Raw genomic sequence first — 54,333 nt, 5'->3', positions numbered from 1 at the left:
AGTAATGTTTGAATTGACTGTGCTGAATCTTTCGATTCAATGGTCACTTCGTTTCATTGAAACCTAATTTGATACCGAGGTATCTAATTGGATTATCATCAACGAGTGCCCACACAGATTGATAGGTTTATATTTTTAAAGAGCTTTTCTAACTTATCCAGCAACTTAGTTGCTCGTCGTTAGGGGTGCGCATCTTACTCCGCACCGTGAGAGAGTCAAGCATTTTTTCAAATTTCTTTTTCTCTCATTTCCGATTAGCTGTGTGACTTTCGTCTCACTCCGTGTCGGTGGATGCGCAGTATAGGGAGTTGAGAAATTAGTACAAGCGTTTTTTGCAAAAAAACTTTCAACAGGTCATTAGTTAGCCAAAAGCGTGATATTTGCATATTTCTTCGTCACATTTGAGACATATCACAGCAATTGGTTGGAAAAACACCAACCATATACGTAAGATTCATGTGTCTATTCTGTTAATGGACAATCGATCTCTTTATCACTATGTGTAGTAATTAAAATGACGTCTAAAAAAAATCTGATTTTATGTGCTGGGCTGGCCGTCGTTGGGGGAATCGTCTTCTCTCAAGTCACCATCCCACCAGCCTTGAGTTTTCTCATTGGTGTTATCGCTACTGCTTTTTTATTTTCATTTTCTAGCCAGACACCTTCTATTCAATCAACAGACTCGGATCCATCAACTAAAACTCTGTATGTCGGCAACCTTCCTTATAAGGCCAATGAGAGTCACGTTCGCGATTTGTTTGCTGAATATGGACAGGTCTATGCAGTACGCTTAATGAAAGATAAGCGCACTGGAAAAAGAAGAGGGTTTGGTTTTGTCGTGATGGCTGCGGCAGATGCCAAGCCAGCTATCGCTAAACTGAATGAAAAGGAATATATGGAGAGAACGCTAAAAGTGAGAATTGCGAACGATCCTAAACACCCGGATGGTGGTAAACCAGAACGGGATTAAAACCTAGCTTCTTTAAACAAATGTTCAGTGCATCTTCCTGCCAAGGAGTTGCACTGGCATAAATCGACTTACTTCCCTCTTCCGTATCCTCAATTTCATCACTTAATAGTAATGCTTTTACTCGACGTGCAATGGCTGCACCCGAATCAATTAAAGTAACGTCCCCACCCAAAGCTTGATGAATTTCCTCTTTGATTAAAGGGAAGTGAGTACAACCGAGCACCGCAACGTCTACTTTATCGCGAAGCGGAAGCAGGATTTTTGTCAGTTCGTCTAGAGAAACGCTGTTGCCTCGCAACTTCTCTTCGGCCATATCCACCAAGCGAGTTGATCCCAACAGCTCAACTGGTTTGCCTTGCGCAAAGTCTCGTATTAACTCGTGAGTATATTGGCGTGTTACTGTCGCCGGAGTGGCGATCAGCCCTACCCCTTTTGATGCCAAAAGCGATGCGGGTTTAATCGCAGGGACAACACCAACAACGGGAATCGATAGATTTTCACGTAAGGAAGGAAGCACTATGGTGCTTGCCGTATTACAAGCAATGACAACAATGTCGACTTGGTGTTCTTCGACTAATGAAGAGACCAGTTGGTTAACTCGTGAAATGAGTACCGCCTGATCGAGTTCACCATAAGGGTAAGCCTGATTATCGAATAAGTATAAGTAGTCAAGATGCGGCAATAGGCGATGTATCTCTTGGAATACAGAAAGACCACCAACACCGGAGTCAAAAACTAGGACTTTTTTCTTACTTGCTACTCGCACGAGCCTTACCTAAAGAACAGAAACGTTGCGATCATACTGCTTAGATTTGTTTTGGCAATGCTTTAGCATGGTATCTTTGATGGCTGAATCTATCTCCAGATTCTACATCTCGCTTCGTTAGCTCGATATGCCCTTGAAAAGACGGCGAAGACGTGACCAGTGTGTGAAATTCACCATTTTCCCCACAGGGATCAATTTGACTTGGTAATGACTCTATTAGGACTTTGTCATACCAGCGACCACACCACTCTGGAGGGAGAACACTTCCGTCGATGGTGATCAACATCGTTTGAATACCACGCTCTATGATTTCCATCGCTAGTTTGTCGCTGCTCTCCCCTAATAGCGGAAAGACGCACTCCCAGCCAGCAGGTTCAATATAGCTGCGTCGGTACTCGGCAATGCCATTGCAAAACATATCGCCAAATGCGACAGCTTCTATATTCAGACCACTACTTTGTAATGCATTAACGATGGTCGATTGATAAATGTCGTTACTCGGAAAGACTTCAGGCAGTTCGATAGTAATGAGCGGAAGCGCAAGTAAGTCTGCTTGCATTTGTACAACCTCAAGCGGAGTTGCTTGGAAAGGGACTTCTTTCCCTACGTAAGTCGTGTACAAACCGACAACTTGATAATTTGGATTCTCGTTAAGGCGCTCAAGCGTTAATGTCGAATCTTTACCGCTGGACCAACTGATCACCACTTGCTTAGGTTTCGTCATTCGATTTTCCATCACAAAAATATTAAAAACCGCCCGAAGGCGGTTTGTGTTCATTCACGATTAGAATTCGTAGCCGACGTTTAGATAGTACGCTCGCTCCGCGGCAGGGTAACCTTTTGCCATCTCATACTCTTTATCAAATAGATTATCGATACGAGCGCTAATAGAGGTCGACTCATTCGGATAGTAAGTCACAGCCGTATCAACCAACGAGTAAGAAGAAAGCGTGATATCTTGTGAAGGCCAAGTGCTGTAATCCACATCTGGACGCTTACCTACATACTGATAGCTAACCGACCAGTCCACTTTATCGAAGCTCACTAAAGCGTTCCACTTATACATTTCTTTAGCGCGGCGCTGCAATTGATGCCCTTTATCGTCTTCAGCATCTTTGTAATCCGCACTCAACTGGTGCTGCACAATCCCTGTATCAAACTCAGCAACAAGCTCCACACCTTGGATATGTGTTTCACCATCGACATTCAAATATTTGTATGTGGTTGGATGGTAATCGATAAGATTCGTGATTTTATAGTCATAACCCGTTACGGACCAAAAAACGCCTTGGACATCACCGCTGAATGCTAGCTCCCAAGCATCTGACTCTTCCGGCTTAAGATCTTTCTCACCGTACGTTGGGTCATACTGTTGATATAGGTTTGGAGCCTTAAACGCAGTACCAAAAGAAGCTTTAACCCCAAACTCTGGCACAAACTGGTAACCAGCCGCTAAGCTGTAAGTGAACTCACTACCGTATTCTTCGTTATCATCCAAGCGAGCACTGCCCTCAAGCATTGCTTTATCAATACTAGTGGTTGCCATACCAAACAGAGCGCCATTGGTACGATCAAACGTTTTATTCGCACTCTTGTCTTTGTAAGATTCGTTGCGCCAATCAATACCACCAGCAAACGTCGTATTGTTGTTTAACAAGTAACTGTTGGTCCACTGGACATTTTGCTGTTCAAGTTCATCTTCAGTACCTGAGTGTTTGCCTTTTGCTTGCTCATAGTTCCAAGACTTCTGTTTCTGTGCCGTTACTTGTAGTTCTGACATCACGTTACCAGACTGATACTTACCGCCCAGAGTGGCAGAAAGGTCGTCTTTTTCTGCTTCGTAATAACCGCGACTGCCGTAGCTGCTGTCATATTGATAAACATTTTCGTAAGCACGTAGGTTACCAAATACAGACCACTGGTCATTGAAGTTATGCACGTAACCTAGCAGACCATTCTTTGTATCAAAGCCATGGCGATCGCCGTCATTAACTCCCGGTACAGGACGAACGTTATAGCCATCATCACTTTCACTACCAAGCGCGATATTCAGTTGGCCGCTCTCTGTGACTTTAATGCCAGATGCCACACTCAATTCTTGGTAATCTAAGCTACCTAAACCAGCGCTTAACTTCGTTCCTTCTTCGTCAGCACGCGCAATGGTGATGATATTGATCACGCCACCAATCGCTTCTGAACCATAAAGTGACGCACGCGCACCACGCACGTACTCAATCCGTTGAACGTAAGTAAGTGGGATTTGGTTAAAGTCCACAGCGCCCTTCGCTGCACGCGCAAAACGTACGCCATCAACCAGTACTAGAACTTGGTCGGAACTGGTACCACGAACAAATAAAGACGCTAACTGACCACGACCACCATTTTGTGAAACTTGAATCCCCGTAAGACGGCGCAACACATCTGGTAGGGTTTTCGCTTGAATGCGATCAATGTCTTGTCGAGTAACCACTTCGACATCTGCCAACGTACGGCTTTCGGCTTGCTCAAAACGGTTTGCAGTCACAACGATGGTTTCGTCAGTGGAGGTTTCTTGGGCCTGTAGATAAGAGACAGGTGAAAGCAGCGATGCCAAAGTGATCGCCAGTGCGGATTTTCTCATTGTATTGTCCTAAATCGCGTAATTCCTTCCGAGCCCTGTCATCATGACAGTCCAGTGCTGTGGCTCAGTTGTTGGCAGGTATTCGGACTCAAGAGCACGGGTGTACCGCCTACTTGCTCGACTTCCCACATAAACTAATGCAGTGTCTGATGAGCGTTCGTTCTCTTTTACCGCTGCGCGTCAGTTCTGGATTCACACCAGATTCCCATTTCAGCCATCTAGATTGCTAGATAACACCAACTTGAGGCAAATATTATTCAGCTATTGATTATTTGTCCAGCCAATATTGCCCTTATAAGTTGTAACGTTTTGATTGATTTTGCTTTCTACTCTGTCTGTACGCACTATCTTTAAATCAATTCCAGTACAAAACTGGACATCCTATTGAGATTGAATAAAATCTGCGCTCTTAAATTGAATGCACCATAAAAGGTAAGATCATGGCTACTCTTGATGTAAATCCACAACGCTACCAAGAACAACTGGCTGAAAAAGTCGAACGTCTCACGGATATGTTCGCGCCATACAACGTGCCAGAACTGGAAGTGTTTGAATCACCAGAGCAGCACTACCGCATGCGTGCTGAGTTCCGTGTTTGGCATGAAGGCGAAGATCTTTACTACATCATGTTCAACCAAGAAACTCGTGAGAAGTACCGTGTTGACCAACTCCCTGCAGCAAGCCGTCTGATCAACGACCTGATGCCGCTATTGGTTGAAGCGATGAAAGACAACGACTCACTACGTCGTAAACTGTTCCAGGTGGATTTCCTATCGACACTAAGTGGTGAGATTCTGGTTTCACTCCTTTACCATCGCCAACTTGATGAAGAGTGGATTGAAAACGCGAAAGCCCTTAAACAGCGTTTAAATGATGAAGGCTTCAATCTAAACATCATTGGTCGTGCTCGTAAGATGAAGATTGTCCTAGACCGCGACTACGTTATCGAGAAGCTCGATGTAAATGGTCAAAGCTACATCTACCAACAAGTAGAGAACAGCTTCACTCAGCCGAACGGCAAAGTCGCAGAGAAGATGCTGGAATGGGCTGTCGACTGTACCCAAGAAAGCACTGGTGACCTACTAGAACTTTACTGTGGTAACGGTAACTTCTCGCTGGCCTTGGCACAGAATTTCGACCGCGTCCTGGCAACTGAGCTAGCTAAACCATCGGTTGTATCTGCACAGTACAACATCGCTGCCAATAAGATTGATAACGTACAAATCTTACGTCTATCAGCAGAGGAATTTACTCAAGCGATCGAAGGTAAGCGTGAATTCCGTCGTCTACAAGATGCAGGTGTGGATCTGAAGAGCTACAACTGCAACACGATTTTTGTCGATCCACCACGTGCTGGGATGGATGCCGATACTTGTAAAATGGTGCAAGGTTACGAGCGCATCATGTACATCTCTTGTAACCCTGAGACTCTAAAAGAGAACTTGGACATTCTATGCGAAACACACAACGTGACGCGTTTTGCTCTGTTTGACCAATTCCCTTATACCCACCATATGGAAGCGGGCGTGCTATTGGAACGCAAAGCGTAACCAACCGCGTCAAATACAAAAAAAAGCGAGCTCAATGGCTCGCTTTTTTAATTTGATTCGTTTTGCTTATTCCGCAGAAGTCTTCTTGCTGACAAAACCTAGCTTCTTACCAATCCATGCGAGTAAGATCATTGAAACCATGATCGCAAAGAAGTTTGAGCCTGCTTCTGGGTATTGCGCTTTAATAAACGCAGAGTGACCAAACGCACCTACGAAGAAACACGCCAAGCCAACTAATGGGATATCTTCTGATACCGGGTTATTTAGGTACTCTTGGTAAAGAGCTTGTACAGCCAGTACGAGTGCAATCAATGGGAAGATTGAAAACGATACTTCACTCATGGTCAACCATGACAATAAAGCATCACCACACATACCTGCAACCAGTGCCAAAATCAGCGTTTTCTTTTCAGATTTATTTCCATTCGACATTATTCTATCCCGCCTTTTAATCGGTTACGTTCACGTTCTTTGCGATACCAATAGGCCCCTTTGGCTATCATTCGCAATTGCATGATCAATCGCTCGGCGAGTTCATCGCGCTCACGTCGATCTAAATCTAAAGCTTCAGCCCCCGAACTGAAAACCAAAGTCACAGACGCTTCTGCTTGAGTATACGCCTCTTCTCTGGTCACGCCGGTGCTCATTAAATACTCGGTTAATTCTGCCGCAAAATGCTGGATTTCTCGAGCAACAGCGGTACGAAATTCAGCAGAAGTGCCGGAGCGCTCACGCAACAACAAACGAAAAACGTTCGGACTACTTTCAATGAATTCCATAAAGGTTTCGACCGAGGTACGAATTACGCTACCTTCTTTCACAATACGTTGACGCGCCTGACGCATCAGTTGACGTAGTAGCAAACCGCCTTCATCGACCATAGTTAAGCCTAGCTCATCCATATCTTTGAAGTGGCGGTAAAAAGAAGTCGGTGCAATCCCTGCCTCTCGGGCGACTTCTCGCAAGCTAAGGCTGGAAAAGCTGCGATCCGCACTTAATTGACTAAATGCCGCATCGATCAATGATCGACGTGTCTTCTCTTTTTGCTGTGCGCGGATTCCCATCGATTTCATTCTTAACTTGCTCTTTTTCTGTAGGGTACAAGAGCCTCAATATAACGCAATTTGCTCCTACGGAGAAAGATATGTTGCTTCGCTCGCTCTGAGCGCGGAGAACGTTACTATTGGCATGCATCTAATTGCAATGTTCTCGATGCAATTTATAGACATACAACATACCAAATCATCCTTTTGTTCGATTCTGCGTGATCACTTCCACTCTCTAACAGGCATGACGTGTACCAATAGAGTAAATGAGTTAAAATCGCGCTAAAGCAATGTTAAGCAAATATAACAAGGAAGGCATCATGGCGCATGTTAATCACTATGACGTGATCGTAATCGGTAGTGGCCCTGGCGGAGAAGGGGCTGCAATGGGATTAACCAAAGCGGGACTGAATGTTGCCATTGTCGAGAAAGAAAGCAGTGTCGGCGGCGGTTGTACTCACTGGGGTACCATTCCATCAAAAGCACTGCGTCATGCCGTTAGCCGCATCATCGAATTTAATAGCAACCCGCTATTTTGCCGAAACAACACCAGCGTTCATGCAACATTTTCTGACATTTTAGGTCATGCTAAATCGGTCATTGATAAGCAAACTCGACTTCGTCAGGGCTTTTATGACCGTAACTCATGCACACTTTTGTTCGGAACCGCGCGATTTATCGATAACTACTCAATTGCAGTAATGCAAAGCGACGGCACAGAAGAAATCTATTCAGCGGATAAGTTTGTCATCGCGACGGGTTCTCGTCCGTATCAGCCTAACGACGTTGATTTCTTGCATGAGCGCATCTACGACAGTGATTCCATTTTGAGCCTGAAACACGACCCTCGCCATATCATCATTTACGGTGCGGGCGTTATAGGTTGTGAATACGCTTCTATCTTCCGCGGACTTGGAGTGAAAACCGACCTTATCAATACCCGCGACCGCTTGTTGGAGTTTTTGGATAACGAAGTGTCAGATGCGCTGTCTTACCACTTCTGGAACAGCGGTGTGGTAATTCGTAATGATGAAACCTATGAAAAAATCGAAGGCACAGAAGATGGCGTGATTATTCACCTACAATCTGGCAAGAAGATGAAGGCGGACTGCTTGTTGTATGCGAATGGTCGAACAGGTAACACCGATAAGTTGAATTTGGGCGCAGTGGGTCTGGAAGCGGACTCTCGCGGACAACTAAAAGTAAACCGTAACTACCAAACCGATATTGAACACATTTATGCTGTAGGCGATGTCATCGGTTACCCTAGCCTTGCAAGCGCCGCTTATGACCAAGGGCGATTTGTCGCACAAGCCATTACGAAAGGTCAGGCAGAAAACTATCTGATTGATGATATTCCAACGGGTATCTACACCATCCCTGAGATTAGCTCTGTGGGTAAAACCGAGCAAGAGCTAACAGCTGCGAAAGTACCGTATGAAGTAGGACGCTCTTCGTTCAAGCATCTAGCTCGTGCACAGATCGCAGGGAAAGACATCGGCAGCTTGAAGATATTGTTCCATCGTGAAACCAAAGAAATTTTAGGGATTCACTGCTTTGGCGAACGTGCCGCGGAAATTATCCACATCGGTCAAGCTATTATGGAGCAAAAAGGCTCAGCGAATACCATCGAGTATTTCGTCAATACCACCTTCAACTATCCAACAATGGCCGAAGCGTATCGTGTCGCTGCATTGAATGGTTTGAACCGCTTGTTCTAATCTATGCTTCTTGATAGCAGACAGAAAAACAGCAGGCTTGGACCTGCTGTTTTTATATCAACATTGTGCGAGGAAGGTATCCTTGTGCCATTGGTAGAGAAAGATAACCCCTAAACCAATACCCCGCATCAACATAAAGCTCGTCATTGCAAACCACAGCGCGTGATTTTCCCACTCGGCGAATAAGTAAAAGACAACGAAGAAACTGCTGGTCGCGACAAACATACTATTGCGCATGTCTTTGCCTTTGGTTGCACCGACAAAAATGCCATCCAATAGAAAGCACCACATCGACGCAAGTGGCATCACCACCAGCCAAGGTAGATACACCGCTGCTTGCTGTTGTACCGCCTCAATTGAAGTGATCATGGCGATCAACTCCGATCCCGCCAAACCAAAGAGCGCGGTCAGTCCTAAGCAAATAACCAAACTCCAAAAGAAAGTGCCGACAAGCGATGCACTCAATTGTTGCCTATCTTTGGCACCAATCGCCTTCCCGACCATGGCCTCCATTGCATAAGCAAAGCCGTCCATGCCATACGAGATAATCATCAGGAAGCTCATCAGAACCGCATTTGCAGCGACAACCTCATCACCAAAGCTCGCGCCTTGGAACGTCATAAAGCTAAAAGCCGCTTGCAGACACAAAGAGCGTAAGAAAATATCGCGATTCAATTTCACGAAGCGCCCTAAACCGTGTTGAGTGCTGGCTAGCAACTTTTGAGGTGATGGTAATTGCCTCTCTCGCCAGGTTTTCCAGACACACATGAGACCAAAACCCATACCTGAGTAGTCAGCAATCACCGATGCCAGCGCAGCGCCTTCTACTTTCCACTCCAAACCCATCACAAACAACAAATCGAGGACAATATTAGTCACGTTAGTGATGATCACCATCCACATTGGTGCTTTGGAATTTTGCGTTCCGAGCAACCATCCCAACAACACAAAGTTCATTAGCGCAGCGGGGGCACTCCACACTCGGATAGAGAAATATTGCATGCCGTAGTGCTTCACTTCAGCACTGGCGTCACTCCAACCAAAGATCAAATCAGCAATCGGGTTATGGGCAATAAGGAAGACTAACGCAAACAGCAGTGCCATGAGTGAGCCTTGCATGAACACCAAGGCAAGTTGCTTTCGGTCTTCACCGCCATAGGACTGCGCCGCCAACCCAGTAGTCGACATACGCAAAAAACCAAGCAGCCAAAATGTCACGCTGATCATGGTACTGCCCAACGCAACACCGCCCAAATACCAAGCGTGGTCTAGATGACCAATCACCGCAGCATCGACCAAACCGAGCAATGGAACAGTAATATTCGACAGCACCATAGGTATCGCTAAAGCTAAGACTTGGCGATGAACTTTTGGGTTAGATAAAGGAGAGAAGATTGAATTTGTCACAGGCACCTCATCAGTAAGATCGACGAGTGTACCTGAGCGCTTAACGACTAGCCAATTACCACTTGATATGAACGAGTACTGGCGTGAGGCGATGCTTCAACATTGGAATCTTATTAAGCCAACGCTGCCAAGCTTTCCAACGAGAACAGAATCGATCGAATGGCGAAAAAGCTTTCACCCACTGTGCCCATGGTAACCATTGCAATATCTGTTCTGCGGGCGCTTCAAAGCCATGTGCATAGCGATCAGAGCCAAGCTTTTGTCCCCACTTGGTTTCCGTTAAATCTCCTGCCAGCACCATACACAGTTCAGCAGAGACAAAATGTCGACCCAAGGTTTGAATAAATTTCGCGACTTGACGCTCTGTGCAATCGAGCAGTGCCATTTCACATAAAATGAGTACCGGTGCTTGCTCTGGAATGGCTAACGTCTCTAGCCACGACATTTCATCCACACTGCCACAGCGATGTTCATAACGTTCATTTTTGTGGAACAAGCGCTGACGCCATACCAAATTTTCCGTCACATCCAGCTCTATCCAATGGCAGCGTCCATTATCCAAACGATAAAAGCGGGTATCCAGCCCAGCTCCGACATTGATAATCCAAGCATCGGGATACTGCTGTAAGAAGTGACTAACCTGCTGGTCACAAAGCTGGGTCAGCGTCACGTGCAGCAATTGCTTCTGCGCAATATCACCACTCAAACAATCCGGCGCCATCTTACAGCTCAAACACGCTTTAGCAGCAATCGGATCGTACACCAAGCCATTGTCGACCATGCTTTCACGGCTACGCAATAACAGTGGCTTTAATAAATGGTTAGGAACTTGATGTTTAGACTGAGACATGGGCATTTCCTGCGCCAGAGAGAAAACATAGACATTGAAATAGATGATAATGAATATCAATTACATTATCAAGCTTATAAATTGCTCAAAACAAACAAGGTCAAGATGATAAGCAAGCTTTTGGAGGAAGTAGAAAAAGAGAAAAGAAGAGAAAAGACAAAACAGCCCAGATGAACTGGGCTGCTTAAATACACTTACATCCAATCGGTATTACGAATAATACCAACGGCTAAGCCTTCAATCGTAAGATGCTGAGACGTCAAGTCCACTTGGATTGGGGCAAACTCTTCATTCTCAGCATGCAGTAATATGGTTGAGCCTTTGCGCTCTAAACGCTTTACTGTCACATCATCATCAACGCGCGCAACGACAACTTGACCGTCTCTCACGTCTTGGGTTTTATGCACAGCGAGCAAATCGCCATCCATAATCCCGATGTCTTTCATACTTTCGCCATTTACACGAAGTAAGAAATCCGCTTGCGGCTTGAACATCGCAGGGTCGACTTGGTAGTGCGCTTCTACGTGTTCCTGAGCCAATATGGGCTCACCCGCAGCAACTTGACCAATCAAAGGCAAGCCCTGTTCGTCATTAGCGGCAGAGTCATCAAGTAGGATACGAATCCCACGCGATGCACCTGGAATAATTTCAATTGCTTGCTTACGAGCAAGCGCTTTTAGGTGTTCCTCTGCGGCATTCGCAGAGCGGAAGCCAAGCTCACGCGCAATCTCTGCACGAGTTGGTGGCATTCCGGTGTCATCGATTTTACTTTTGATCAAATCGAAGACTTGTTGTTGGCGTGGCGTTAACGGCTTCATGTCTCACCTGTCTTTTTATACAGTTAACTGTGAGTATATCCAGTAAATGCTCAAATGAAAACCCAATTGGTTGTTTTTTAATTTATTTGTGGAGTGCACTTCGTTTGCTGACTAAGTTCATTATTCATGCGTTTAAAACACCGCCTTTTCAGTTAATCAAAGTAAAGCAACAACTTAGGAGTTCGACTAATTTACAGCCAATAAAATTAAAAGGTTTGACCAGTTTCTGGTATCCTTGCTGCGCTTAAATTTTATCGCCTAGGCTTATTTCTTTTGCCGTACTCATTTCTTTTTCTATAGAAGACATGCAAAGCGGACACTGAAATAAGGTTAGGCCTGTTTGAATACCTATTGAGGCTGTGAACTTTATGTCTTCTGGACAATCATTTTCACGTTCATTACTAAAACTACCTTTATCGGTACTGGTAAAGGGCACCACAATCCCGTCGAACCCGATTGAAGATCTGAATATCGACCTCGCTAAGCCGATTGTATATGCCCTACCGTTCCGCTCGAACGTGGATTTGCTGACACTGCAAAAACAAGCCATGAGCCTTGGTCTACCCGACCCGCTCAGTCCGCTGGAAATCAATGGCAAAACGCTGAACCGTTTCGTCTTTATCGCTGCGCGTCCAACTGTGATGAACAACGATAATGATGTCCCAACCGATTCTGTCTCTCTGTTCACTGACTTACTGGAACTACATAAACTGGACAGTGAGTTGGATGTTCAAATGATCCCTGCAACCGTGCTTTGGGGTCGTAAGCCAGGTAAAGAAGAGAACCAAAAGCCTTACCTTCAACCGATGAATGGTCCGCAAAAAGCCAAAGCGGTAATGGCGGCAGGACGCGACTGCTTAGTTCGCTTTAGTCCCGTGGTATCTCTGCGTTATATGGCAAACTCTCACGGTACCGACAGCGCAATTGCGCACAAATTGGCTCGCGTGGCGCGTATCCACTTCTCACGCCAGAAACTGGCTGCTTCAGGCCCAAACCTGCCACAACGCCAAGTGTTGTTTGCTCGTTTATTAAAATCCCCAGCTATTGAACTGGCGATCGCTGACGAAGCCAAGAGCAAAAACATCTCGATTGATAAGGCACGTAAAGAAGCCCACGACATCATGGATGAAATCGCCGCCGACTTCTCCTACGGTCTAGTGAAAAACGGCGACCGCATCCTGAGTTGGCTATGGACAAAGCTATACCAAGGGTTGCACATCAATAACGCCTCGACTGTGCGTCGTTTAGCGCAAGACGGCCACGAAATTGTGTACGTTCCGTGTCACCGTAGTCACATGGACTACCTACTGTTGTCTTACGTTTTATACCATGAAGGCATGGTGCCTCCGCATATTGCGGCAGGCATTAACCTGAACTTCTTCCCGGCCGGTCCTCTTTTCCGTCGCGGTGGGGCATTCTTTATTCGTCGTAGTTTTAAAGGCAACAAGCTGTACTCAACCATTTTCCGTGAGTATCTAGCCGAGCTGTTTGCCAAAGGCTATTCAGTCGAGTACTTCAGTGAGGGTGGCCGTTCACGTACAGGTCGCTTACTGCAAGCGAAAACGGGTATGCTGGCTATGACTATCCAAGCAATGCTGCGTGGTCTAAACCGCCCAGTAACGCTAGTGCCGGTCTACATCGGTTACGAGCACGTAATGGAAGTAGGCACTTACGCGAAAGAGCTGCGTGGCAAACGCAAAGAGAAAGAAAACGCAGGGCTTGTACTGCGTACTCTGCGTAAACTGCGTAACTTTGGTTTGGGCTATGTGAACTTCGGTGAGCCAATTCAGCTCAACCAATACTTGAACGAACATGCTCCTGAGTGGACGAAAGACATCGACAGCATGGGTGGTAACAAACCACAATGGATGAATCCTGTGGTCAATGACCTTGCTAATAAGATGATGACACACATCAACGATGCGGCGGCAGCAAACGCGTTGACCTTGTGTGCAACCGCACTGCTTGCTTCTCGTCAACGTGCACTTTCTCGTGACTCGCTGATCAACCAGATTGAGTGTTACTTAAAGCTACTCAAAAACAACCCGTACTCAAGCACCTCCACTATCCCTACCGAAAGTGCTGAGGAGTTGGTCGATCATGCGATTTCGCTTGATAAGTTCGTGATTGAAACCGATAGCATGGGTGACATCATTTCGCTGGATCGTAGCCAGTCAATCCTGATGACCTACTACCGCAACAACATCATCCACTTGTTTGCTCTGCCATCATTAATTGCTCAGATGATCATTCGTCAGCGCAACCTTTCGGTAGAAAAGATTCAAGCGAATGTCGCGCAAATCTACCCATTCTTGAAGAAAGAGTTGTTCTTAAGCTATCAAGAAGACGAGTTGGATGAATTGGTCGTTAAAACACTGCATGAGTTTGCCGAGCAGAAAATGATTAGCCTCGATGGTGATAAGCTGGAGATCAATCAGTCGAACAACCAGCCTTTGGTTCTGCTAGGTCGTACAATCACGGAAACACTGCAGCGCTACTCTATCGCGATGAACTTGCTTGTTGCTTACCCAGAGCTCGGTAAATCGGACCTAGAACAGAAGAGCCAAGATATTGCTCAACGTTTAGGACGCTTACACGGTATTAATGCGCCAGAATTCTTCGATAAAGGTGTGTTTACCGCTATGTTCAATACGCTCAAACAGCAAAAATACCTCGATAACGATGGTAACTGTGACACGAAGAAAACGCAGCAATTTGCACGATTACTATTCACTCTGCTTTATCCAGAAGTGAAACTGACGATCGAAGAGAGTATTCATCAACTTCAGTCGTAACCGTTTTACCTTCTTCCAAAATAAGAAAAAAGGCATCCAATCGGATGCCTTTTTGCTATTTCTTCGCTTACCAAAATGCGACCAATAACCCTATCGCTATCACCATGCCAACATAGTTGTTGTTGAGGAAAGCCTTAAAGCACAACTCCCGCTCACGGTGACGAATTAAGTGCTGCTGATAAACAAACAACGACGCTGCAATCAAAAGGGTCCAGTAGTAACTTTGCCCCAATTGGTAGAACTGCCCTAACCAAACCAACATCGCGAGCGTAATCAGTTGCAATACCCCAATGATGAGTTTGTCATGACGACCAAACAAAATTGCCGTCGATTTAATGCCAATCTTTAAATCATCATCGCGATCGACCATCGCATACTGAGTATCATAAGCAATGGTCCATAAAGCGTTAATCAGAAACACAAACCAAACTATCAGTGGTAGCTCCCCGGTTTGTGCAGCCCACGCCATTGGAATTGCCCAGCTAAACGCCAAGCCTAAAAAGAGCTGTGGAATATGAGTGTAACGCTTCATAAATGGATAAATGAACGCCAACACGATGCCAGCGAAGGATAGCTGAATCGTCAACGGGTTCATGGTCAGCACTAACAAGAATGAGCTGATACCCAAAACCAAAAATAATCCAATCGCTTCTTTTGCTGTTACTTTCCCTGATGGCAGTGGGCGTTGTTTGGTACGTTTTACATGGCCGTCGACTTTGCGGTCAGCAAAATCATTAATCACGCACCCCGCGCTACGCATTAGAAATACACCCAATACAAACACGATAAATACATCCCAACTCGGCATCCCTTGGGCTGAGATAATTAGCGCCCAAATCGTTGGCCACATCAGTAACAGTGAACCAATCGGGCGATCCATGCGCATCAGTTGCCAATATGCTTTGGCTTTTTCTGCGGACATTTACACTGTCTCCTTAGCGTAAACTGGTGAATTAGATAAGAATAACTCGGCGACCAGCATCGGTTTGTGATTCATCCACAACCTTGAGCGTCGCGCTAACAAACGTCCTTCTGGTACGGCTACCCATCCCATTTGCAAAGAGTCTCGCTCAACGTTGTCTGCGCTGAACACTGTTAGTCCTAATGGGATATCCCCTTGTTGAGCCAAATCATACTGCTGATCAACTAAGGTTGAGCGAGGAATCAATGTCCGTCCGATAACCCAGTTATCATTGTCACCACACAAAATTACCTCTCGCAGTAAGCAATCTTGTTCGGACAATAACTGGCTTTCGTCCTGTTTTAACGTCGCCGCAGTGACGATCTGATTTTGTAGCAATTCTACCGTTAATGCTTGGCAGTGTTGCTTTAAACGACGTGACAAAGACCCTTGCTCTTCAAGCCAGTGCTTGGCAAATTCATTTGGAAATTCGAATTCGTCGGGGTTTTGCCACTCTACTTCCAATAAAGAAGCAAGATAGAGTGATGTTGGCTGATTCATACTAGTATTCAATTGGAGGCTTTATGCGTACAATAAAGCAACAACTTACCGTCCATAGTAATGTATGTAACCGTAAGTTCCGTTATTTGTTATAGACGGCCCATTGTATCAAGACTGAAGCGATTCGAATATCGCGATCCAGAGAAAGAAAAGTTAGAAATATGTACAAACGTTATATAGCCCAAATTATTTTTGCGTTAACCATACTGTTCGCCGCACCAAGTTGGGCTGAAACGGAAGAAGCTGGACCTAAGTTGGCATACTTTACCCTTGAGCCTGATCTCACTACTAACTTTTACACCAAAGGCAAAAAGTTAGGTTATGTGCAAGTGCGCATCGACATCATGGTAATGAGCCAGCAAGATTTATCGATTGTTGAGCATCACCAACCTTTGATTCGCGATGCAGTAATTGAATTACTGGGTAAGCAAACAGAAGATACTATTAAGTCCCTTTCTGGCCGAGAAGATCTGCGCAAAACCTTAGTGACGACCCTCAACGAAACACTTTTGCCCGAAACAGGTAAAACCATCATTGCCGATTTGTTGTTTACAAAATACCTTTACCAATAAACCCAAATCGTTTTGAACATAAAAAAGACCGCTCTTGAGCGGTCTTTTCATTTCAGCTTTAGGCTTGCTGTTGGTATTTCATCTTGCCTGAATCAAACAGCGCAATCGCCATCCCCGACAGTAAACCCACTAAGTGAGCGGTGTTTGCAATCGCCATGAACGGCTGCACAAAACCAAGAACTAACCATACCAACATAAAAACGATGATTGGCTTGGGTAGCGTAAGGCCTAAATGTGGCAAGCGGTACCCCAATATCCACAAATAGCCAAGCAGTGCATAGACCACGCCAGACAAGCCACCGAAGTTTGCCCCTTCAACATAGAATTGGCCAGCCCCAGAAAGCGCTGCCGACACCACAAAGAGTTGCAATAGCTTACCGGAACCGAGACGACGTTCGATGTCGCCCCCCAACTGCCACCACCATAGTAAGTTGAACACGATGTGAGTCACTGAAAAGTGCAGTAACGCATGGCTTAGCCATCGCCACACTTGCCATTGTTGTCCCTCAAAGGCTGGGAAGTGCAACAACTTAAACACGCCATTGCCAAAGCCAAACATTTGTAACAAGTAGATGATGGTACACACCGTCATGATCAGCAAAGTCATTGGGCCGGCTTTTGCTTTGACCATGCTCATGATACTCGGGCTAGAATAATGAAAGGTGCTCTTGCGAGTATCGGCAACGTCCCACGAGGCGGCGCTGTATTTTGAATCAGACGGGTTAGCGAGGAACTGCTTAAGTTCGGCTTCCGCTTCTATTTCATGCTGGCTATCAGTCAGCCACAGCGCAAATTGCCCGTCTCCTTCTGGCATCATTTCGATGTCAATTTGGCGAGAGGCCATATAATCAATAAAGGCTTGCGCCATACGTGGATTATTTAACGTTACCAATCTCTTCATTAACTTCTCACTATCGGTAGTTCTGCTCGGTGCCAGGCTTCAAAGCCACCATCCACACTGTACACCTGTTCAAAGCCTTGGTTAACTAAATATTGTGCGGCACCTTGGCTACTAATGCCGTGGTAGCACATCACCAGAATAGGTTGTTCGAACTCCACTTCATCCATAAACGCAACGATCGTATCGTTAGTTAAATGATACGCGGACTCCGCATGCGCAACGGCAAACGATTGAGGGTCACGGATATCTACAAGCTTTGCATCACCCTGCTCGAGCAGCGCTTGCGCACCTTGTACATCGATATGCTTAAACTGATCCATTTACTTTCTCATTCTCTTATGAATATACCCAAGCAACCTCGAACCTAACGTGCTAATCAGCACCCGTGGTACAGCATAAAATCTATATTTGAAGCCGCTTGGGTATACTGCCGCTATTGTAACCTATCCAACGGCAAACTTAGACACATGGATAATCAGGGCTTTCAAAAGTGTACACATTCCAACCATTTGTGGATAAAGCTGTGAATTGCGTTGATAAAGTGTATTTGGATCTTTTGATCCACAATATGTAGTAATGATCCTGATCTAACTGTGTGTATATCTATAACTATCCCCAGATGGAAAAGTGCTTGAATCCCTTATTTTGTCCGGGTTTCGAACAGTTGATAAATAATTACTTCACAGAGTTATACACAGGTAGCACATAAAATCCGGATCGCAAACGCTATCGATTTTCGATCGACAATAAAAAAGCCGAGATCACATGATCTCGGCTTTCTATGAAAATCTTACTTTCAATTAGCAGTAGAACTTAAAATTCACCCACAGCCAATTTTAGTTTCTTCATTGCGTTTTTTTCTAGCTGACGAATACGCTCGGCAGAAACACCAAACTCATCAGCTAAGTCTTGCAATGTTGCTTTCTCATCATCTAACCAACGAGAACGCACGATGCGCTGACTACGCTCATCCAAACTCGCTAATGCATGACCCAGACGATTGTTGGTATGCATTTCCCAGTTTGCAGCTTCGATGTTGTCAGCCACATCAGACGATTTGTCTTCTAGGTATAGCATCGGCGCTGTGTAAGCATTTGAGCTGTCGTCTTCATCAGTTGGCATATCAAAGGTTGAATCCACCGCCGCTAAGCGTGATTCCATCTCGCGAACTTCAGAAGGCTCAACACCTAACTCGCGCGCAACGGTTTCGACTTCACCGTTGTTAAACCAACCCAAGCGCTTTTTCGACTTACGCAGGTTGAAGAACAATTTACGTTGCGCTTTAGTGGTCGCAATTTTCACGATACGCCAGTTACGTAGCACGTATTCGTGGATCTCTGCTTTGATCCAGTGGACAGCGAAAGACACCAAGCGAACCCCTACTTCTGGGTTAAAACGCTTAACGGCTTTCATTAGACCGATGTTACCCTCTTGCACAAGGTCCGCCATTGGCAAACCGTAGCCAGAGTAACCACGAGCAACGTGAACAACGAATCGTAGGTGCGAAAGAATTAGACCTTTTGCAGCCTCAATCTCACCTTTGTAGTGTAATCGTTCTGCCAGCTCACGCTCTTCGTCTGCAGTCAGCATTGGGTAGCTGTTTACTGAGCGAATATAGCTATCAAGGCTATCTTGCGTGACTAGAGCCATCGGATACGCTTCTTTTGTCATTCAATTCCTCATCAATCTCTGATCTGGAGCATTACATTGCAAATTTAGCTTCGATATCTTGAACTCAAAATGAACAAGTTTCAAGAAGGGGAAGCAATTATCCATAAACATTCGGTCTAAACAAGGGATCCAGATTAGCTAGTGCTAATAAAATCCAAGTAGTAAGACTTTCATCACTTAAACTGGTTCAATTTCTTTTAAATGTCGTTGCGCAGAAAAGCGCGCCGCAATGCATCCCAAAAGACTACCAATGATGATTAATAGCAAAGATTCATCCCAGCTTAGACCAATCAGGCGAAACTGGCTGTCGTACAATGCAGCAAGATCTTCCACCGCACTATTCATAACAATGGTCACTAAAGCCGTTACCAACCACGCGATGGTGGCACCTAATACGCCAAACCACATCCCCGTGTACAAATAAGGACGCAGAATAAAACTGTCCGTCGCACCGATCAGTTTCATGGTTTGAATCTCTTCTTTATTCGCCAGCACATTAAATCGCAACGTGTTGCCAACGATTAAAAATACCGCACCGAGCATCAACACTGTCAGAGTAATGACAATAATACTCGCGAGAGTTTTGATCGCATCAAGACGCGCCAGCCAATCTTCATCAAGTCTCACGTCGGTCACATCTTGTTGCTCTCGAACGTCTTTGGCTAATGACTGAATATCACTCTTTAGCTCCGAGGCTGGCGTAATCACCAACACACCGGGTAGCGCATAGCCACTTAAAAGGCTGATAGCCTGATCGAATCCTGCATATTGGCTTAAATCAGATAGACCTTGTTGCGGTGAAATATATTCCACCTCTTTTACCAAAGGCCAAGTTTCAATTTGATCTTTGAGAACCATCACACGTGCATCCGGCATGCCTTCTACTAAGTAAGCACTAACTTGCGAGGGAGATGCCACATCTTCCGCGGCACCCGCGACGTTTTTGCCCAGTAGATACAAACAAGCTGGCATAGCAAGTGCCATTGAAATCACGGCTAGGGTCAGGATATTACCTAAAGGTCGTTGCCATAAGGCGCTAAAAGAGGATTTTGCTTGTTTTGCGTGGACAGAGAAAAAACCATCGGTATTTGCACGCTTGGCACTGCGGCCTTTCCCCTTCTTTTGGGAGTGCTTGTTACCTGCCATAGTCTTCTACCTCACTTAGGAAGCCTTGGTTTAATTCAAAATGACGATACTGTGGGCGAGTGTTTACTAACCCCACATCGTGCGTGGCGAGTAAGATGGTCACTCCCGCACGATTAAATTCTTCGAACAACCGCAATACGCGATTGGATAGTTCGGGATCGAGGTTACCTGTCGGCTCATCAGCCACCAGCAACGTTGGTCGATTGACTACGGCACGAGCAATACCGACGCGTTGTTGCTCACCACCAGAGAGTTGGCTCGGCAGGCAACGAGCCTTATCAAGCAAGCCCGTTTTATCTAACGCCGCAGAAACGCGGCGTTTGATTTCGTTTTCAGAAATCGATTCGATGCGCATCGGCAGAGCGACATTGTCGTATACGCTGCGATCCATCAGTAGACGATGATCTTGAAAAACAATCCCAATATTGCGGCGCAAAAAAGGGATGTCTTTGCTTGGAATGCGCGTGATATCGTGACCATTAAAATGGATTTTTCCATCGGTTGGGCGCTCTATCGCGCAGATCAATTTCAGCAAGGTACTTTTACCAGCCCCGGAATGCCCGCCTAAAAACGCCATTTCACCGCGCCTCAGGTGAAAATCGACTTTTTGCAGTGCTTGTCGACCACCTCGGTAAGCTTTGCTCACTTGCTGAAATTTGATCACCGTTGATTTCCTCTAACTCTTTTTATTCTTCACGACTAAACAGTGCGTCAATAAACTCTTGAGTTTCAAATGGACGCAAGTCTTCGATACCTTCACCCACACCAATGTAACGAATTGGAATACCAAACTGATCGGCAATAGCGAAAATTACACCGCCTTTCGCTGTACCATCCAGCTTAGTCAAAGTAATCCCGGTTAGAGGGGCAACATCACTGAAAAGTTTCGCTTGGCTAATGGCATTTTGTCCTGTACCTGCGTCAAGCGTCAGCATGATCTCATGTGGTGCTGAGTCATCAATTTTCTTCATCACACGTACAATCTTACGCAGCTCTTCCATTAGGTTCGCTTTGTTCTGTAAACGACCCGCGGTATCGGCAATCACAACATCCACACCACGTGCTTTTGCCGCTTCAATCGCATCATAGATAACAGAAGCACTGTCTGCGCCAGTATGCTGGGCAATCACAGGAACGTTGTTACGCTCACCCCATACTTGTAGCTGCTCAACCGCTGCGGCACGGAAAGTATCGCCCGCTGCAAGCATCACTTTTTTGCCTTGAGTTTGGAACTGCTTGGCAAGCTTACCGATGGTCGTGGTTTTACCCACGCCATTTACACCAACCATTAAGATGACGTAAGGCGTTTTGTTGCTGTCGATTTCTAGTGGCTGTTCGACTTTAGAAAGAATCTCAGCCATTTCTTCTTTCAACAAACCATAAAGGGCTTCGCCGTCTTTCAGATCGCCACGTGTGGCTTTTTCTGTCAGGTTGTTGATAATTTTTGTTGTGGTATTCATGCCCACATCAGCAATAAGCAGTTGCTCTTCTAGCTCTTCAAATAAGTCTTCATCGATTTTCTTACCGCTGAACAGACCGAAGAAGCCAGCGCCGATGTTTGCTTTTGTGCGGCTTAGGCTGCGTTTGAGGCGAGCAAAAAAGCTCTCTGTTGGCTTTTCTTGTTCTTGAACGCGAGGTGCAGCAGGCACTTGAGGCTCTTCTGCTTCTGCTGGGGCAGCCTCTGATTGTTTCGCTTCTTCTTCTTCAAGTTCTGGCGTTGCTTCCGCTTGCTCAGCAGCTGCGTCGGTTTGCTGCTCTTCAGAAGGCGCTTCCACTGCTTCTTCTTTTACTGTTTCTTCAGTTTTTGGTTTTGGGCTTTGTTCTTCGTCACCAAAACCTAGCCACGAAAGTAATCCGCGCTTCTTTTTTTCCGTCATCTGGGGCTATCCTAGATTGTTCTTTTATCTATTAATGACTCTTTTTTGACAAGATTATTATCTGTCTAAAAAAGGCTAATGACAAAGTTGTGAAAACTTTCCGATTAGGTAATTCTAATCTTATTAGTGTTACACTCTGTCATCTTGAATATTCTGGGCTGTATCCAAGCTCCAAGCTCACGGCTTGGGCGATTAGATATAGTATCACTTTATTAGCGGTCAAAAAATCTATGGTAAGACGTCGCCAGCAAAACTCATCACAAAAAAAGCCAACAACGGGCTTTGTTCGCATTATTAGTGGCTTATGGAGAGGCAGAAAACTTCCTGTACACGATGCTGAAGGCTTACGCCCAACGACCGATCGCGTCAAAGAAACGCTATTTAACTGGCTGGCTCAAGATGTGCCGCAAGCAAAATGTCTCGACTTATTTGCCGGCTCCGGCGGCTTAGGCTTTGAGTCAGCTTCGCGCCAAGCAGAGCAAGTGACCATGGTTGAGCTGAACCCACAAGCTTTTCAGCAATTACAGAAGAACGTGGCATCTCTTAACGCGAACAACATCCAAGTAGTGAATACAGATGCCTTGAGCTTTTTAAAACAGCCGGGTACTGCGCATCATGTGGTGTTTATTGACCCACCGTTTCGCAAAGGTCTGTTGGATGAAACCGTGGCTCTGCTAGAACAAAATGGCTGGCTCGCGGAAGACGCGATGATTTATATTGAAACAGAAAAAGAACTCAATATTGCCGACTTACCAGAAAACTGGCAGTTACATCGAGAAAAAACAGCAGGCCAAGTGAGTTACCGTCTGTATGAACGTACCTCCGCATAGCGCCTCGATTTAAAAGGACACTTAAATGAAAGCATTAATTCTGCTGGCCAAAGCGGCTATCGCCTTTGTTTGGTTAGTATTGATCCTCAATATCTTTATGCCGTTTCCCGGTAATGCCGCGATTGCGCTGTACATCATGACCGCTTTTTTGTTCATCATGCACGGTTTACAAATGGCCATCTTCATTGGCGCATTTGGCGACAAAATTAAAATGAGCAGTTGGGAAAAATATTCCATCCTGATCTTTGGTATTTTTGCCCTGCTCGATATTCGTCGTAAACACATGATGTAATCGCCCAAATACTAAAAAGCCGCTCTCAAGAGCGGCTTTTTTATTGCGTTTATTCCGTCACCCAAGATAACTCTTAACACCATCCAAAAACATTTGAGTGGAGATCATCACCAGCAACAAGCCCATTAAACGCTCTACCGCTTTTAGACCACGCTCGCCCAACAAACGATTAAAGAAGCCATAAAACATTAGAATAAAAAATGTTGCGCCCCACGCAATAACAACTGATGCGGACATTTCCAACATTTTTTCTGGATGCTGTGAAGATAGCAAAAGCAATGCTGCAATCACTGAAGGGCCCGCGATCATAGGAATGGCCATCGGAACAATAAAGGGCTCCTCCCCTGCCGCCAGTCCAGTGATACTGCCAGCGCTCGGAAAGATCATCTTAATCGCGATAATGAAGAGAATAATGCCACCTGAAATGCTGAGCGTTTCTGGCTGGACATGCAAAAAACTTAAGATGCTTTGTCCTGCAAACAGAAACAACATCAAGATTAGTAAGGCAAACAGTAGTTCACGAATCAATACCTTACGGCGACGCTTAGGATCGATGTGCTTGAGAATAGACAACACAATCGGCAAATTACCGAGAGGGTCCATGATTAGAAACAGCATGGTCGCTGCAGAAAGAATGTCCATATTCTGGCCTCACCTAAAAAATGGCGGCCAGTGTATAGCAAACTGACAACGTGAGTACATGGTTGAGGGCGAAAACAGCATATTCACCCTCGCATCATAGCCGCCGCTTAGTGATTGCAGACACGCGCCATATTGACCACAAACTTACCTTCAAGCTCACGGATTTTGTCGCGCTTGAGCAAAAATGCTAGCAATGCATCTAAGTCTAGATCATTCAGTTTACAGGTGTGAAAGCGAACGGTGTTGCCAAAGTGCTGTGCCAGCGCTTCGCGATCCATTGGCGTTTCTCGAAGTAGGTTTAGCAGCTCGTGGGCATGGATTTCACTCATTATTGACTCCAGTCATCAAGAACAATACGTCCAGTTTACTGAAATCTTCGTGAGCTGCTTTGATTTAAATTAGTAAATGATAGAGGCAACAATGAGGGCGTGGGCAAAGAAGTAGCTACCACTTACCCACAAATAGGCGTGTTTCATCGGTTTTCGGTAACCGTGTATCGCATACGCCAACGCCGAATAGATCAAAACTAGGGTTCCGCTGAAACCGATAGCATTGGCATAGCTCGGGGCCTGCAACCAAACTTCACCCGCCGCCCAAGCAAGCTGAACCAACATCATCCCCATGATCACAACAGGAAACACCAGAGAGTCGAGTTGAGGTAGCAACAAAAAGAACGCCACGATACTCGCTGCGAGCAGTAGGGCCAACAGCCACCAGACAATCTCACCATTAAGCTGCACCCAAAATGACTTGCTGTAGCACACCTGAGCAAGCAAATACGCAGCAAAGTAAATTAGCTTGCGAGTTTTAAACGAGTGCAGCGTATCTGCCACCATAGACACAATAAGCCCACCCGCAATCCAGTAGGTATATGTTGCGGATGCGCCTTGAGTTAACACCAACACAAGAAGAAGTAGCAGAGTAAAGATTTTAAACACGAGGGATTGTGTCGGGTTAGCTTGTTTTGCTCCCAACACGGAATACACACCTGATAGCCCTATCGCCAGCCAACTCCACATGCCGTATACACCTTTTACTTAAACTCGCCGCTAGTCTAGGTAGACCAGTTTTGATGTAAAGACACAATCTGCGAAAGTTGGATCTCGCTAGCGATTCGAAACATTTTGTAACCCTCACTCTGCACAACAATTAAGTCGATGAGCCTTAATGACGGCCATAAATATGGGGCAGAGCCCTATCCCATGAGCCAAGTTCATCAAATCACACGGCACAATAACCCGCGCTTAGTCAGGCCATTTAACTAAAAAGCAGCCCAATGGCCTTGGTAACCCATCACGTCAAAAACTGATGACTAAACCATCAGACTGTATACATCACAGGCAACAAGAATAAATAACAGACACAAAACAGAAAATCATATTGGTAGCGAGCTAAGATAGTAGAAACCACCGATGAACAGATTAGAACAATATGAAAAATCAAACTTAACTCAATAACAAAAACATCAAATAACGAACGTAAGCTAATGATAAATAAAGCCACATTCTCAATAACCATCGAAAACACCGACTTCATAAACCATCAAATCACTAAACACTTTTTAAGCCCATATTTTCTCATTAGATAAGAAAATTCCCCTTCCACACCGCAACTCAATGATGCACCTCCATAGCACATCTTTTTATTTTCTCAATTTTTGAGAAACACAGACAAAATAGGCAATCAACATACCAACCGAAACAAAAAACAATTTCCAAGCCAACAACAAACCAAGATTGACACTTTAAAATCATACACTTAAATCAAATACGAACAACAATCACACAATACGAGCATTTTAAATACAACACAAAAAACACAGTTTCATTAGTCAAAAACACGTAAAAAAAGACAAGTTAAGTGTATTTTTTGAAAAGATTATCGAGCATATGTTGATCAAACCCCAAAAACAGTGCTATATTAAATTCATCGAGTTCATCAAAGATTAAGGGGTAGTGTTATGATTTCATCTTCTCAAAAACAAGGGCTGGTAATGATTGCAGTGGTTGTGGGTTTAATGACACTGCCAATGATGTACTAACCTACTGATTAAAAATAAAAAAGGACGCAAATGCGTCCTTTTTTATTTATCTGTGTTTTTCTACTGTATGTGTTTGGACAAGATATCCCAATGCATATAGTAGAAACCAAGAGCGGCGAGCGTAATCAACGTCATTAGCAAAATTGCTGCACGCCAAATAAAACGAGAGCTTCTTGGCGTTAGCTCTTTTTCACAAGCGTCACACGCCGCCATAAAGCCTTTCCGATCATCCAGCTTATAATCGTCTTCGTGAACCACTTTATTACGCACAGTAGCGATAAAACGAAGTTTCGCTATCACGTCATGTGGTAAACGTTCTTCACAACTATTAATAAGTTGGTGTAACCCTTTCCCTTCTGCATGGTACTGAGTACGCAAAAGTTTTTCGATCGTTCGGGTACGCATGACTACTTTTTCAATATCTGACATCGTAACCCTCCTTACCAGACCCTTCCCGTGTTCGTTATTTTTATTCTTCTATAAATTTAGAGCTTTTTCGAGCCGTTAAGTGCAATTTTACTTTCAATTTGTGCCCTTGAGCGCATATAGCCAGACAAGTGAAAGCTGCTTAGTTCAGCTTTAGTGACGTAGCTTGCAGATGAAGCAACGATTTCATCGCGTCCCCATTGAGATAAACCGTGAAGTGCGCCGAATAAAATTCATGTCCCTTTCATTAGATTATGAATAAGTTATCTCAACTCATCGTTTCATCAATGAGTTCTGTAGAATAGAGCTCAATGAAACATCGGAGGTTAACATGCCAATCTCACTTATTGTCGCCCTGTTCGCCCTTATTGCTTTGGGCGCATGGGTATTTTTTCGTTTCTATAGCAAGCACTATGTGGGCGAAGACGCTCCAGAACAAAGTGCACAGGTAACTATTTTAGATAAGCAAGCTATCGACATCCCAGATGCACCACCAGGCCAAGACGACCAAGAATATTGGATTTATGTCCAACGCGGTTCTATTGGCCCTAAACGAGAGTTCCAAATTGGAGTGCACTACTACCATGCACTCAACCCTGGAGATAAAGGAACGCTAACCTATCGTGGTAACAAATTCCTTCACTTCGCCATCAAACGTTAAGGCAGTAACCAACGAGTCTTGGCAGAGCGAGAAAATAGATAGCTCATCGCCAAGGCTCCAGCTCCACTGATAATGATCCAGACTGGAATCACCCATGCGGGATGTCCGGTGTACCAACCAAACGCTTTCATCGGCCATAAGAAAATTGGGTGAAGTAAGTAAATCCCCAAGCTGTGCTGACTGATCACACTCACCACTTTTTGTACTTTTGGTGACAAGCCTTCCCCAAAGTAACGACCGATCATGAAAATCATCGAAGCTGCTAGAATGACATTCAGTGTTTTGTAAGATAGCCAGCGTCCAACCGTGTACTTCTCAGCCTCTAGACTGTTTGTCACGACCATAGTAAATGTCACAGCCAACGCGACGAGACCAAACCCTGTAAATAAGGTCACCATAGAGCGGTTCAAAGGCACTTTTTGAAATAGAACATAACCCAGAGGAAGGTAACCCATGTAGAGCCACATTTGGTTACTCCATGGACCATCAATCTTGAACAAAAACAGCGTGCTGGTGAAAAGCCAAAATGCGAGATAGGTATACAACACATTGTCATCAACGTTGCGTACCATCCATTGGAACAACGGAATCACAAAATACAGAGGTATAAAGTAATAGAAAAAACCGAGGTGGTAATACGTTGCGTGAAATGGGCTATTGCTTAACACCTCTTTTACGGTTTCAAAATCAAACCCTTGAGCCGTCCAGCCAGAGAGGTATGCATAAAACATCGACCAAATAAGAAATGGGACTAAGACTTTGCCTAAACGCCTTTTGATATAATACTTACCGTCAAATGGTCGAGTGTCACTGAGCATCAACGCTCCGGTGATCAGAATGAAAACTGGCACCGCCCAGCGGGTAACGCTATTAACGCCTACGGCCGTCAACCATTGGTCAAACGGAATCACTCCTAACTCATTTCGATAAGGGGCCAAGACGTGAATGGCGATCACTGCCACCGCAGCAAAGCAGCGCAATAAATCAAAAAACAGAACCCTTTCTCTCATACCTTTCCCTACTTTGAGTCGCTTATCGTTTATAGCATAGGGTAAATCTCAGCCAGTGAAATGGTTAACAATCTGTTTTTGCTTATTTTTAACGCAACAATGACCTACAACGGGGATTTCATCGCCACTCTAATCAATTAACGAGAACCAAACATCAGCATTCACTCTCGATGCCAAACCCACACAGTTTGATTACATCAACGGCGCATAAGAAACAAAAATGGCTCCGATTTGGAGCCATTTATACCATCTACAGATAGCAATACTGGGGATAGTTACGCAGTAGCAACGTTAGCTTTTGGCAACTTAATCGAAATCAGCGTCGTCAGCGCCAAGAAAGCAAAGGAGACCCATAAGCACGCCGCAAGGCCAGCCTCTTGATAGATCCAACCCGATAATACCGTGCCAATCAAACGTCCCATCGCATTGGCCATGTAATAGAAGCCAACATCGAGAGACACACCATCGCCTTTGGCATAGCTCACAATCAGATACGAGTGAAGTGAAGAGTTAATGGCAAACACAGCGCCAAAAATCATTAACCCCACAACAATCACCAACTCAGGCTGCCAACCGATTTGCACACCATAAGCAATACCGCCCGTAATTAACGCAAGAATTCCTGCCCATACTAATGCTGCACTACCATCAGGCACGCGACCTTGCGCTTTGCCAGTAATACGCGGCGCAAAGCCTTGCACAAACCCATAAGCAATGACCCATGCGGCTAAAAAGCCACCGACCCACAAGTGATCCCAGCCAAACACACTGCCGAGATAAATAGGCAGAGCGACCACAAACCACACATCACGCGCCCCAAACAAGAACATACGTGCCGCAGATAAAATATTTATAGATTCGGACTTGGAGAAAATTTGGCGAAACTTAGGTTTGCTCTTTGCTTTACCCATGTCAGCTTCTAGCCAGATCATGCTGCAAACAAACACCAATGCCAGCACACTCGCCATAATAAACATCGAGTTTTGGAAACCCACCCAAGACAACAACAAGCCACCGACAAAGAAACCCGCTCCTTTGAGCGCGTTCTTCGAGCCCGTCAAAATGGCCACCCATTTGTAAAGTGCGCCTTGCTGCTCGTCTGGCACTAGCGTTTTAATCGCACTCTTGGCACTCATCTTGTTGAGGTCTTTGGCAATCCCCGACAAAGCTTGTGCCGCCATCACCCAAGGAATCGTCAGCCATGCGTTGGGTACTGCCAGCATCAACAACGCAAACACTTGCATCGCTAAACCAATGTTCATGGTTTTGTTCAGGCCTAACCTTGCGCCCAACCAACCACCAATCAAATTGGTCACCACACCAAAAAATTCATAGAAAAGGAACAGTGAGGCAATAGCTAACGTGGAATAACCCAAGTCGTGAAAATAGAGCACCACCAGCATACGCAGCGCTCCGTCGGTCACGGTAAAGTTCCAATAGTTAAACGTCACTAACATGTACTGACGAATACTTTTGCTCAATTGAGAAATCATATTGACCTCTTATGTACAGCGATAGAAGTATTTAGATCATCATGTGCCAAATGCTTATTAACCTGTACACCAACCATAAGGCGATACAACCTTAGTTCGAATTCACAAACACACCGAAATTTACAAACGGAAAAATATAACCAATAAAAACAAAAACTTAAATTGAAATTTTTAGTTTTACTGCTGCCCTATTTTCCATTATATAAACTGGAAAATAGCTTTTGGATCATGATGTTCCAAAAGCTATTTAAGCTGATCAAGCGTCTTGCGCCACGCGTTCGATGTACTCAAGCTGCACCGGCTTTGTAAACGCACCAGGGCGAAGAGCCTGCACTTCTCGCACGATATCTTCTAACTGCCATTTCTTCTCTAGCAACAAGTGAGCCGCAAACAAACCTGTGCGACCCGAGCCGCCCATGCAGTGCATCGCGACTTTGCCACCTTGAGCAAGAATCGCATGCAGTTCCGGACTGGCTTGGTGCCACTTCGCCGCAAATTCTTCACTTGGTGCGCAGTCATCTTCAATCTCGATCTGGAACCATTTCATGCCCAGCTGCTGAGTGGTGTCACCCAAAGCCGCAACGTCTTTCGCTGCTAACTCGCTATCGTCCAATGCAGTAACGACCGCTTGAACCCCCTGCTCCTTCAACTGTTCCAACGACGCTTTCAACTCGACGCCTTTGGTACCCGGGCACGGTGTTAGGACTAATGCACCAGAGTCCAAATCTAATTGCCATGTAGGATGAGACATTATGAACTCCGGTTATGCCAGACCAACGTTACGAACCAATTCTGCGGTGCGCGTTGCGTAACCCATTTCATTGTCGTACCACGCGTAAATCTTCACCATTCGTGAGCCAACCACCATGGTGGATTGTGCATCAACGATGGTTGAGCGTTGGTCGCCTTTGTAATCGATCGACACTAACGGACGTTCCTCAAAGCCAAGAATGCCTTTTAACTCCCCTTCCGACGCCTCTTTCAGCAAAGCGTTCACTTCTTCTGCTGTGGTATCGCGTTTTACATCGAAGATGATGTCGGTCAATGACGCATTCGCCAATGGTACACGTACCGCGTGGCCGTTAATCTTGCCTTTTAAATCTGGGAAAATTTCCACAATCGCAGTCGCACTACCGGTAGTGGTCGGGATAAGGCTCATGCCGCACGCACGAGCACGGCGCAGATCTTTGTGCGGTGCATCCAAAATGGTTTGCGTATTGGTCAAATCGTGAATTGTCGTGAAAGAGGATTGCTCAATGCCCAACTTCTCATGAATAACTTTCACCACAGGCGCTATACAGTTTGTTGTGCACGAAGCGGCTGTCACAATACGATGTTTTTCAGGATCGAAGATGTGGTCATTCACACCAACTACAATGTTCGCAATGCCTTCTTCTTTCACTGGCGCACTCACCACCACGCGCTTCACACCTTGATCGAGATATTGGTCTAGATACGAGGTTTTACGATGTACACCTGTCGCTTCAATCACAACATCGCAGCCAGACCAGTTCACAGCGTCGATATCACGTTGCTGAGTCGTGGCGATGCGCTTGCCATTGATGACGAGTTCATTGCCCTCAACCTGCACTTCATGGTGCCAACGACCTTGCACTGAATCGAACTCTAATAAGTGGCCAAGCGTCGCTGCATCACCTGCGACATCGTTGATTTGCACAAACTCTAACTCTGGCCAGTCGAATGCCGCTCGCAGTGCTAAACGACCAATTCGACCAAAGCCATTAATTCCTACTTTAATTGTCATAGTTTTACCCTTTAATCTTCTACCTTGAATCTCTGTTTGCTATTAACAGCAAGCCTCACGACTTTTATCGTGCAAGCGTGTGATGTCGTCTTGGTACTCTTGCTTCAAACAGTTTGATGCCACTAAGTCTTCAATCAGCTTACGCATCCAACCTGGTAATTGCTGCGATAACTCGTAGTACACCCATTGCCCTCGGCGTTTATCCACCAAGATGCCACTGGAGCGTAACTGAGCAAGATGACGAGAAACTTTCGGCTGACTCTCTTGCAACGCAAACGCCAAATCACCCACGCAAGTTTCGCCTTCACGGGCCACCAGCATTAAACAACGTACGCGCGTTTCATCGGATAACAGCTTGAAAAACTGATGTGGAAGCATAATAAACATACCTATATATGGATATGCGTATATGTTTATTTAACTCTGAGATGTCGTCAAGAGTGATCCCATCATCGTCATAAAAGTTTCACATCGAAACAGCCAATAAAGATTGAGAGAAGAACGGTTAGAGAGAATAAAGATACGGCAGAAATTTACGCGGTTGCGACGTTTTGACTCCAGCGAACCGCTTCGCCTAACGAGAGCTTGACCTCTTCCAAAGACAACCCCAACTGCGTCGTGATTTTTTCGACGCCTGACCAGTCGGCACGCTCGTAACACTCTTCCAGAGAAATCAGCGCACCATAAACCCCCTTGCGATGTAATAAGGCTTGTTGTACAGATTCGCTAAGTGGCAATTGCTTGACTAAAGATTCCACCGACAAATCAAGCATCGCATCTAAAATCGATAATAAGCCGACCATAAACCCTTGTTCGTTGAGGTGGGAAAATGGCTGATAACGCGACATTAATTGGCAGAACTGCGCTCGTTGTAATGAAAGGTGATACAGCTCTCGAGGCTTGTTACTAGAGATATACGACGCCACGACCAAGGAGACAAACTGCTTAAGATTATCCTGACCAAGGTAGATCAAGGCCTGACGAAACGAGCTGATTTCGACAGCGAGGTTTGGCGCTTGCGTATTTACAAAGCGCAATAATTTGTACGACAACGCGACATCTTGCGTAATGATGGTTTCAATACGAGTAAAGTCTGGCTCTGGTGAGCAGACTTCACGAAAAAGCTGTAGCGCTAACACTTGCTCAGGGCTCACGTATTTTGTTTGCGAAACTAATGGCTTACTAAAAAAGTAGCCTTGGAAAAACTTAAAGCCAGCCGCTTTGGCTTGCTCAAACTCTTCTGCGGTTTCAACACGTTCCGCCAAAAAGTGGTATTTGACGCGTTTAGCAAGGTGAGCTTTGACCAACGCACACGCTTTTTCCAGCCCCATTGCCATGATATCGAGTTTAACGATGTGCACGTAAGGTAAGAAGCGACGCCACTCCGGCGTTAAGGTGAAATCATCCAGCGCGATCAAATAACCTTCTCGATACAACTCGCGAATCGCATCGAGAAGATCATCGGTCGGCTGGCAAGTTTCCAGGACTTCGACGACGATTTTGTTTTTTGGCAAGCTGCGCGGTAAGCGGCGCACCAAGCTTTGATGAGGAAAATTGATAAAGCATCGCGAAGAAGCAATCACTGGGTTAGTGCCCAGAGATAGGAAATTCTCGACAATTAATCGGTATGTTGCTCGGTTTGACTCAATATGCGAAGGGTATGCATTACTCTCCCCATCTCGAAACAACAATTCATAACCCAGCGTCTGTCTTTTGCGGTTAAAGATCGGCTGGCGAGCAACATACGTTGTATTCATGCTAAAGAAGGACCTATAAATGGCTTATGACTTTGCAGCTGCTAATAATGCACCACAACCCATAAACATTGAACCGAAGACTTTGTTTATTTTCCCCATGATTTTATCGGAGCGAATAAAACGTCCCATTTGCGCCGCCAAGGTGGTGTAACCCAACATCACGCACGCGTCGATCACAACAGTCGTAACACCAAGCACCAACAGTTGCGTCAGTTGGTCTTGTGCCGGGTCAATAAACTGTGGAAACAACGCCACCAGAAAAACAATCGATTTAGGGTTCGTTAGGTTAATCAAAATAGCTTTGTACAAGAGTGCCATGCCAGACATGTCTTTGTGGCTCTCAGCCGCCACCAAGCTGGAAGTGTCTCGCCATTTCTGGATACCCAACCAAACCAAATAAGCCGCGCCAACCCATTTAATGACAGAAAATGCCGTTGCCGACTGTGCGACCAGCGCACCAATTCCCGCCCCAACTAACGCAATGTGAATGGCCAAACCAATTTGGAGACCGATCACAGCCCCCAAAGATTTGCGAGTACCGTAACTCAAACCATTGCTGATTGAGTTCACCGTGCCAGACCCCGGAGCCAAACTAAAAACGATTGCAGTTACTACATAAGCTAACCAGACGTGGGTATCCATTGCATTTCCTCACTAATTCTTCGATGATACATCGCGTAAACAACGTATCTTCAGGTAATCGACTAATGGCTACTAACCATTCACCTTTGACTTATACTCAAGAGTCATTATTTGAGCAAGCAATTGGTGGTCCGATCGCGGCACTTTGGCAAACTCGCCAAGAAGGCTTTGTTAAAGGAACTGAGAAAAAGAACATCTACTGGTGCAAACTGACCAACCCAGAACATAAAAAAGCCGTGCTCATCGTTAATGGGCGCATTGAATCTTCCTGGAAATACCAAGAACTGTTTTACGATCTCTATCGCCAAGGCTTCGACGTCTATTCCTTTGACCACCGCGGACAAGGTTTATCAGATCGTCTATTGTCTGACTCAGATATGGGTCACGTCTATGACTTTACTGATTATATTGACGATATGGACGTGGTCGTAAACAAACACGACCTTAGCGACTATCAGCAATGTTTCATCATTGCCCACTCCATGGGCGGCGCAATCGCTACACGTTATCTGCAAACTCACCCAGAACATCCCTTTACCGGCTTGATTCTTAGTGCGCCTATGTTTGGTATTAATCTGCCATGGTACTTATCGCCAATAGCGATTCCAGTGACACAAATTATGTCAGCGGTATCGACTTTGCCACGCTATGCACCAGGACATCAGGCCTACTTCCCTAAACCCTTTGAAGATAACCCACTCAGCCAAAGTTACGGCCGCTACCAATGGTTCCGAAATCTCTATACGGAAAAACCGGAACTGCAAGTCGGTGGACCGAGCACTCGATGGGTATGGCAAGGGCTAATGGCAGCAAAACAATGCTTTTTATTGACTCGCCAAGTCAAAGTACCGGTGCTCCTGATTCAAGCTGGGAACGATCGTATTGTCAGCAATCTGGCACAAAAACGTTTTATCGATAAATTGCGTAAAACCAACCCACATGCGGAGCTACTTTCTATCGAAGACGCTCAGCATGAGATCTTATTCGAGACCGACCAGTATCGTAATCAAGCACTCGATGCAATCTTCCGCTTTATGAATGACCCGAAATCATCGCCAAACGAAAAAACATAATAAGAACTCTAGGCGACCATTTCACGGCCATGATTAAAGAGGAAATGTCTGCACATTGATTTACCCTCTTTTTCATCCTCATTTTGACGTACACTGCTTGGGTCTGGCTGCGTTGAACCATGCAGATGCAACCGACCAAAGTTCCCCCGCATTCGGAGCAGCATGATCTAGTCAGTCTGCTGTACTCCGTTTGCAATCACCTGTTCCACACTATCCAAACCGTTTACGAGGACTTCATGAGCACATCGCTACCTTGCAAAGAGATCACTAAAATCGTTGCCTCTGATCTGGATGGCACGTTACTCGCACCAAACCATCAGCTCAGTGCTTACTCAAAAGAGACGCTAAAAGCGCTGCATGAAAAGGGTTACACCTTTGTCTTTGCAACAGGCCGTCACCACGTAGACGTTGCGAGCATCCGTCGTCAGGTCGGAATTCCGGCTTACATGATCACCTCGAACGGTGCCCGTGTGCATGACCAGGAAGATCAGCTGATGTACAGCGAGAATGTCCCTGCAGAACTGGTTCAAGGCGTGATCGACACGATCAAGCACGATCAAGAAATACTTATCCACATGTATCAAAATGACAGTTGGTTGATGAACAAAGACGACGAAACATTGCGTGATTTCCATGACGAATTCACATACGTCTTATTCGATGAAGACCAAGCGCCAACTGACGGTATTGCGAAAATCTTCTTCACTCACCCAGCACAAGACCACGAACGCTTGGTGGTGTTTGAAAACAAACTACGTGAACAATTTGGCGATAAGCTGAATATTGCGTTTTCAACACCATGGTGCTTGGAAGTAATGAGTGCAGGTGTGTCTAAAGGCCATGCTCTTGAAGCGGTAGCGAAAAAACTCGGCCTCACGTTAGAAAATTGCGTGGCATTTGGTGATGGCATGAATGACGTAGAAATGCTGTCGATGGCAGGTAAAGGATTGGTCATGGGTACATCACACGAGAAAGTGATGAAAGCATTGCCAAATAACGAAGTGATTGGCAGCAATGCAGAAGATGCGGTTGCACACTACCTACAAGATCACTTGCTGTAAGCAGCAATACTCCAAACAATAACAAAGGGCTGCACATTCGCAGCCCTTTTCTTTTATCGCTGACTTGGCAACTTCTCTTTGCCAAGGATCGCTTCCCACTCTTCTTCTGTCACAGGCATGATCGACAAGCGATTTCCACGTTTCACCAATGGCATGTTCTCAAGTTCTGGCATCGCTTTCATCACCGATAACGGAATCACTCGCGCCGTTTTACGCACGAATTCGACATCCACCATAATCCAACGCGGGTTGTCTGGGTCTGACTTTGGGTCGAAATAATCACTTTCAGGATCGAACTGGAAATGATCGGGATAGGCTTCTCTCACGACTTTAGCAATACCAGCAACACCAACATTCTTGCAAGAAGAGTGATAAATCAGGACTAAATCGCCCACCTTCACTTGGTCACGCATCATATTGCGCGCCTGATAATTACGAACTCCCTCCCAACATGAAACCTTTTGGGTTCGAAGCGTGTCAATAGAAAAGGTATCTGGTTCAGTTTTAAATAACCAATATGCCATAATGCCATCCGATGCCGATTGAGTAACAATAATGAGGAAGATATAACATGAAGGCTTTGAAAAACCCAGTGGCGCTTGCCACTCTGCTGGTTCTGCAAGCATGTAGTTCGCAGCCGCCACAATCTGGCGCTGCCGACCCAGCTTCTCCACCAGCCACCTTAGATAAGCCAGACACCATTCAACCTCAAACCTTTATGCTACGTGGAAAAGTGATCGTCGGTCACGAGAGCCAATACATCATGCCTTGTGGCAGCGACAAGCAATATTGGTTACAACTGTCACCACAGCAAATGCAACGAGCAATTCAGTTAAATAACGAGCCTTACCAGACCATGTATGGCGAGGTTATCGGCCATCTCAACCCACCGGGCATCGATGGGTTTTCTGCCGATTTCGATGCTAACTTTGTCGTGGAACAAGTGAACTTCCTCACAACGGAAAATCCAAACCGTTGTCAGCAACCAAACAAACCAACTCGCGTGTTTGGTAATGAGCCTTCTTGGTCGGCAAGCTTTGAGGCTAATGGACTGACATTCCAGCCAATCGGCAAACAAACCAAAAAATTAGCGATTAAGAGCAGTCAACTTCAACCTCGCCAGCGCACATATCAACTACAAGATGGTGAACTTCTCCTAACAGAAAACCTCTGCTCAGATACGATGAGTGATTCTTTGTATGGCTGGAAAGCGACGCTAAAACATGATGGCGACACTTATCAAGGTTGTGGTACAGCTGCAAACTTGGACGCTACGCTTGGCTGGGCCAATACCTATGTCGCGACTTCAACCCAATCACAAGGTTTTGAGGTGCAAATGACCTTAAACCCAGACCACAGCGCCACAACAAAATACAGTTACGCCAATGGGCAAGCACCGTTAATCGAACGTGGGTACTGGCAACAATTAAGTCCGTCTCAGGTTCAAGTCGTCATGACGTATCATCAACAACAAAGACTGATGTCAGAGCGACTGTTTACGCGAGAAGGCAATCAGCTCAAAGCGACCAAAGAAAAAGTCGGAAACTTGGTATACCCAATCGCCGATGGTGGTTTAGTGCTTTACCCTGCCACCGTTCGTGATGAGGGCATGATGCAACCAGCCGAGAAACGCGCCAACAAGCCCATCAGCAGTGCAGACGTACCTTCTAGTGCGGAGTTTGACTCCAAAGTAGATGCCGCCGTGCGCAACTACTTCTTCATTCACCAAACCAACCCCAACAACAACCAGTACCGTTGGCTAACTTACGACCTCAACGGCGATGGTAACGAAGAGCTATTAGTACAGCTGGATTGGTGTGGTTCCGGTGGCTGTACATTGCTGATCTTTGAACATCACGAAAAAGAGTGGCGCTTCAATAGCCGCATCACACTGGTACAAAGCCCAATTATGCTCGGCCAACAAACCTCTCATGGCTGGCAAGATCTTATTTTTAATGTCAGCGGTGGCGGATCTAAGGCAGCCCAACACGTGATGCAATACAGTGGGGTTAGCTACCCACTCAACCCAAGCATGGCACCAACGGCAACGCCAAACCAAATCAGTGGCGTGCGTCTGTTCTCGGATGGGATTAGCCCGGTTCGCGAAGGAGTTCGTCTGTAATGTCGCAACCGTGTCCAAATTGTGGTTTTCAATTCAACTGTATGTGCTCACTGGTGCCGAAACTTACCAGCGAGCACAACATCTTACTGTTGATGCATCCGAATGAACTGACGCGTGATACTAATACTGGCCAGCTACTAGAGCAGTGCCAACTCAATATTGAGCGAGTAATCTGGGACCGAAAACAACCACCAGCAGACTTGCTCGCTCGATTAGCTGATCCATCGCTGTATCCAGTGCTTCTGTTCCCAAGTGAAGAAAGCGTCACACTCGAACATGTGGCGATCCAAAGCCAACAACAAACCAAAACTCCGCTGTTTATTATTTTGGATGCCACCTGGCAAGAGGCGCGCAAGATGATCAACAAGAGCCGTTGGTTAGAAAGTATCCCTACTATGGCGCTGTCTGCCTCGGCGGACTCGCAATATCAGCTGCGACGCAACCAACAACAAGGTAACTTGTGCACGTTTGAAGTCGCCGCATATTTACTCGGACAACTAGGCGAGCAAAATAACCAGCAAAAAATGCTCACATTCTTTGCTCACTACCTTGCACTATTTCAAGCCGAAAAAAGTGGACACGCTCTCAAGCAATTACCTAACTAACGCAACTAAAACCGAATGGCTCAAAATAAAAACGCAGCCAAGGCTGCGTTTTTATTGGAATGGTTTCACGTGAAACACAACTAAAACAAACGCGTAGGTTCACCCAAGTAGTAGCCTTGCAGATAGTCGACGCCCATATCCTGCGCGATTTTACACACCTCTCGATTGTGGACAAACTCCGCCACCGTCTCCGCGTTAAACACCTGACATAAACGCACCAACTGAGAAGCTATTTTGCGCTGCTTTAAGTCTTTATCGATATCACGAATCAAGCTACCATCGAGCTTTATGACTTCCGGCTCCAGCTTTAGGATTTCATCAATATTGGAATAGCCTGAGCCAAAATCATCAACAATGATACGCGCTCCTAAGCTTCTGAAATGACTGCATACTTCGATCATTCGACCGTAGTCTTTGATTTGCTCAGATTCCAACACTTCCAAACCAATTCGCCTAGGGTCATTGAGCTGACAAATTTCATGCTCTAAAAGCATTAAAGTTTTATCACTAAGCAAATCTTGCGGCGACAAGTTAATAGAAAAGTCACCTTGCTTATCTCGCATGTAATGTAACGTAGAATGGATCATGTGCCGACTCAATCGAGTATAAAGATGCGTATCGGAAATAATAGGCAGGAAGCGCCCTGGCGCAATTACCGTTCCATCCTCCTCCAAAATGCGAACCAAACATTCTTGGCTTGCCAATTTATGGCTATCCGCATGCACTATCGGCTGGCTATAGGTGATGATGTTCTGTTTGAGAATGGCTTTACTGACGCAGCTCAACCATCCAAGTTGCTCTTTACGCACATCCTCACTGACTTCGATGTCTTTCGCATTGCAGATATGGGTATTACTGCGCACACCGGAACGCCTCGCTTCAATGCCTTTAAGCAATAGCTCATCCGCAGAAGCTGATGGAAAATCTCGACGACTCACTAAGCCACCGCACAGCGAGATAGAAAGATAATCTATTTCGCGCAGACCAATTGGTTCAAAATTAGTTTGCTCTACCGCGTCGGCAAAACGAGTAAAGTGCTGTTTGATGGTTTCGCTGCTTTGGTCAGCTTTAAATATGAACGCCCACTCACCAACCCCAATACTATAAAGCTGCAAAGCCGTTGGCATGCCAAAACGCTTTCGCAGTCGATTCGTAAAATGCATTGAGAGGTCTTTAAGTAGCTGATCCCCTACTCTATAACCGTATTTTTCATTGATATGGCTGAAGTTAAGTAGCTTTAGAGTCAGCAAGTGCTCATCCAAATCGATGCTACTCAGCCGCTCTTGCAGCGCGACTCGGTTTTGTAATCCAGTGCGACTATCTCGCCGATAGCTTTCTTGTAACTTGCGCGTTTGGCGATCGAGTTGATACCCCATATGCGCGTTCATATGGTTGAGGTCGCCAATCGCATTTCGAATCAAGCTAAACAATGGTGAAATAGAGGAGCTAACGGGCGACTTAGGCAAGTTCAATGCTTGTACTTCGTCTCCCTCTCGCATCGCTAAATACGTCAGACTGTGATGAAGAATTTCTGGCTGTCCAATACCGCCATGCAGTTCCCCCATACAATAACTACCAAACGTCGTCGCGATATCTTTGAAGGCTTGGACTTCGTCGCTGCTGTCAATAAAGTCTAACCGTGACGCGCAGTTAAAAATCATCACGACTTCAGGTTGGTGCATGGCTAACTCAACCACACCATGTCGCACCTGTTCGAGCGTTAATGAGGGGTGGTTATAGCAAAATTGTACTTCGTCACCAAGACACCAAGGCCTGTCGAAACTCATACTGCCATCAGCGTGTAGCTCCGTTACCGTGCAAACTTCCTTACGCCCCAAACTTTCTCGATACAAAGGAAAGCTGAGCAGTTGACTCAGCGTCACATCATGGCCATCCGCCAAATAACGCTTGTATACGTCCAACGCTTTCTGTTCACCTAAGCAATACAAGCGCGTTCCTTTTGCATGGGTGACTTTATGTGGCATGCCAATCGGGTTCCATTCCGAATACGCATCCGTCCATAGCTTCAAGGTATCGCTGTGCAAAGCTACGGCGACCACGGCATTATCGTAAACTCGGTTTTGATATAGCACCCAACAGCCATCATCAATACTCTGCGCCAACCCTCCAGAGATCACGACTTCTTCACTAGCGAAGGTTTGAAACAAGGGATAGTCACGTCGTTCAATTTGCACAGCAAAGCTGAGGATCACTTGCGAATTGTGCTGCAACAGAAGCGAGCGTTTGAGCTCTCCACCATCAATATCGGGGGAGTAAGAGTAGGTTTGTACAGCAGAAGTAAGCGTGGTTTGTTCGAACTCAGTCACACTGATCAGGCAGCCAGAGGTAAATATCTCCCCCTCCAGAATGACATTACGCGTACTATGCCCCACGACATGAGCATTCGGCAGCAACAATAAAACAGCGTCCGCAAGTGTGGTCGTAAAGTCGCGTGATTGAGTCGACAATATTTGCACCAAATATTGTTTACTTGAAGATAACTGAGAAGTGACTAAAAAGTCATTTAACTGACTGACATCATAAACCAGTTTTGAAAAAGCTCGCATGCACCTACCACTGCCGTAACACTATCTTCACCACGACGTGTGGCGTTACTCTTTTTACTTAATAGTGAATAATTTACGTGGCTTTACGCTGCTTTTCTAGACACAAAATGAGATTAGAATGGATTAATGCGAAAGCAATTAAAAAAGTGTGAGTAACGGCTGCAAACTATTGATTTCAATATCAGGTAAAGTACGTGTTTTTGAATGGTTAATGACATTTTTATTCATATCATTGAACCAACAAGCCGCAAAACCAGCCGACTTTGCACCATGCACATCTGTGGTTAGGTGATCACCGACATGCAGAATATTCTCTGCTGGAATATCCAAGAACCGTTTCGCCTTAGTAAACATATCGGTGGCGGGTTTCGCTAACCCATCTGGCCCCGCTTTGAGCACACATTGAAAATACGGCGTTAAGCCAATTTTATCTAAATCGACGTTGCCGTTTGTGATCGCCACGAGCGGAACTCGCTCTCCCAGTTGTGTCAAAACATCTAAGCTTGATTGGGGCACTTCAAACTGACTGCGCCAATCCAAAGCGAGCTGCACGCCCTCTTCAGCTGCGGCTTGAGCTTGCGCTTCATCATAGCCAACTGAAAGAAAACCATGCTTTAGCTGCACTAAACGCCAAAGCGTCACATCGCTTCTGAGATCCGGTCTCTGCTGGAGCACATGTTTTTTTACCTGCATCCAATCAGCCTTATCCATGTGCGCCACGGCTGGATGTGTTTGTTGCAACCAAGTCAGCAACTCACGCTCCATACGGATAATCACCGGGTAATTGTCGTACAGCGTGTCATCAAGATCGAAGGTCATGGCCTTAATAGGCTCGATACGGCGATAAAATTTCATACTTCGGCTCACTCCCCGTTCTTTTTACGTGCGCGTGGGTGGGCTTGGTCGTAGGCTTGCGCTAAATGTTGGAAATCCAAGTGCGTGTAGATTTGGGTCGTCGAAATGTTCTCGTGTCCTAAAAGCTCTTGCACCGCACGTAAGTTATTGCTGGATTCGAGCATATGTGTCGCAAACGAGTGACGCAATTTATGCGGACTAATATGGCTCGCCACAGACTGTTTCTGTCCCCATTCTGCCATGCGTTTTTGCACGCTACGGTGCGAAATACGCGTTCCGAGTTTAGACACAAACAAGGCGGGTTCACCTGGCGCAGCAAGATCGCCCCTGACTTTCAACCACTTGGCAACCCATTCAGTTGCCATGCCAGAGAATGGAACTTTACGTTCTTTATCGCCTTTACCGATAACACGAAGCTCGCCACTGCGCAGTTGTACATCACGTACATCCACACTCACCAACTCAGCCAAACGCAAGCCTGCACCGTACATCAGCTCCATCATGGCGCGATCACGCACAGCCAACGGGTCGTCTTCGTTGACCTCAAGCAGTTGGCTCACTTCATCAACATCGAGGTTTTTCGGCAACGGGCGCTTTTTACGTGGTGCTGAAACCCCTTTGGCAGGGTTAGCTGACATCTCGCCACGCAGAATAAGGAAATCGAAAAAGCTACGCAGCGATGAGAGGCGCGTCGCCAAACTGCTGGCTTTCATGCCTTCCCGCATGCCCTTACCTGCTAATTGGCGCACCCAGCCTGCATCAACTTGAGACCAATCTTTAAGTCCCATTTCAGCCAAGTGCTGCGCCATGGTTTCTAGCTGCTGTTTGTAATTGCGTTGAGTATGTAGGCTGAGCCCCTTTTCGCTTCGTAAGAATTCATAGAAGCGCTCAAGAGGCTTTTGCAGACTATTTGGCAGAGGAGTGTTGGGAGTTGTCGTCATCGTAACTTTGCCATACCAATGTTTGAGCGAGATGTGCCACTACTAATGATAGGTGACGCAAAAACAAGGTATCCATATCTGGTTGAAAATGACCGCCATCCTCACTAGAAAAAGCAAGCACGCCCAGTGTTTGCTGTTTCACGAGCGGCAGTACCACATAGGACCCCATTTCCGGCACATCCATATTGCCAAACAAAGCTTCACGATCCACTTTACGCAGACGCCCTAAGTACGCGTCTTTGCCATTTAAGTGAGTGGTCGCAAAACGTTGATAACTTTCCTTACTCAATTGAATAGATGCGTCGCATTGACTAAACAATCGAACAAACGCGCGTAAGCCCAGTGCTTTAGCTTTCTCTTCAATAGAATGAATGACTTGTTTAAAGTCACCACACTTTAGAATCTGCCCCTGCAAATCCATAAATTCGTAAAAGGTGCGATCGTTGTTCGCCGCAAGCGACATCAGTGTGGTGATCTCTTCCTCTAACTCTTCAATGCGCTGACGTTGGCGATTCATTTGTATGTGCACCAAAGACACCGCACCCAAGTCTGAGTGTGGGAAAGATAGACGATCCACAAGCTCCGGACGCTGCACAAAAAAATCGGGATGATCTTTGAGGTACTCGGCCACCACTTCAGCCGTTAAGGCATCTGCTTCTACTTGAGACAAACCGTTTCCTTTTTCTTCTACTAGCAAGACAATTGACCATCAAATACATGCGTTGTAGGTCCAGTCATAAACAACGGCTTACCCGGACCTTGCCACGCAATTCGCAGTTCACCACCTGGTAGAGAAACCTTAACGTTTTCGTCCAGCAGACCCTGAAGAATCCCTACCGCTACCGCCGCGCATGCGCCGCTACCACAAGCTTGTGTTTCACCTGCGCCTCGCTCGTAAACTCGAAGACGAATATGGTCACGACTCACCACCTGCATAAAGCCAGCGTTGACGCGCTCTGGAAAACGCTCGTGCGACTCAAGCAGCGGGCCTAATGTATCGACATCAGCAGTATCCACGTCATCAACCACCGTCACCACATGCGGGTTACCCATGCTTACCGCGCCACAGAACAGCGTTTTTTCACCAGCGCGCATGATGTAGGTTTTCTCTTTTTGCTTGGCTTTAAAAGGAATCTTGTTCGGCTCAAACTCTGGAACGCCCATGTTGACCGTCACTTCTCCATCATCTTCGATGTTGAGAATCATCTTTCCTTTTTTGGTGCTTACGCTGATGCTGTATTTATTGGTCAACCCTTTTAAGCGAACAAAACGCGCGAAGCAGCGCGCGCCATTCCCGCACTGCTCGACTTCACTACCATCGGCATTGAAAATCCGATAATGGAAATCAGTTTCAGGGTCGTAAGGGGCTTCTACCACGAGCAATTGGTCAAAACCAACGCCGGTATGACGATCCGCCAAACGGCGGATCAGGTCTTGCGAGAAAAACACGTTCTGGGTAATACAGTCGACGACCATGAAGTCGTTGCCCAAACCGTGCATTTTGGAAAAGTGGAAATGCATTTGTTGTGTGTTACTCCGGTAGAATCTGTTCCAGCTGCCACAAACTGGTCAGCTCCTCACGCTGGCGAACTAAGTGGCTTTGTTTACCATCCACCATTACTTCTGCCGCTCGGGTACGAGTATTGTAGTTCGAAGACATCACAAAACCATAGGCACCTGCTGAACGAACCGCGAGTAGATCACCTTCTTGCAAAACGAGTGCGCGATCTTTACCCAAGAAGTCGCCAGTTTCACAAATAGGGCCAACCAAATCGTAAGTCTGTGCTTCACCCGTGCGCGGCGAAACTGGCACGATATCTTGCCATGCTTGGTATAGTGCAGGACGCATCAAGTCGTTCATTGCCGCATCGATGATGGCAAAGTTCTTGTGCTCAGTATGTTTTAAAAACTCAACACGCGTTAGCAAGATACCTGCATTCGCAGCAATTGCTCGGCCCGGCTCAAAAATCAGCTCCAAGTCTTGGTGATTTTCAAGACGACCTAGTAACGCTTTGGCGTAATCTGAAGGCTGTGGTGGTAACTCATCACGATAGACCACACCCAAACCACCGCCGACATCAAGGTGACGAATGTTAATGCCTTGCGCTTTTAAATCATCAATCAGAGCTAATAAACGGTCTGTCGCGTCGATAAATGGGTCGATATTGGTCAGCTGAGAACCAATGTGGCAGTCGATGCCTTGCACATTCAAGTTCGGCAGGCTTTGCGCGAATTTATAAACATCTGGCGCACGATCAAATGCAATGCCGAATTTATTGTCGCGAAGACCAGTCGAAATGTAAGGGTGTGTTTTCGCGTCGACATCTGGATTGATACGCAGAGAAATTGGCGCAATCACACCAAGCTCACCCGCAACCTTGTTCAAACGTTCTAGCTCTGGCTCAGATTCAACGTTGAAACATTTGATACCTAGCTCAAGAGCGCGCTTCATTTCTGCAGGTGTTTTCCCAACACCAGAGAAGACGACTTTCTTCGGATCACCGCCTGCGGCAATCACACGCTCAAGTTCACCACCTGATACGATATCAAAGCCCGAACCCAAACGCGCCAGTGCGTTCAATACGCCTAGGTTTGAGTTCGCTTTCACCGCGTAGCAAACTAGATGAGGATGTTGACCCACAGCACTATCAAACGCCTTCCAGTGGCGCTCTAGCGTGGCTCGAGAATATACGTAAAGAGGAGTGCCATATTGCTCTGCAAGAGCTTGAAGTGGGACGTCTTCGGCCCAAAGCTGGCCATCATCCTGATAGTTGAAGTAATCCAAAATTCGCTTCCCTTATTTTATTCGACTGCTGAACCCTAATTTCACCCTAAGGCGCGGTTATTTATTGTGATTGCTCATTCTGTTGAGTGTCATCTGGAATGTATAGTGAGCCAGACTGGCCACATCCCGCTAACGTCGCGGCAACCATCACAAACAACACAGTAACTAATTTTTTCATTTCGCATATCGTGATTATTGAATCAATGCCCCCTATAATCGCACCACACTCAGGAAAAGCAATAGGATAGACGGATGAACGATACTGAATTTCATCAACTGGTGGATGCGCAGATGCAAATCATCGAAGAATCCATCGATGATTCAGGCGCAGACATTGATTACGAAGTCACTGGCAACGTAATGACATTGGAATTTGAAGACCGCAGCCAAATCATCATTAACCGCCAAGAGCCGATGCATGAGATCTGGCTAGCGTCCAAATCTGGTGGTTTCCACTTCAAACTTATTGAAGATAAATGGACCTGCTCAAAAACGGGCATGGAGCTATTTGAAATGGTGAAGCAAGAGTGTGAAAAGCACGCGGGCGAAGCCATTGATTGGGCATAATGCTGGTCAATCGTCACCAAAACAAAAAGAGCACCGAAGTGCTCTTTTTGTTTATTGATACGGGTTTAATTACGCGTTTACCGCTTTCGTCGGACGATGCGGCGAGCAACCATCATTACGATAAGGGATGATATAAGCATTGCCCTCTTCAGGATGGATAATCTGGTAGTACTGCGGCAGGTTAAAGTTGATAAATTTCGACGCAACACGACTGTCGTCTTTTACTGATGTGTAAAAGCTGTTCACGGACGAAATCATCTCGTCTTTGGAGCCACTGAATTGGTGATACACTTCAACTTGGTTTGACTCATCCAACACATAAATATTGAAGCCATCTTCATTATCTTCAAAGAAGAACTGCACCAGACCTTCACTGGCAAAACCATCCACCGCTTCTGGCATTTGATACTCTTGCTCACGATCGAGCATTAATAGCGGCGAGCCTTTAAGTTTGTTAGTAGAAATACTACGATAGAAATCAATGGAGTTTTCTAACTTCTGCACCGACACGCCACGACGTTCAAAGAACAGCCCGTAAGTTTGGTTACCGAGGCGCATCGCTTTAAAGCGGCGACGTTTTTCTTGCTCTACTGGCTTCAAGCGTAAGTCGATACATTCCGCTAAAAGCTGGTAGACCATATTACGCATAACACCACGCATGTTCTTCGCATAACAGAACACATCCACCGATTCTGGTGGCAACGCGTCTTGGTGCATTTTGCCCAGAATGGTTTTCAGTGCGTCCAGCATCGCCGTTTCCCCTTTGAAATGCAGCGTACGCACTTCATGCCAGGAGTTACGGTAAACCAAGTCGACACTGCCGACTAAATTTTTATGTTCCGGACCAAAACTGAAGATATCGGTATTTTTCACATCCACTTTCAGTGAACGGCCCGAAAGCTCTGACGTAGGATCATTTTCAAAGTTGATGAACATCGCTAACTGGCTGATCTCACATGGGCTCGCTAATGCCTGCATCGTCGGACGGCGCTTACGCAGCGCAAAAGTATTTCGTAAGTCGCTCACCATTTGGTAGAACTTATCGATATCCAGTTGCGCTTCACGCACTACCGCGTGCAAACGAGTCGACTCGGTGATTAAACCATTAAAGAATGCCCAAGAGACTAACTTGCTCAAGTATTCATGATGTTCTAAGTATGGCTGCCCCAAAATGCGGTGCGCGATCAGAGGTTGTTTATAGAGATACCAACCAGACTTGTTCACACCACCATCTTTCACTTCGATGAAGCTTAAATCCGGTTCATGCAAATCAGGGGAAATCTGTGGGTTGAGCAACGTCACTTTGCCCGGCAATACTTCAAAAGCGGCGTAAAGCTTACGAGCCAAAATACTGATGTCTTGCGGGCTGATAGCGGAGGTAATGTCGTTGCGACGCGCAAATTGAATCAAATTACGGTAGCTCTGCATCAACGCATCCAGCAACGCATGATGCACCACTTTTACCTGTTCAACTTTCCAGTTGCGGCGATCATCGAGCTCAGCAACAACGCTGGCATCCCAATCCCATTTTGCAATCATGTCGCTCAGCGCTTCACGGCGCCAAGCCACTGAACCAACATCCGGTTCACGCGACAACTTTTCATGGGTTTTGAGATAGAAGCAACGGCGCACCAAATCCAAACGAGTGTCGTCTTGGATTCGCTCTAAATAGCGAGTCACTTTTTCCAGCATTAAGTAGTACGCATCCATACCGTAGAGATCTGGCTCATGGGCAAAGAAACGACGTTTGGTGTCGATGCTTAGCAGCTGCGTATGCGGGTATTCCCACGAATAAGCTTCAAGCAGAATGGCTTTTAATACCGATTTGTAGGGAGAATCGATACTTTTGTATAGCTGCCACAAGTTCGAGCCGAAGTACTCTTCAGCAGGAATGCGGTTCAATTTACCAAAGTCGATCCATTCACTACAGTCAATGTAACCTTCACTGCACAATTGAGAAACGTACTCGTCGTAACACTCTTCCATTTCTGGCGGCACTATTTGCCATAATAAACGCTGTCCAGCAATACGCACCGCGCTGCGATAGAATTCATCAAGCAAAAGTAAATGCTGAGATGAGCCACAGTTATCACCTGTCATCTCTTCAGAATGGTTGCTTCTAAAACGTTCTTCATCCATTAAGAAGAAGTTCGCCTCCACCCCTTGGCTTTGTGCCCAGTCGGTGATCAGCAAGCATTTATTGGTCAGCAATTCTCGCTCGTCACAATCCATATCTGGCGAAATACACACCCAAATATCTAAATCACTAGAAGTACTTTGACCAATTGATGAGGTACTACCCATGGTGTATAAGCCCAAGATAGCCGGCTTCTCTGCCGTCTTAAGTGGCTGACCAATCGCGAGTTGAATGTCATCAATGAATTGCTGTTGAATGCTATTTAGCGCCAGCCCATGTACACCAAACGGGACATCTGCATCGTAATAGCCAGGAATCACAGGGTGGTTGTAGTTCAACAAGGCAGGAATCAAGTGGAAGACTTGCTGGCTTTGCGAATCCATAAGCGCCAGCGCGCGATCAACTCGCTGCTGATTCAAATTATCTAGTCGCTGAATGATTTTTTGGGTGTAAGCCTGCAAGGGGAATTCCTTGGTTGAACAATCACGAAAATCTGCTGACGTTTTAAACCAAAACGGCCTAAAAACGTGATCAATTTAACACTTTTATTGGTGCGGGTAAAGTTTCACGCCCACGCACCACTCAGGATGCAAAACCATACTTTAGTCACAAAATTAATCGCGCGGTAGTGTCGCTCTTATTACCTATTACTAATAATAGTCCTTAGTCTAATTGAGAATCCAGTCACACTATTTTCATAACGTCATGTGATTCCATTCATAGCTCTCAGAGATAACGAACTAACAGTAAGCATTTCTTGATGAGAATGGTAGGATAAACCCAAATCCAAACAGCATTGAGAAGATCATGACACAATCCACACCTATTCGCATTGCAACTCGAAAAAGCCCTCTTGCTTTATGGCAAGCTTACTTTGTCAAAGACGCCCTTCAAGCCGCTCACCCTGGCTTGGAAGTCGAGTTAGTAACCATGGTGACCAAAGGTGACGTGATTTTAGATACACCGCTAGCAAAAGTTGGCGGCAAAGGCTTATTCGTAAAAGAGCTTGAAGTCGCAATGCTAGAAGGCCGTGCAGACCTTGCCGTTCACTCAATGAAGGACGTGCCCGTCGATTTCCCGGAAGGTCTTGGCCTCGTGACCATTTGTGAACGTGAAGACCCTCGTGATGCTTTCGTCTCCAATACCTATAGCAATATTGATGAACTCCCTCAAGGTGCAGTGGTTGGTACTTGCAGTTTGCGCCGTCAATGCCAACTGAAAGAATATCGTCCAGATATCATCATTAAAGAGCTCCGCGGTAATGTGGGCACTCGCCTTGGTAAGCTAGATGCGGGTGAATACGATGCGATCATTCTTGCTGCGGCTGGCCTTAAACGATTGAAACTTGAAGAACGCATTCGTAGCTTTATCGAGCCAGAGCAATCATTACCTGCGGTAGGCCAAGGTGCTGTCGGTATTGAGTGCCGCCTTGACGATGAAAGGCTGCTTAAGCTACTTGAGCCGCTTAACCACCAAGACACCGTAGACCGCGTTTTGTGTGAGCGCGCAATGAACCTGACGCTAGAAGGCGGCTGTCAGGTACCTATCGGCAGCTATGCCCTGCTAGATGGCGATAACATTTGGCTACGCGCATTAGTTGGCGAACCAGATGGCAGCGAAATTGTTCGTGGTGAAATCCGTGGCCATCGTAAAGACGGCGAAACGTTAGGAGTGCAGTTAGCCAATGAACTACTGGATAACGGCGCTCGTGAAATCCTAACTAAGCTGTACGCAGATCACGAATAATCATGGCAGTGTTGGTCACTCGGCCGGGAGAGCAAGGCAACGCGCTTTGCTCTCTGCTCGAAAGGCACGGCATTTCCGCATATCACCATCCTCTGATCGACATTGTCGCCGATCTCACGGACACGCACCTCTCTAAACACCTGCATCAAGCTCAAATTGTTATCGCTGTTAGTCGACATGCCGTGCAATGTGCACAGCAAATCTTAGCCAGCAACGAGACATCATGGCCGAAACAAGCCATTTACCTTGCCGTTGGTCAAAAAACAGCACACTATTTAAGCAAATGTACCCAACAGAAAGTACACTATCCCCAAGTCAGTGATAGTGAACATTTATTGCGACTGCCAGAGCTCAATAATGTGGCCCAACAACAGGTTCTTATCCTTCGTGGGAACGGTGGAAGAGAGCTGATCAAAGATGCATTGGTGAGACGTGGCGCAAAAGTTCACTATAGTGAGACTTACAAGAGAGAATTCATCCCATTCGATCCAGTAAGCTGTGTCTCACTATGGAAAACCCTACAAATTGACCAGATCATCGTCACCAGTGGTGAGCAACTGGATTATTTGTGCAGCCAATTGACGTCAGAGCAATTGACTTGGCTTAATCAACAAGAGTTGTATATCCCCAGTCAGCGTATCGCTGACATCGCACTTCAAAGGGGGTTCACTCGGGTGAGATGCACGGGAAGCGCATCCAACCAGGAATTACTGGCGGCTCTCCAGCCCTAGCTACACAGGATATAGGCATGACAAGTAAAAATAACGACCAAAAAAATAACGATAAAAACCTTTCCGAAGAAACCTCATCGGCACCGCTAGCCGAAAAAAGCACATCGCAGCAGGATGCGGCCCCTAAAAAAGAACAGCCAAAAGTGGCCGAGCCCCCAAAAACAGCCGAGCCAACCAAAGTCGAATTTGAAGAAAAACAAGGTAAGCGCGGAGTTAAACTAGGCACAGTCGCTATCATCTTATCGATTATTTTTGGCGGTGGCCTCGCATACAAGCTGCATCAGCAGCAAGCCGATTACCAAGCGCAGATCGCCCAACTAAAAAGTCAGCTAGAAAACACTCAAGCTTCCATGAAGCAAGAGCTCAGCCGGGTACAAGAAGAAACCATCGAGAAAGCAACGACCGTGACACACAAAGCGGAAGTGGTACTTGGACAGCAACAGAAGAGCATTGAAAGCTTACAGCTTGCCATTGCCGATGTGAAAGGTCGCCGACCAAACGACTGGCTACTTGCTGAAGCCGATTACCTCGTCAAATTAGCAGGTCGTAAACTGTTCTTAGAGCATGACGTAGAAAGCGCCACTCAACTAATGGAAAGTGCTGATCAACGCATTGCAGCACTGAATGACCCTAGCCTCGTCAAACTACGTAAAGCAATGGCGAACGATATCACCAAACTTCGTACTATCCCGCTGATTGACCGTGATGGATTGGTACTACGCTTAACTGCTCTGCAACAGCAAGTAGACAAGCTACCTCTCGCCAATGCACTACTCCCAGAAGCAGAAGTCGTAGAGAACACTGAAGTGTCTGAAGATATTGCAAACTGGCAAGATAACTTAATGACCTCTCTGAAGGACTTTTCAGAAAACTTCATTACCTTCCGCACGCGCGATGGTAACGTCATTCCACTGCTTTCTCCTGAGCAACACTTTTACCTAAAAGAAAACATCAAAGCCAAATTGGAGACCGCAATAAAAGCGGTGTACCAAGAGCAAGGTGAAATTTACACCACGTCTCTAAAAACGGCCGACAAATGGGCATTAGCTTTCTTCAACCAAGACGATAATTCCGTTAAAGAGTTCAACAAAACTGTTAACCAGTTAAGCCAGCAAAACATTCAAGTGGAATACCCAACGAAACTGCAAAGTCAGTCTCAACTATCAGATGTCATCCGTGAGCGCCTACGTCGCGAAGTCACAACGATGACAGGTATGGAGGATAAGTAATGTTTCGTCTTATTTTCCTATTTGTTGTACTAGGTGCAGGACTATTTGTTGGCACTCAATTTTCTGGTCAGCAAGGCTATGTACTCATCTCCATCGCTGAGAAAACGATCGAGATGAGCGTAACGACATTGGTCGTATTCGTTATCGCAGCACTCGCAGGTCTTTTTCTACTTGAGTACCTAATTAAAAAGCTAGTTTACGCAAGTTCTACAACATGGAACTACTTCAGCGTGCGCAAAATGCGCCATTCCCGTCGATACACCAATGAAGGCATTATTAAACTCCTTGAAGGAGACTGGAAAGGTGCCGAGAAAAAAGTGACTCGTTGGGCAAATCATCACGATATGCCGCTACTTTGTTACTTAGTCGCGTCTGAAGCTGCACAAGGTCAAGGTGATAAAGCAAAACGTGATCACTACCTGGAGCTAGCAAGCCAGCAAGAGAATGCTCATCTCGCAGTAGAGCTGACTCGAGCGAAACAATTTATCCGCGACAACGAGTTCGAGGCTGCTTTCGATACTTTGCAATCGTTAAAAGGTCAGTATGCGAGTAATTCGATTGTATTGAACTTGCTGAAAACAACGTACATGCAGCTAAAATTGTGGCAACCTCTTATTGACCTCTTGCCACAATTAACCAAAGCAAAACTCATCACGGAAGAAGAACACGCAGAGCTGATTCAAAAGGCGCAATGCGGCTTACTCCATGAAGTAGCACAGCAGCAAGGTAGCGAAGGGCTTATCTCTCATTGGAATGGCCTTGCACGCAAAGTAAAACAAGACACACACCTAGTCGCCTGTTTTGCTCGTGAGTTGATAGCCCGGAAAGCAGATGCTGAAGCCTTTACTGTGCTAAAAGAAGCATTGAAAAAACAACCGGCTCCTGAGCTTTATCAACTACTGCCAGATCTAAACCTGCCAGATATCCACCCTGTCGTGGTTTTCTTAGAGGGAGTAGTGAAGAAAGAGCCAGATAACGCCGCAGCGCATAGCGCATTAGCGCACTTCTATTTCCGTCAAGAGAAGTGGCAAGAAGCCCAAGACCACTTTGAGATCGCCTTAAAGCTTCGCTCTGACGTCTCTGATTATGCATTCCTAGCAGATACACTAGAGAAGCAGAATCTAACTAAAGCCGCTCACGAAGTCTCTCGTAAAGCTCTCACGCTCGTCCAGAACGACTAAGTAGCAGTCATCTAACCAAGCCGGCAGTTTACTGTCGGCTTTTTTATTGCCTGTCACTCATCAACACTCCACAAACCTGCAATATCCACTAGAGCTAATGCCCTGCAATCGCCTGAACTTCATTGGGAAGCCCTGCAAAGCTTCCTTAATTCGTTCCAAGCAGCACTCCATTAAGCCCAATAAAATCCTCTAAAAAATAGCTTGCACACTTTCTTCAAGGCGAACAACCAAATATAAGTTTCTAGGAAGGAGCTCTACTAACAAAATACAGGTAACTTGAAATAGTGCAGGAAGCAAAAATAGGTACATAAGCTCCGATACTCTCCATTCTCTTCAATGAAGGACTGTCCTATACAATGCTTAGAGCGTATTTATTGTACCAACTAGGGCAAGATAGCGAATAGCCATTAGGTAACACTAAGATCGCTAACGCACGTAACATAGAGTAAAGAGTAAAGACAAGTCTCTTGTTAACAGAAACACTTCACCCTTAGAGGTAGGAATGCCAATACTCAGACTTGATGGTTCTCGTTAGAAGATAAAGTTATGAACTTCTGTCGCAGCACAACCCGTGGATAGCGAGAACGCGCTTAAAGCAAGGCTTCTCAAGTGACATAGTGCAGGGATACGTTCGACTAAGGGATTAAGTCCAGTCCCTAACAAATTTCCAAGCGTCAGAAACGAAGAAAGCCTCGCTATTTCTAGCGAGGCTTCTGAATAGTGGCGGAGAGATAGGGATTTGAACCCTAGATACGCTATTAACGTATGCCGGTTTTCAAGACCGGTGCTTTCAACCACTCAGCCATCTCTCCACAAATTGTCATCAACAGATTAGTACACTGATGATGTTGTTACTTGTCTATGCAAATAACGATATTTAAAGCCTGGCGATGTCCTACTCTCACATGGGGAAGCCCCACACTACCATCGGCGCTATTTCGTTTCACTTCTGAGTTCGGCATGGAAATCAGGTGGGTCCAAAATGCTATGGTCGCCAAGCAA

At 45.8% G+C, this 54,333-nt stretch carries 52 protein-coding genes, 1 tRNA gene, 1 rRNA gene, 1 pseudogene and 1 riboswitch; of the genes and pseudogenes, 17 read left to right on the top strand and 38 right to left on the bottom strand.

Features of this window, described 5'->3' with window-relative positions:
* The first annotated feature begins 514 nt into the window (after positions 1 to 514).
* On the top strand, positions 515 to 970 hold the full coding sequence (locus tag L3V30_RS21870; RefSeq protein ID WP_170892846.1) for an RNA-binding protein: 456 nt from the start codon (positions 515 to 517) through the stop codon (positions 968 to 970).
* Here L3V30_RS21870 and murI read toward each other — a convergent pair.
* The 3 genes from murI to btuB are packed head-to-tail and all read right to left on the bottom strand — an operon-like array spanning position 933 to position 4,356.
* Complete coding sequence (gene murI / locus L3V30_RS21865; protein WP_046874611.1) at positions 933 to 1,736, bottom strand: glutamate racemase; 804 nt, start codon at positions 1,734 to 1,736, stop codon at positions 933 to 935. The two genes, L3V30_RS21870 and murI, sit on opposite strands and share 38 nt — an antisense overlap.
* Positions 1,737 to 1,776: 40 nt before the next feature.
* Positions 1,777 to 2,460: an ATPase gene (locus tag L3V30_RS21860; protein ID WP_085344494.1), complete on the bottom strand. Its 684-nt coding sequence runs from the start codon at positions 2,458 to 2,460 to the stop codon at positions 1,777 to 1,779.
* A gap of 60 nt (positions 2,461 to 2,520) precedes the next feature.
* On the bottom strand, positions 2,521 to 4,356 hold the full coding sequence (gene btuB / locus L3V30_RS21855) for a TonB-dependent vitamin B12 receptor (RefSeq protein WP_074190022.1): 1,836 nt from the start codon (positions 4,354 to 4,356) through the stop codon (positions 2,521 to 2,523).
* A 55-nt stretch (positions 4,357 to 4,411) separates the two neighbouring features.
* Positions 4,412 to 4,612: riboswitch (cobalamin riboswitch) on the bottom strand.
* Between the two features lie 184 nt (positions 4,613 to 4,796).
* On the opposite strand from btuB, the gene trmA reads away from it, so the two are divergent.
* Positions 4,797 to 5,906 carry a tRNA (uridine(54)-C5)-methyltransferase TrmA gene (gene trmA / locus L3V30_RS21850; protein ID WP_237309854.1) on the top strand — a complete coding sequence of 370 codons (1,110 nt, stop codon included), beginning with the start codon at positions 4,797 to 4,799 and terminating at the stop codon, positions 5,904 to 5,906.
* Positions 5,907 to 5,972: 66 nt separating this feature from the next.
* Here trmA and L3V30_RS21845 read toward each other — a convergent pair whose 3' ends face one another.
* Complete coding sequence (locus L3V30_RS21845; protein ID WP_005378634.1) at positions 5,973 to 6,338, bottom strand: YijD family membrane protein; 366 nt, start codon at positions 6,336 to 6,338, stop codon at positions 5,973 to 5,975.
* Entirely contained in the window at positions 6,338 to 6,979 is a 642-nt protein-coding gene (gene fabR / locus L3V30_RS21840; protein ID WP_005378632.1) for an HTH-type transcriptional repressor FabR, read from the bottom strand. The genes L3V30_RS21845 and fabR overlap by 1 nt, the downstream gene beginning before the upstream one ends.
* A 263-nt stretch (positions 6,980 to 7,242) precedes the next feature.
* Here fabR and sthA point away from each other — a divergent pair, with 263 nt between their 5' ends.
* A complete protein-coding gene (sthA, locus tag L3V30_RS21835; RefSeq protein WP_005389689.1) occupies positions 7,243 to 8,673 on the top strand; it encodes a Si-specific NAD(P)(+) transhydrogenase in 1,431 nt (476 codons plus the stop codon).
* A 57-nt stretch (positions 8,674 to 8,730) separates the two neighbouring features.
* Here sthA and dinF read toward each other — a convergent pair whose 3' ends face one another.
* The 3 genes from dinF to lexA form a co-directional block, all read right to left on the bottom strand.
* The gene (gene dinF, locus L3V30_RS21830; protein ID WP_237309852.1) at positions 8,731 to 10,080 is read right to left on the bottom strand and encodes an MATE family efflux transporter DinF; all 1,350 of its coding nucleotides are present in this window, start codon (positions 10,078 to 10,080) and stop codon (positions 8,731 to 8,733) included.
* A 55-nt stretch (positions 10,081 to 10,135) separates the two neighbouring features.
* Positions 10,136 to 10,930, bottom strand: a complete 795-nt coding sequence (locus L3V30_RS21825; RefSeq protein WP_005393777.1) for a class I SAM-dependent methyltransferase — start codon at positions 10,928 to 10,930, stop codon at positions 10,136 to 10,138.
* Positions 10,931 to 11,124: 194 nt separating this feature from the next.
* Positions 11,125 to 11,748, bottom strand: coding sequence for a transcriptional repressor LexA (gene lexA / locus L3V30_RS21820; protein ID WP_005393778.1), 624 nt, complete (start codon positions 11,746 to 11,748; stop codon positions 11,125 to 11,127).
* A gap of 368 nt (positions 11,749 to 12,116) precedes the next feature.
* Here lexA and plsB point away from each other — a divergent pair, with 368 nt between their 5' ends.
* Positions 12,117 to 14,543: a glycerol-3-phosphate 1-O-acyltransferase PlsB gene (plsB, locus tag L3V30_RS21815; RefSeq protein ID WP_237309850.1), complete on the top strand. Its 2,427-nt coding sequence runs from the start codon at positions 12,117 to 12,119 to the stop codon at positions 14,541 to 14,543.
* Between the two features lie 67 nt (positions 14,544 to 14,610).
* On the opposite strand, the gene ubiA is transcribed toward plsB, so the two are convergent.
* A complete protein-coding gene (ubiA, locus tag L3V30_RS21810) occupies positions 14,611 to 15,465 on the bottom strand; it encodes a 4-hydroxybenzoate octaprenyltransferase (RefSeq protein WP_005393780.1) in 855 nt (284 codons plus the stop codon).
* Positions 15,466 to 16,005 carry a chorismate lyase gene (locus L3V30_RS21805; RefSeq protein ID WP_080955994.1) on the bottom strand — a complete coding sequence of 180 codons (540 nt, stop codon included), beginning with the start codon at positions 16,003 to 16,005 and terminating at the stop codon, positions 15,466 to 15,468.
* 161 nt (positions 16,006 to 16,166) lie between these two features.
* Here L3V30_RS21805 and L3V30_RS21800 point away from each other — a divergent pair, with 161 nt between their 5' ends.
* Complete coding sequence (locus L3V30_RS21800) at positions 16,167 to 16,577, top strand: flagellar basal body-associated protein FliL (protein WP_046874381.1); 411 nt, start codon at positions 16,167 to 16,169, stop codon at positions 16,575 to 16,577.
* A 58-nt stretch (positions 16,578 to 16,635) separates the two neighbouring features.
* Here the strand turns inward: L3V30_RS21800 and glpG are convergent, their stop codons facing one another.
* The 6 genes from glpG to ftsY all read right to left on the bottom strand — a co-directional run bounded on the left by glpG (position 16,636) and on the right by ftsY (position 22,172).
* A complete protein-coding gene (gene glpG / locus L3V30_RS21795; RefSeq protein ID WP_005393785.1) occupies positions 16,636 to 17,478 on the bottom strand; it encodes a rhomboid family intramembrane serine protease GlpG in 843 nt (280 codons plus the stop codon).
* Positions 17,478 to 17,798 (bottom strand): thiosulfate sulfurtransferase GlpE, encoded by a 321-nt coding sequence (gene glpE, locus L3V30_RS21790; RefSeq protein WP_005378691.1) that lies wholly within the window; start codon positions 17,796 to 17,798, stop codon positions 17,478 to 17,480. The genes glpG and glpE overlap by 1 nt, the downstream gene beginning before the upstream one ends.
* Before the next feature lie 493 nt (positions 17,799 to 18,291).
* The gene (rpoH, locus tag L3V30_RS21785; protein WP_005378693.1) at positions 18,292 to 19,149 is read right to left on the bottom strand and encodes an RNA polymerase sigma factor RpoH; all 858 of its coding nucleotides are present in this window, start codon (positions 19,147 to 19,149) and stop codon (positions 18,292 to 18,294) included.
* 177 nt (positions 19,150 to 19,326) lie between these two features.
* The gene (gene ftsX / locus L3V30_RS21780; RefSeq protein ID WP_005393793.1) at positions 19,327 to 20,295 is read right to left on the bottom strand and encodes a permease-like cell division protein FtsX; all 969 of its coding nucleotides are present in this window, start codon (positions 20,293 to 20,295) and stop codon (positions 19,327 to 19,329) included.
* On the bottom strand, positions 20,285 to 20,959 hold the full coding sequence (gene ftsE / locus L3V30_RS21775; protein ID WP_005393800.1) for a cell division ATP-binding protein FtsE: 675 nt from the start codon (positions 20,957 to 20,959) through the stop codon (positions 20,285 to 20,287). Before ftsE ends, ftsX begins: the two co-directional genes overlap by 11 nt.
* Positions 20,960 to 20,981: 22 nt before the next feature.
* Complete coding sequence (ftsY, locus tag L3V30_RS21770; RefSeq protein ID WP_237309848.1) at positions 20,982 to 22,172, bottom strand: signal recognition particle-docking protein FtsY; 1,191 nt, start codon at positions 22,170 to 22,172, stop codon at positions 20,982 to 20,984.
* A gap of 230 nt (positions 22,173 to 22,402) precedes the next feature.
* Here ftsY and rsmD point away from each other — a divergent pair, with 230 nt between their 5' ends.
* Positions 22,403 to 23,002 carry a 16S rRNA (guanine(966)-N(2))-methyltransferase RsmD gene (gene rsmD / locus L3V30_RS21765; RefSeq protein ID WP_012841297.1) on the top strand — a complete coding sequence of 200 codons (600 nt, stop codon included), beginning with the start codon at positions 22,403 to 22,405 and terminating at the stop codon, positions 23,000 to 23,002.
* A gap of 25 nt (positions 23,003 to 23,027) precedes the next feature.
* The gene (locus L3V30_RS21760) at positions 23,028 to 23,294 is read left to right on the top strand and encodes a DUF1145 domain-containing protein (protein WP_005393805.1); all 267 of its coding nucleotides are present in this window, start codon (positions 23,028 to 23,030) and stop codon (positions 23,292 to 23,294) included.
* 57 nt (positions 23,295 to 23,351) lie between these two features.
* Here L3V30_RS21760 and L3V30_RS21755 read toward each other — a convergent pair whose 3' ends face one another.
* The 4 genes from L3V30_RS21755 to L3V30_RS21740 form a co-directional block, all read right to left on the bottom strand.
* Positions 23,352 to 23,936, bottom strand: coding sequence for a YhgN family NAAT transporter (locus L3V30_RS21755; RefSeq protein ID WP_005393807.1), 585 nt, complete (start codon positions 23,934 to 23,936; stop codon positions 23,352 to 23,354).
* Between the two features lie 107 nt (positions 23,937 to 24,043).
* Positions 24,044 to 24,265, bottom strand: coding sequence for a YecH family metal-binding protein (locus L3V30_RS21750; RefSeq protein WP_005393809.1), 222 nt, complete (start codon positions 24,263 to 24,265; stop codon positions 24,044 to 24,046).
* A 69-nt stretch (positions 24,266 to 24,334) separates the two neighbouring features.
* Positions 24,335 to 24,955, bottom strand: coding sequence for a lysoplasmalogenase (locus L3V30_RS21745; protein ID WP_005393811.1), 621 nt, complete (start codon positions 24,953 to 24,955; stop codon positions 24,335 to 24,337).
* Positions 24,956 to 26,037: 1,082 nt separating this feature from the next.
* The gene (locus L3V30_RS21740) at positions 26,038 to 26,406 is read right to left on the bottom strand and encodes a hypothetical protein (RefSeq protein WP_005393815.1); all 369 of its coding nucleotides are present in this window, start codon (positions 26,404 to 26,406) and stop codon (positions 26,038 to 26,040) included.
* 328 nt (positions 26,407 to 26,734) lie between these two features.
* Here L3V30_RS21740 and L3V30_RS21735 point away from each other — a divergent pair, with 328 nt between their 5' ends.
* Complete coding sequence (locus tag L3V30_RS21735) at positions 26,735 to 27,064, top strand: DUF2500 domain-containing protein (protein WP_005393817.1); 330 nt, start codon at positions 26,735 to 26,737, stop codon at positions 27,062 to 27,064.
* Here the strand turns inward: L3V30_RS21735 and L3V30_RS21730 are convergent.
* The 7 genes from L3V30_RS21730 to rhtB all read right to left on the bottom strand — a co-directional run bounded on the left by L3V30_RS21730 (position 27,061) and on the right by rhtB (position 33,731).
* Positions 27,061 to 28,074, bottom strand: a complete 1,014-nt coding sequence (locus L3V30_RS21730; RefSeq protein ID WP_005393819.1) for an acyltransferase family protein — start codon at positions 28,072 to 28,074, stop codon at positions 27,061 to 27,063. The genes L3V30_RS21735 and L3V30_RS21730 overlap by 4 nt on opposite strands.
* Before the next feature lie 275 nt (positions 28,075 to 28,349).
* Entirely contained in the window at positions 28,350 to 29,567 is a 1,218-nt protein-coding gene (gene arsJ, locus L3V30_RS21725) for an organoarsenical effux MFS transporter ArsJ (RefSeq protein ID WP_005393820.1), read from the bottom strand.
* Between the two features lie 256 nt (positions 29,568 to 29,823).
* Entirely contained in the window at positions 29,824 to 30,318 is a 495-nt protein-coding gene (locus L3V30_RS21720) for a cyclin-dependent kinase inhibitor 3 family protein (protein WP_046874388.1), read from the bottom strand.
* Positions 30,319 to 30,330: 12 nt separating this feature from the next.
* Positions 30,331 to 31,332 (bottom strand): ArsJ-associated glyceraldehyde-3-phosphate dehydrogenase, encoded by a 1,002-nt coding sequence (locus tag L3V30_RS21715; RefSeq protein ID WP_005393824.1) that lies wholly within the window; start codon positions 31,330 to 31,332, stop codon positions 30,331 to 30,333.
* Positions 31,333 to 31,374: 42 nt separating this feature from the next.
* On the bottom strand, positions 31,375 to 31,710 hold the full coding sequence (locus L3V30_RS21710; RefSeq protein WP_005393826.1) for a metalloregulator ArsR/SmtB family transcription factor: 336 nt from the start codon (positions 31,708 to 31,710) through the stop codon (positions 31,375 to 31,377).
* A 155-nt stretch (positions 31,711 to 31,865) separates the two neighbouring features.
* Positions 31,866 to 33,089: an EAL and HDOD domain-containing protein gene (locus L3V30_RS21705; RefSeq protein ID WP_005393827.1), complete on the bottom strand. Its 1,224-nt coding sequence runs from the start codon at positions 33,087 to 33,089 to the stop codon at positions 31,866 to 31,868.
* Positions 33,090 to 33,113: 24 nt separating this feature from the next.
* Entirely contained in the window at positions 33,114 to 33,731 is a 618-nt protein-coding gene (gene rhtB / locus L3V30_RS21700) for a homoserine/homoserine lactone efflux protein (protein ID WP_005393828.1), read from the bottom strand.
* Between the two features lie 65 nt (positions 33,732 to 33,796).
* Here rhtB and L3V30_RS21695 point away from each other — a divergent pair, with 65 nt between their 5' ends.
* A complete protein-coding gene (locus L3V30_RS21695) occupies positions 33,797 to 34,804 on the top strand; it encodes an alpha/beta fold hydrolase (RefSeq protein ID WP_109170342.1) in 1,008 nt (335 codons plus the stop codon).
* Between the two features lie 236 nt (positions 34,805 to 35,040).
* Positions 35,041 to 35,865: a Cof-type HAD-IIB family hydrolase gene (locus L3V30_RS21690; RefSeq protein ID WP_005393831.1), complete on the top strand. Its 825-nt coding sequence runs from the start codon at positions 35,041 to 35,043 to the stop codon at positions 35,863 to 35,865.
* Between the two features lie 53 nt (positions 35,866 to 35,918).
* On the opposite strand, the gene L3V30_RS21685 is transcribed toward L3V30_RS21690, so the two are convergent.
* Entirely contained in the window at positions 35,919 to 36,389 is a 471-nt protein-coding gene (locus L3V30_RS21685) for an EVE domain-containing protein (RefSeq protein ID WP_109170341.1), read from the bottom strand.
* Between the two features lie 47 nt (positions 36,390 to 36,436).
* Here L3V30_RS21685 and L3V30_RS21680 point away from each other — a divergent pair, with 47 nt between their 5' ends.
* The gene (locus L3V30_RS21680; RefSeq protein WP_237309846.1) at positions 36,437 to 37,987 is read left to right on the top strand and encodes a hypothetical protein; all 1,551 of its coding nucleotides are present in this window, start codon (positions 36,437 to 36,439) and stop codon (positions 37,985 to 37,987) included.
* On the top strand, positions 37,987 to 38,592 hold the full coding sequence (locus L3V30_RS21675) for a tRNA-uridine aminocarboxypropyltransferase (RefSeq protein ID WP_237309844.1): 606 nt from the start codon (positions 37,987 to 37,989) through the stop codon (positions 38,590 to 38,592). The genes L3V30_RS21680 and L3V30_RS21675 overlap by 1 nt, the downstream gene beginning before the upstream one ends.
* An 80-nt stretch (positions 38,593 to 38,672) precedes the next feature.
* Here L3V30_RS21675 and L3V30_RS21670 read toward each other — a convergent pair whose 3' ends face one another.
* The 7 genes and pseudogenes from L3V30_RS21670 to L3V30_RS21640 form a co-directional block, all read right to left on the bottom strand.
* Complete coding sequence (locus L3V30_RS21670) at positions 38,673 to 41,159, bottom strand: EAL domain-containing protein (protein WP_006743012.1); 2,487 nt, start codon at positions 41,157 to 41,159, stop codon at positions 38,673 to 38,675.
* Positions 41,160 to 41,297: 138 nt separating this feature from the next.
* A complete protein-coding gene (gene yigB, locus L3V30_RS21665) occupies positions 41,298 to 42,014 on the bottom strand; it encodes a 5-amino-6-(5-phospho-D-ribitylamino)uracil phosphatase YigB (RefSeq protein WP_145473428.1) in 717 nt (238 codons plus the stop codon).
* Positions 42,015 to 42,022: 8 nt separating this feature from the next.
* Positions 42,023 to 42,955, bottom strand: a complete 933-nt coding sequence (xerC, locus tag L3V30_RS21660) for a tyrosine recombinase XerC (RefSeq protein WP_012841287.1) — start codon at positions 42,953 to 42,955, stop codon at positions 42,023 to 42,025.
* Positions 42,921 to 43,652: a DUF484 family protein gene (locus tag L3V30_RS21655; RefSeq protein ID WP_006743009.1), complete on the bottom strand. Its 732-nt coding sequence runs from the start codon at positions 43,650 to 43,652 to the stop codon at positions 42,921 to 42,923. The genes xerC and L3V30_RS21655 overlap by 35 nt, the downstream gene beginning before the upstream one ends.
* Positions 43,646 to 44,476: a diaminopimelate epimerase gene (dapF, locus tag L3V30_RS21650; RefSeq protein ID WP_006743008.1), complete on the bottom strand. Its 831-nt coding sequence runs from the start codon at positions 44,474 to 44,476 to the stop codon at positions 43,646 to 43,648. The genes L3V30_RS21655 and dapF overlap by 7 nt, the downstream gene beginning before the upstream one ends.
* Positions 44,477 to 44,486: 10 nt before the next feature.
* Positions 44,487 to 45,740 carry a diaminopimelate decarboxylase gene (lysA, locus tag L3V30_RS21645; protein ID WP_006743007.1) on the bottom strand — a complete coding sequence of 418 codons (1,254 nt, stop codon included), beginning with the start codon at positions 45,738 to 45,740 and terminating at the stop codon, positions 44,487 to 44,489.
* A 61-nt stretch (positions 45,741 to 45,801) separates the two neighbouring features.
* Positions 45,802 to 46,013: pseudogene (locus L3V30_RS21640) on the bottom strand (lipoprotein).
* On the opposite strand from L3V30_RS21640, the gene cyaY reads away from it, so the two are divergent.
* The gene (cyaY, locus tag L3V30_RS21635; protein ID WP_012841286.1) at positions 45,993 to 46,307 is read left to right on the top strand and encodes an iron donor protein CyaY; all 315 of its coding nucleotides are present in this window, start codon (positions 45,993 to 45,995) and stop codon (positions 46,305 to 46,307) included. The pseudogene L3V30_RS21640 and the gene cyaY sit on opposite strands and share 21 nt — an antisense overlap.
* Positions 46,308 to 46,376: 69 nt before the next feature.
* On the opposite strand, the gene L3V30_RS21630 is transcribed toward cyaY, so the two are convergent.
* The gene (locus L3V30_RS21630) at positions 46,377 to 48,905 is read right to left on the bottom strand and encodes a class I adenylate cyclase (RefSeq protein WP_005393844.1); all 2,529 of its coding nucleotides are present in this window, start codon (positions 48,903 to 48,905) and stop codon (positions 46,377 to 46,379) included.
* 346 nt (positions 48,906 to 49,251) lie between these two features.
* On the opposite strand from L3V30_RS21630, the gene hemC reads away from it, so the two are divergent.
* Genes hemC through L3V30_RS21610 form a run of 4 tightly spaced genes read left to right on the top strand, consistent with a single transcriptional unit; the run spans position 49,252 to position 53,331 of the window.
* Positions 49,252 to 50,190: a hydroxymethylbilane synthase gene (hemC, locus tag L3V30_RS21625; RefSeq protein WP_005393847.1), complete on the top strand. Its 939-nt coding sequence runs from the start codon at positions 49,252 to 49,254 to the stop codon at positions 50,188 to 50,190.
* Between the two features lie 2 nt (positions 50,191 to 50,192).
* The gene (locus L3V30_RS21620; RefSeq protein ID WP_046874396.1) at positions 50,193 to 50,921 is read left to right on the top strand and encodes a uroporphyrinogen-III synthase; all 729 of its coding nucleotides are present in this window, start codon (positions 50,193 to 50,195) and stop codon (positions 50,919 to 50,921) included.
* 17 nt (positions 50,922 to 50,938) lie between these two features.
* A complete protein-coding gene (locus L3V30_RS21615) occupies positions 50,939 to 52,150 on the top strand; it encodes a uroporphyrinogen-III C-methyltransferase (RefSeq protein WP_237309842.1) in 1,212 nt (403 codons plus the stop codon).
* Complete coding sequence (locus L3V30_RS21610; protein ID WP_005393852.1) at positions 52,150 to 53,331, top strand: heme biosynthesis HemY N-terminal domain-containing protein; 1,182 nt, start codon at positions 52,150 to 52,152, stop codon at positions 53,329 to 53,331. Before L3V30_RS21615 ends, L3V30_RS21610 begins: the two co-directional genes overlap by 1 nt.
* A gap of 721 nt (positions 53,332 to 54,052) precedes the next feature.
* On the opposite strand, the gene L3V30_RS21605 is transcribed toward L3V30_RS21610, so the two are convergent.
* Positions 54,053 to 54,143 (bottom strand) — tRNA-Ser (locus tag L3V30_RS21605).
* A 70-nt stretch (positions 54,144 to 54,213) separates the two neighbouring features.
* Positions 54,214 to 54,330 (bottom strand): 5S ribosomal RNA (rrf, locus tag L3V30_RS21600).
* Positions 54,331 to 54,333 lie beyond the last annotated feature (3 nt).

The organism is Vibrio sp. A1-1, from assembly GCF_021728175.1.
GTDB classification, from domain to species: Bacteria; Pseudomonadota; Gammaproteobacteria; order Enterobacterales; family Vibrionaceae; genus Vibrio; species Vibrio diabolicus.
Note: the sequence above shows the minus strand (reverse complement) of the source record. Positions and strands in the feature narration are given on the sequence as shown.

Excerpts from the sequence above, each read along its gene's own strand:
- lexA (WP_005393778.1), bottom strand. The coding sequence starts at position 11,748 with ATGAAGCCGTTAACGCCACGCCAACAACAAGTCTTCGATTTGATCAAA.
- L3V30_RS21845 (WP_005378634.1), bottom strand. The coding sequence starts at position 6,338 with ATGTCGAATGGAAATAAATCTGAAAAGAAAACGCTGATTTTGGCACTG.
- ftsX (WP_005393793.1), bottom strand. The coding sequence starts at position 20,295 with ATGGCAGGTAACAAGCACTCCCAAAAGAAGGGGAAAGGCCGCAGTGCC.
- L3V30_RS21695 (WP_109170342.1), top strand. The coding sequence starts at position 33,797 with ATGGCTACTAACCATTCACCTTTGACTTATACTCAAGAGTCATTATTT.
- fabR (WP_005378632.1), bottom strand. The coding sequence starts at position 6,979 with ATGAAATCGATGGGAATCCGCGCACAGCAAAAAGAGAAGACACGTCGA.
- L3V30_RS21730 (WP_005393819.1), bottom strand. The coding sequence starts at position 28,074 with ATGAGAGAAAGGGTTCTGTTTTTTGATTTATTGCGCTGCTTTGCTGCG.
- glpE (WP_005378691.1), bottom strand. The coding sequence starts at position 17,798 with ATGGATCAGTTTAAGCATATCGATGTACAAGGTGCGCAAGCGCTGCTC.
- L3V30_RS21825 (WP_005393777.1), bottom strand. The coding sequence starts at position 10,930 with ATGTCTCAGTCTAAACATCAAGTTCCTAACCATTTATTAAAGCCACTG.
- yigB (WP_145473428.1), bottom strand. The coding sequence starts at position 42,014 with ATGAAATTTTATCGCCGTATCGAGCCTATTAAGGCCATGACCTTCGAT.
- plsB (WP_237309850.1), top strand. The coding sequence starts at position 12,117 with ATGTCTTCTGGACAATCATTTTCACGTTCATTACTAAAACTACCTTTA.
- rpoH (WP_005378693.1), bottom strand. The coding sequence starts at position 19,149 with ATGACAAAAGAAGCGTATCCGATGGCTCTAGTCACGCAAGATAGCCTT.
- L3V30_RS21800 (WP_046874381.1), top strand. The coding sequence starts at position 16,167 with ATGTACAAACGTTATATAGCCCAAATTATTTTTGCGTTAACCATACTG.
- L3V30_RS21755 (WP_005393807.1), bottom strand. The coding sequence starts at position 23,936 with ATGGACATTCTTTCTGCAGCGACCATGCTGTTTCTAATCATGGACCCT.
- L3V30_RS21615 (WP_237309842.1), top strand. The coding sequence starts at position 50,939 with ATGACAAGTAAAAATAACGACCAAAAAAATAACGATAAAAACCTTTCC.
- L3V30_RS21750 (WP_005393809.1), bottom strand. The coding sequence starts at position 24,265 with ATGAGTGAAATCCATGCCCACGAGCTGCTAAACCTACTTCGAGAAACG.
- arsJ (WP_005393820.1), bottom strand. The coding sequence starts at position 29,567 with ATGATTTCTCAATTGAGCAAAAGTATTCGTCAGTACATGTTAGTGACG.
- L3V30_RS21740 (WP_005393815.1), bottom strand. The coding sequence starts at position 26,406 with ATGTCAGATATTGAAAAAGTAGTCATGCGTACCCGAACGATCGAAAAA.
- L3V30_RS21715 (WP_005393824.1), bottom strand. The coding sequence starts at position 31,332 with ATGACAATTAAAGTAGGAATTAATGGCTTTGGTCGAATTGGTCGTTTA.
- L3V30_RS21745 (WP_005393811.1), bottom strand. The coding sequence starts at position 24,955 with ATGTGGAGTTGGCTGGCGATAGGGCTATCAGGTGTGTATTCCGTGTTG.
- L3V30_RS21805 (WP_080955994.1), bottom strand. The coding sequence starts at position 16,005 with ATGAATCAGCCAACATCACTCTATCTTGCTTCTTTATTGGAAGTAGAG.
- rsmD (WP_012841297.1), top strand. The coding sequence starts at position 22,403 with ATGGTAAGACGTCGCCAGCAAAACTCATCACAAAAAAAGCCAACAACG.
- L3V30_RS21735 (WP_005393817.1), top strand. The coding sequence starts at position 26,735 with ATGCCAATCTCACTTATTGTCGCCCTGTTCGCCCTTATTGCTTTGGGC.
- L3V30_RS21680 (WP_237309846.1), top strand. The coding sequence starts at position 36,437 with ATGAAGGCTTTGAAAAACCCAGTGGCGCTTGCCACTCTGCTGGTTCTG.
- trmA (WP_237309854.1), top strand. The coding sequence starts at position 4,797 with ATGGCTACTCTTGATGTAAATCCACAACGCTACCAAGAACAACTGGCT.
- rhtB (WP_005393828.1), bottom strand. The coding sequence starts at position 33,731 with ATGGATACCCACGTCTGGTTAGCTTATGTAGTAACTGCAATCGTTTTT.
- L3V30_RS21685 (WP_109170341.1), bottom strand. The coding sequence starts at position 36,389 with ATGGCATATTGGTTATTTAAAACTGAACCAGATACCTTTTCTATTGAC.
- ftsY (WP_237309848.1), bottom strand. The coding sequence starts at position 22,172 with ATGACGGAAAAAAAGAAGCGCGGATTACTTTCGTGGCTAGGTTTTGGT.
- hemC (WP_005393847.1), top strand. The coding sequence starts at position 49,252 with ATGACACAATCCACACCTATTCGCATTGCAACTCGAAAAAGCCCTCTT.
- L3V30_RS21720 (WP_046874388.1), bottom strand. The coding sequence starts at position 30,318 with ATGTCTCATCCTACATGGCAATTAGATTTGGACTCTGGTGCATTAGTC.
- L3V30_RS21690 (WP_005393831.1), top strand. The coding sequence starts at position 35,041 with ATGAGCACATCGCTACCTTGCAAAGAGATCACTAAAATCGTTGCCTCT.
- L3V30_RS21710 (WP_005393826.1), bottom strand. The coding sequence starts at position 31,710 with ATGCTTCCACATCAGTTTTTCAAGCTGTTATCCGATGAAACGCGCGTA.
- L3V30_RS21870 (WP_170892846.1), top strand. The coding sequence starts at position 515 with ATGACGTCTAAAAAAAATCTGATTTTATGTGCTGGGCTGGCCGTCGTT.
- glpG (WP_005393785.1), bottom strand. The coding sequence starts at position 17,478 with ATGAAGAGATTGGTAACGTTAAATAATCCACGTATGGCGCAAGCCTTT.
- btuB (WP_074190022.1), bottom strand. The coding sequence starts at position 4,356 with ATGAGAAAATCCGCACTGGCGATCACTTTGGCATCGCTGCTTTCACCT.
- L3V30_RS21610 (WP_005393852.1), top strand. The coding sequence starts at position 52,150 with ATGTTTCGTCTTATTTTCCTATTTGTTGTACTAGGTGCAGGACTATTT.
- L3V30_RS21705 (WP_005393827.1), bottom strand. The coding sequence starts at position 33,089 with ATGAATACAACGTATGTTGCTCGCCAGCCGATCTTTAACCGCAAAAGA.
- ubiA (WP_005393780.1), bottom strand. The coding sequence starts at position 15,465 with ATGTCCGCAGAAAAAGCCAAAGCATATTGGCAACTGATGCGCATGGAT.
- cyaY (WP_012841286.1), top strand. The coding sequence starts at position 45,993 with ATGAACGATACTGAATTTCATCAACTGGTGGATGCGCAGATGCAAATC.
- L3V30_RS21670 (WP_006743012.1), bottom strand. The coding sequence starts at position 41,159 with ATGCGAGCTTTTTCAAAACTGGTTTATGATGTCAGTCAGTTAAATGAC.
- xerC (WP_012841287.1), bottom strand. The coding sequence starts at position 42,955 with ATGACGACAACTCCCAACACTCCTCTGCCAAATAGTCTGCAAAAGCCT.
- L3V30_RS21760 (WP_005393805.1), top strand. The coding sequence starts at position 23,028 with ATGAAAGCATTAATTCTGCTGGCCAAAGCGGCTATCGCCTTTGTTTGG.
- L3V30_RS21860 (WP_085344494.1), bottom strand. The coding sequence starts at position 2,460 with ATGACGAAACCTAAGCAAGTGGTGATCAGTTGGTCCAGCGGTAAAGAT.
- sthA (WP_005389689.1), top strand. The coding sequence starts at position 7,243 with ATGTTAAGCAAATATAACAAGGAAGGCATCATGGCGCATGTTAATCAC.
- L3V30_RS21620 (WP_046874396.1), top strand. The coding sequence starts at position 50,193 with ATGGCAGTGTTGGTCACTCGGCCGGGAGAGCAAGGCAACGCGCTTTGC.
- L3V30_RS21675 (WP_237309844.1), top strand. The coding sequence starts at position 37,987 with ATGTCGCAACCGTGTCCAAATTGTGGTTTTCAATTCAACTGTATGTGC.
- dapF (WP_006743008.1), bottom strand. The coding sequence starts at position 44,476 with ATGCATTTCCACTTTTCCAAAATGCACGGTTTGGGCAACGACTTCATG.